The sequence below is a fragment of the Geodermatophilus amargosae genome (assembly GCF_041028265.1).
GTDB classification, from domain to species: domain Bacteria; phylum Actinomycetota; class Actinomycetes; order Mycobacteriales; family Geodermatophilaceae; genus Geodermatophilus; species Geodermatophilus amargosae_A.
Map to the genome: position 1 here is coordinate 114,131 of NZ_JABGCW010000011.1, position 56,641 is coordinate 170,771.

57 protein-coding genes and 1 pseudogene (2 of these 58 cut by a window edge) are annotated in these 56,641 nt (G+C 75.7%); 14 read left to right on the forward strand and 44 right to left on the reverse strand.

Features of this window, described 5'->3' with window-relative positions; genetic code table 11:
• The 12 genes from gcvP to HLV61_RS15050 all read right to left on the reverse strand — a co-directional run.
• On the reverse strand, positions 1-1,552 hold the 5' portion of the coding sequence (gene gcvP / locus HLV61_RS14995) for an aminomethyl-transferring glycine dehydrogenase (protein ID WP_369256777.1). The gene continues 1,436 nt to the left of window position 1, outside the view; the window shows 1,552 of its 2,988 coding nt (coding positions 1-1,552); its start codon is at positions 1,550-1,552; its stop codon lies beyond the left edge, outside the window.
• Positions 1,553-1,734: 182 nt separating this feature from the next.
• Positions 1,735-2,310 (reverse strand): MerR family transcriptional regulator, encoded by a 576-nt coding sequence (locus HLV61_RS15000; protein WP_440284805.1) that lies wholly within the window; start codon positions 2,308-2,310, stop codon positions 1,735-1,737.
• Positions 2,311-2,556: 246 nt separating this feature from the next.
• Entirely contained in the window at positions 2,557-3,042 is a 486-nt protein-coding gene (locus HLV61_RS15005; protein WP_369256779.1) for a bifunctional nuclease family protein, read from the reverse strand.
• 89 nt (positions 3,043-3,131) lie between these two features.
• Positions 3,132-3,917 (reverse strand): transcriptional regulator FtsR, encoded by a 786-nt coding sequence (ftsR, locus tag HLV61_RS15010; protein ID WP_369256781.1) that lies wholly within the window; start codon positions 3,915-3,917, stop codon positions 3,132-3,134.
• Positions 3,918-3,922: 5 nt separating this feature from the next.
• Positions 3,923-4,441, reverse strand: coding sequence for an oxoglutarate dehydrogenase inhibitor Odhl (gene odhI, locus HLV61_RS15015; RefSeq protein WP_185938311.1), 519 nt, complete (start codon positions 4,439-4,441; stop codon positions 3,923-3,925).
• A 276-nt stretch (positions 4,442-4,717) separates the two neighbouring features.
• Complete coding sequence (gene gcvH / locus HLV61_RS15020) at positions 4,718-5,122, reverse strand: glycine cleavage system protein GcvH (RefSeq protein ID WP_369256783.1); 405 nt, start codon at positions 5,120-5,122, stop codon at positions 4,718-4,720.
• Between the two features lie 49 nt (positions 5,123-5,171).
• Positions 5,172-6,005 carry a DUF881 domain-containing protein gene (locus HLV61_RS15025; RefSeq protein WP_369256785.1) on the reverse strand — a complete coding sequence of 278 codons (834 nt, stop codon included), beginning with the start codon at positions 6,003-6,005 and terminating at the stop codon, positions 5,172-5,174.
• Entirely contained in the window at positions 6,002-6,334 is a 333-nt protein-coding gene (locus tag HLV61_RS15030; protein WP_369256787.1) for a small basic family protein, read from the reverse strand. Before HLV61_RS15030 ends, HLV61_RS15025 begins: the two co-directional genes overlap by 4 nt.
• A 3-nt stretch (positions 6,335-6,337) precedes the next feature.
• A complete protein-coding gene (locus tag HLV61_RS15035; RefSeq protein ID WP_369256789.1) occupies positions 6,338-7,204 on the reverse strand; it encodes a DUF881 domain-containing protein in 867 nt (288 codons plus the stop codon).
• 47 nt (positions 7,205-7,251) lie between these two features.
• Positions 7,252-7,923 (reverse strand): CDP-alcohol phosphatidyltransferase family protein, encoded by a 672-nt coding sequence (locus HLV61_RS15040; protein ID WP_369256791.1) that lies wholly within the window; start codon positions 7,921-7,923, stop codon positions 7,252-7,254.
• 107 nt (positions 7,924-8,030) lie between these two features.
• On the reverse strand, positions 8,031-10,100 hold the full coding sequence (locus HLV61_RS15045) for an elongation factor G-like protein EF-G2 (protein ID WP_369256793.1): 2,070 nt from the start codon (positions 10,098-10,100) through the stop codon (positions 8,031-8,033).
• A gap of 134 nt (positions 10,101-10,234) precedes the next feature.
• Positions 10,235-11,122 (reverse strand): PP2C family protein-serine/threonine phosphatase, encoded by an 888-nt coding sequence (locus tag HLV61_RS15050; protein WP_369256795.1) that lies wholly within the window; start codon positions 11,120-11,122, stop codon positions 10,235-10,237.
• 242 nt (positions 11,123-11,364) lie between these two features.
• Here HLV61_RS15050 and HLV61_RS15055 point away from each other — a divergent pair, with 242 nt between their 5' ends.
• Both HLV61_RS15055 and HLV61_RS15060 read left to right on the forward strand, forming a co-directional pair.
• Positions 11,365-11,574: a hypothetical protein gene (locus tag HLV61_RS15055; RefSeq protein ID WP_369256796.1), complete on the forward strand. Its 210-nt coding sequence runs from the start codon at positions 11,365-11,367 to the stop codon at positions 11,572-11,574.
• 162 nt (positions 11,575-11,736) lie between these two features.
• On the forward strand, positions 11,737-14,298 hold the full coding sequence (locus HLV61_RS15060; RefSeq protein ID WP_369256798.1) for an HAD-IC family P-type ATPase: 2,562 nt from the start codon (positions 11,737-11,739) through the stop codon (positions 14,296-14,298).
• Here HLV61_RS15060 and HLV61_RS15065 read toward each other — a convergent pair.
• The 3 genes from HLV61_RS15065 to HLV61_RS15075 all read right to left on the reverse strand — a co-directional run bounded on the left by HLV61_RS15065 (position 14,246) and on the right by HLV61_RS15075 (position 16,576).
• Complete coding sequence (locus HLV61_RS15065; RefSeq protein WP_369256800.1) at positions 14,246-14,842, reverse strand: AAA family ATPase; 597 nt, start codon at positions 14,840-14,842, stop codon at positions 14,246-14,248. The two genes, HLV61_RS15060 and HLV61_RS15065, sit on opposite strands and share 53 nt — an antisense overlap.
• Positions 14,843-15,002: 160 nt before the next feature.
• Positions 15,003-15,584, reverse strand: coding sequence for a hypothetical protein (locus tag HLV61_RS15070; protein WP_369256802.1), 582 nt, complete (start codon positions 15,582-15,584; stop codon positions 15,003-15,005).
• Between the two features lie 14 nt (positions 15,585-15,598).
• The gene (locus HLV61_RS15075) at positions 15,599-16,576 is read right to left on the reverse strand and encodes an EamA family transporter (RefSeq protein ID WP_440284811.1); all 978 of its coding nucleotides are present in this window, start codon (positions 16,574-16,576) and stop codon (positions 15,599-15,601) included.
• A 61-nt stretch (positions 16,577-16,637) separates the two neighbouring features.
• Here HLV61_RS15075 and HLV61_RS15080 point away from each other — a divergent pair, with 61 nt between their 5' ends.
• From HLV61_RS15080 to HLV61_RS15090, 3 genes are all read left to right on the forward strand, one after another.
• Positions 16,638-17,552: a LysR family transcriptional regulator gene (locus tag HLV61_RS15080; RefSeq protein ID WP_369256805.1), complete on the forward strand. Its 915-nt coding sequence runs from the start codon at positions 16,638-16,640 to the stop codon at positions 17,550-17,552.
• The gene (locus tag HLV61_RS15085; RefSeq protein ID WP_369256807.1) at positions 17,549-18,559 is read left to right on the forward strand and encodes a serine hydrolase; all 1,011 of its coding nucleotides are present in this window, start codon (positions 17,549-17,551) and stop codon (positions 18,557-18,559) included. Before HLV61_RS15080 ends, HLV61_RS15085 begins: the two co-directional genes overlap by 4 nt.
• A 106-nt stretch (positions 18,560-18,665) precedes the next feature.
• On the forward strand, positions 18,666-19,523 hold the full coding sequence (locus HLV61_RS15090; RefSeq protein WP_369256809.1) for a PadR family transcriptional regulator: 858 nt from the start codon (positions 18,666-18,668) through the stop codon (positions 19,521-19,523).
• 248 nt (positions 19,524-19,771) lie between these two features.
• Here HLV61_RS15090 and HLV61_RS15095 read toward each other — a convergent pair whose 3' ends face one another.
• Complete coding sequence (locus HLV61_RS15095; protein ID WP_369256811.1) at positions 19,772-19,957, reverse strand: DUF1918 domain-containing protein; 186 nt, start codon at positions 19,955-19,957, stop codon at positions 19,772-19,774.
• A gap of 94 nt (positions 19,958-20,051) precedes the next feature.
• Positions 20,052-20,945: an alpha/beta fold hydrolase gene (locus HLV61_RS15100; RefSeq protein WP_369256813.1), complete on the reverse strand. Its 894-nt coding sequence runs from the start codon at positions 20,943-20,945 to the stop codon at positions 20,052-20,054.
• A gap of 118 nt (positions 20,946-21,063) precedes the next feature.
• Between HLV61_RS15100 and HLV61_RS15105 the strand changes: the two genes are divergently transcribed.
• The 4 genes from HLV61_RS15105 (at position 21,064) to HLV61_RS15120 (ending at position 24,067) form a co-directional block, all read left to right on the forward strand.
• Entirely contained in the window at positions 21,064-21,654 is a 591-nt protein-coding gene (locus HLV61_RS15105) for a sugar O-acetyltransferase (RefSeq protein WP_369256815.1), read from the forward strand.
• Positions 21,651-22,214, forward strand: coding sequence for a TetR/AcrR family transcriptional regulator (locus tag HLV61_RS15110; protein WP_369256817.1), 564 nt, complete (start codon positions 21,651-21,653; stop codon positions 22,212-22,214). Before HLV61_RS15105 ends, HLV61_RS15110 begins: the two co-directional genes overlap by 4 nt.
• A gap of 73 nt (positions 22,215-22,287) precedes the next feature.
• Positions 22,288-23,484, forward strand: a complete 1,197-nt coding sequence (locus HLV61_RS15115; protein ID WP_369256819.1) for an MFS transporter — start codon at positions 22,288-22,290, stop codon at positions 23,482-23,484.
• Positions 23,485-23,683: 199 nt separating this feature from the next.
• Positions 23,684-24,067 carry a hypothetical protein gene (locus HLV61_RS15120; protein ID WP_369256821.1) on the forward strand — a complete coding sequence of 128 codons (384 nt, stop codon included), beginning with the start codon at positions 23,684-23,686 and terminating at the stop codon, positions 24,065-24,067.
• 524 nt (positions 24,068-24,591) lie between these two features.
• Here the strand turns inward: HLV61_RS15120 and HLV61_RS15125 are convergent.
• Together HLV61_RS15125 and HLV61_RS15130 are read right to left on the reverse strand one after the other, a co-directional pair.
• A pseudogene (locus HLV61_RS15125) lies at positions 24,592-25,479 on the reverse strand (MEDS domain-containing protein); the annotation flags it as partial.
• A gap of 49 nt (positions 25,480-25,528) precedes the next feature.
• Positions 25,529-25,990 (reverse strand): RidA family protein, encoded by a 462-nt coding sequence (locus HLV61_RS15130; RefSeq protein WP_369256823.1) that lies wholly within the window; start codon positions 25,988-25,990, stop codon positions 25,529-25,531.
• A 137-nt stretch (positions 25,991-26,127) separates the two neighbouring features.
• Here HLV61_RS15130 and HLV61_RS15135 point away from each other — a divergent pair, with 137 nt between their 5' ends.
• Positions 26,128-27,786, forward strand: coding sequence for a CocE/NonD family hydrolase (locus HLV61_RS15135; RefSeq protein WP_369256824.1), 1,659 nt, complete (start codon positions 26,128-26,130; stop codon positions 27,784-27,786).
• A gap of 64 nt (positions 27,787-27,850) precedes the next feature.
• Here HLV61_RS15135 and HLV61_RS15140 read toward each other — a convergent pair whose 3' ends face one another.
• The 8 genes from HLV61_RS15140 to HLV61_RS15175 all read right to left on the reverse strand — a co-directional run bounded on the left by HLV61_RS15140 (position 27,851) and on the right by HLV61_RS15175 (position 36,645).
• A complete protein-coding gene (locus tag HLV61_RS15140) occupies positions 27,851-29,098 on the reverse strand; it encodes an ABC transporter substrate-binding protein (RefSeq protein WP_369256825.1) in 1,248 nt (415 codons plus the stop codon).
• Complete coding sequence (locus tag HLV61_RS15145) at positions 29,095-30,318, reverse strand: branched-chain amino acid ABC transporter permease (protein ID WP_369256827.1); 1,224 nt, start codon at positions 30,316-30,318, stop codon at positions 29,095-29,097. Before HLV61_RS15145 ends, HLV61_RS15140 begins: the two co-directional genes overlap by 4 nt.
• Complete coding sequence (locus tag HLV61_RS15150) at positions 30,311-31,201, reverse strand: branched-chain amino acid ABC transporter permease (protein ID WP_369256829.1); 891 nt, start codon at positions 31,199-31,201, stop codon at positions 30,311-30,313. The genes HLV61_RS15145 and HLV61_RS15150 overlap by 8 nt, the downstream gene beginning before the upstream one ends.
• Positions 31,198-32,106, reverse strand: coding sequence for an ABC transporter ATP-binding protein (locus HLV61_RS15155; protein WP_369256830.1), 909 nt, complete (start codon positions 32,104-32,106; stop codon positions 31,198-31,200). The genes HLV61_RS15150 and HLV61_RS15155 overlap by 4 nt, the downstream gene beginning before the upstream one ends.
• Entirely contained in the window at positions 32,094-32,915 is an 822-nt protein-coding gene (locus HLV61_RS15160; protein WP_440284818.1) for an ABC transporter ATP-binding protein, read from the reverse strand. Before HLV61_RS15160 ends, HLV61_RS15155 begins: the two co-directional genes overlap by 13 nt.
• A gap of 246 nt (positions 32,916-33,161) precedes the next feature.
• Complete coding sequence (locus tag HLV61_RS15165) at positions 33,162-34,130, reverse strand: NADPH:quinone oxidoreductase family protein (RefSeq protein WP_369256832.1); 969 nt, start codon at positions 34,128-34,130, stop codon at positions 33,162-33,164.
• Positions 34,131-34,196: 66 nt separating this feature from the next.
• Positions 34,197-36,173 carry a potassium transporter Kup gene (locus HLV61_RS15170; protein ID WP_369256834.1) on the reverse strand — a complete coding sequence of 659 codons (1,977 nt, stop codon included), beginning with the start codon at positions 36,171-36,173 and terminating at the stop codon, positions 34,197-34,199.
• A 220-nt stretch (positions 36,174-36,393) separates the two neighbouring features.
• Positions 36,394-36,645, reverse strand: a complete 252-nt coding sequence (locus tag HLV61_RS15175) for a hypothetical protein (RefSeq protein WP_369256836.1) — start codon at positions 36,643-36,645, stop codon at positions 36,394-36,396.
• Between the two features lie 103 nt (positions 36,646-36,748).
• On the opposite strand from HLV61_RS15175, the gene HLV61_RS15180 reads away from it, so the two are divergent.
• Complete coding sequence (locus HLV61_RS15180; protein WP_369256838.1) at positions 36,749-37,321, forward strand: GNAT family N-acetyltransferase; 573 nt, start codon at positions 36,749-36,751, stop codon at positions 37,319-37,321.
• Positions 37,322-37,325: 4 nt separating this feature from the next.
• On the opposite strand, the gene HLV61_RS15185 is transcribed toward HLV61_RS15180, so the two are convergent.
• Positions 37,326-37,982, reverse strand: coding sequence for a TetR/AcrR family transcriptional regulator (locus tag HLV61_RS15185; RefSeq protein WP_369256840.1), 657 nt, complete (start codon positions 37,980-37,982; stop codon positions 37,326-37,328).
• Positions 37,983-38,110: 128 nt separating this feature from the next.
• On the opposite strand from HLV61_RS15185, the gene HLV61_RS15190 reads away from it, so the two are divergent.
• Positions 38,111-39,655 carry an FAD-dependent monooxygenase gene (locus tag HLV61_RS15190; RefSeq protein ID WP_369256842.1) on the forward strand — a complete coding sequence of 515 codons (1,545 nt, stop codon included), beginning with the start codon at positions 38,111-38,113 and terminating at the stop codon, positions 39,653-39,655.
• A 31-nt stretch (positions 39,656-39,686) separates the two neighbouring features.
• Here HLV61_RS15190 and rox read toward each other — a convergent pair whose 3' ends face one another.
• Both rox and HLV61_RS15200 read right to left on the reverse strand, forming a co-directional pair.
• Positions 39,687-41,117: a rifampin monooxygenase gene (gene rox, locus HLV61_RS15195; RefSeq protein WP_369256844.1), complete on the reverse strand. Its 1,431-nt coding sequence runs from the start codon at positions 41,115-41,117 to the stop codon at positions 39,687-39,689.
• A 251-nt stretch (positions 41,118-41,368) separates the two neighbouring features.
• The gene (locus tag HLV61_RS15200) at positions 41,369-42,562 is read right to left on the reverse strand and encodes an MFS transporter (RefSeq protein WP_369256845.1); all 1,194 of its coding nucleotides are present in this window, start codon (positions 42,560-42,562) and stop codon (positions 41,369-41,371) included.
• Between the two features lie 243 nt (positions 42,563-42,805).
• On the opposite strand from HLV61_RS15200, the gene HLV61_RS15205 reads away from it, so the two are divergent.
• Positions 42,806-43,432 carry a hypothetical protein gene (locus tag HLV61_RS15205; protein ID WP_369256847.1) on the forward strand — a complete coding sequence of 209 codons (627 nt, stop codon included), beginning with the start codon at positions 42,806-42,808 and terminating at the stop codon, positions 43,430-43,432.
• Between the two features lie 75 nt (positions 43,433-43,507).
• On the opposite strand, the gene purU is transcribed toward HLV61_RS15205, so the two are convergent.
• Positions 43,508-44,380: a formyltetrahydrofolate deformylase gene (gene purU, locus HLV61_RS15210; RefSeq protein ID WP_369256849.1), complete on the reverse strand. Its 873-nt coding sequence runs from the start codon at positions 44,378-44,380 to the stop codon at positions 43,508-43,510.
• Positions 44,381-44,687: 307 nt separating this feature from the next.
• On the opposite strand from purU, the gene HLV61_RS15215 reads away from it, so the two are divergent.
• The gene (locus tag HLV61_RS15215; RefSeq protein ID WP_369256851.1) at positions 44,688-45,308 is read left to right on the forward strand and encodes an antibiotic biosynthesis monooxygenase; all 621 of its coding nucleotides are present in this window, start codon (positions 44,688-44,690) and stop codon (positions 45,306-45,308) included.
• Positions 45,309-45,318: 10 nt separating this feature from the next.
• On the opposite strand, the gene HLV61_RS15220 is transcribed toward HLV61_RS15215, so the two are convergent.
• The 13 genes from HLV61_RS15220 to HLV61_RS15280 all read right to left on the reverse strand — a co-directional run.
• Positions 45,319-46,350, reverse strand: a complete 1,032-nt coding sequence (locus HLV61_RS15220) for an amidohydrolase family protein (protein ID WP_369256853.1) — start codon at positions 46,348-46,350, stop codon at positions 45,319-45,321.
• On the reverse strand, positions 46,347-47,132 hold the full coding sequence (locus HLV61_RS15225; protein ID WP_369256855.1) for a DUF1932 domain-containing protein: 786 nt from the start codon (positions 47,130-47,132) through the stop codon (positions 46,347-46,349). Before HLV61_RS15225 ends, HLV61_RS15220 begins: the two co-directional genes overlap by 4 nt.
• Entirely contained in the window at positions 47,129-48,085 is a 957-nt protein-coding gene (locus HLV61_RS15230) for a VOC family protein (RefSeq protein WP_369256857.1), read from the reverse strand. The genes HLV61_RS15225 and HLV61_RS15230 overlap by 4 nt, the downstream gene beginning before the upstream one ends.
• Positions 48,086-48,126: 41 nt before the next feature.
• Positions 48,127-49,206 carry a 4-oxalomesaconate tautomerase gene (locus HLV61_RS15235; RefSeq protein WP_369256859.1) on the reverse strand — a complete coding sequence of 360 codons (1,080 nt, stop codon included), beginning with the start codon at positions 49,204-49,206 and terminating at the stop codon, positions 48,127-48,129.
• Positions 49,203-49,907, reverse strand: a complete 705-nt coding sequence (locus tag HLV61_RS15240; RefSeq protein ID WP_369256861.1) for a 4-carboxy-4-hydroxy-2-oxoadipate aldolase/oxaloacetate decarboxylase — start codon at positions 49,905-49,907, stop codon at positions 49,203-49,205. Before HLV61_RS15240 ends, HLV61_RS15235 begins: the two co-directional genes overlap by 4 nt.
• Positions 49,904-50,557 carry a GntR family transcriptional regulator gene (locus HLV61_RS15245; protein ID WP_369256863.1) on the reverse strand — a complete coding sequence of 218 codons (654 nt, stop codon included), beginning with the start codon at positions 50,555-50,557 and terminating at the stop codon, positions 49,904-49,906. Before HLV61_RS15245 ends, HLV61_RS15240 begins: the two co-directional genes overlap by 4 nt.
• 78 nt (positions 50,558-50,635) lie before the next feature.
• Positions 50,636-51,304, reverse strand: coding sequence for a GntR family transcriptional regulator (locus HLV61_RS15250; protein WP_369256865.1), 669 nt, complete (start codon positions 51,302-51,304; stop codon positions 50,636-50,638).
• A 133-nt stretch (positions 51,305-51,437) separates the two neighbouring features.
• Positions 51,438-52,700 carry an ABC transporter substrate-binding protein gene (locus HLV61_RS15255; RefSeq protein WP_369256867.1) on the reverse strand — a complete coding sequence of 421 codons (1,263 nt, stop codon included), beginning with the start codon at positions 52,698-52,700 and terminating at the stop codon, positions 51,438-51,440.
• Positions 52,697-53,803, reverse strand: a complete 1,107-nt coding sequence (locus HLV61_RS15260; protein WP_369256869.1) for a branched-chain amino acid ABC transporter permease — start codon at positions 53,801-53,803, stop codon at positions 52,697-52,699. The genes HLV61_RS15255 and HLV61_RS15260 overlap by 4 nt, the downstream gene beginning before the upstream one ends.
• On the reverse strand, positions 53,803-54,684 hold the full coding sequence (locus tag HLV61_RS15265; protein ID WP_369256870.1) for a branched-chain amino acid ABC transporter permease: 882 nt from the start codon (positions 54,682-54,684) through the stop codon (positions 53,803-53,805). Before HLV61_RS15265 ends, HLV61_RS15260 begins: the two co-directional genes overlap by 1 nt.
• A gap of 1 nt (position 54,685) precedes the next feature.
• Positions 54,686-55,396: an ABC transporter ATP-binding protein gene (locus tag HLV61_RS15270; protein ID WP_369256872.1), complete on the reverse strand. Its 711-nt coding sequence runs from the start codon at positions 55,394-55,396 to the stop codon at positions 54,686-54,688.
• Positions 55,383-56,138: an ABC transporter ATP-binding protein gene (locus HLV61_RS15275; RefSeq protein ID WP_369256874.1), complete on the reverse strand. Its 756-nt coding sequence runs from the start codon at positions 56,136-56,138 to the stop codon at positions 55,383-55,385. Before HLV61_RS15275 ends, HLV61_RS15270 begins: the two co-directional genes overlap by 14 nt.
• A gap of 156 nt (positions 56,139-56,294) precedes the next feature.
• Positions 56,295-56,641, reverse strand: partial view of an MFS transporter gene (locus HLV61_RS15280; RefSeq protein WP_369256876.1) — the final stretch only. It continues 874 nt past the right edge of the window; only the last 347 of its 1,221 coding nucleotides appear in the window; its start codon lies beyond the right edge, outside the window; it ends in the stop codon at positions 56,295-56,297.

The following is a 56,641-nucleotide window of genomic DNA, read 5'->3' on the forward strand; positions in this document are numbered from 1 at the left end:
TGCACGAGCCCAGCGGGATCATCGTGCGGTCCAGCGCCAGGTCCTTGTCCGACAGCGCGCGCAGGTAGCGCATCATCGCCGTCTCCGAGCGGTGCGCGGAGAAGACCGGGTGGGTCAGGTAGGGCGTGCGCCGCCGCATCCCGGCGGGCAGCGCATCGGGGCCGTCGTCGTCGAGGAGGCCCTCGTCGGCGGCCACCCCGAACGCCTCGGCCACCTGCGCCAGGACCTCCGGCGTCGTCGTCTCGTCGCAGGCGACCGCGACGGTGTCGGCGTCCACCCGGCGCAGGTCGATCCGCCGCTGCGCGGCCGCGGCGACCACCTCGTCGGCCCGGCCGGGGACCCGCGCCTGCACCGTGTCGAAGAAGGCCCCGTGCACGACGTCGACCCCGCCGGCGCGCAGCCACCCGGCCAGCGCCAGCGCGCTGCGGTGCACGCGGGCGGCGATCGCGGCCAGCCCCTCGGGCCCGTGGTAGACGGCGTAGGCGCCGGCCATGACGGCGAGCAGCACCTGCGCGGTGCAGATGTTGCTGGTCGCCTTCTCGCGGCGGATGTGCTGCTCGCGGGTCTGCAGCGCCAGCCGGTAGGCGACGTCGCCGTCGGCGTCCACCGAGACCCCGACCAGCCGGCCGGGCAGCTGCCGGGCCAGGCCCTCGCGCACCGACAGGTAGCCGGCGTGCGGGCCGCCGTAGCCCAGGGGGACGCCGAAGCGCTGGGTGCTGCCGCAGGCGACGTCGGCACCCCACTCCCCCGGCGCCTCGAGCAGGGTGAGCGCGAGGACGTCCGCGGCGACGACGACCGACGCGCCGGCGGCGTGCGCGGCCTCGGCCAGCGCCCGGTGGTCGCGGACCGCGCCGCTGGCGCCCGGATAGGACACCAGGACGCCGAACGCGCCGGCCTCGGGCAGGTCCGCCGGCCACCCGCCGGACAGGTCGGTGACGTGCAGGCCGATCCCCAGCGGCTCGGCACGGGTCCGCAGCACCGCCAGCGTCTGCGGCAGCGTGTCGGCGTCGACGACGAAGACCGCACCCGGCTCGGCCCGGCCGGCGCGGCGCACCAGCGTCATCGCCTCGGCGGCGGCGGTGGCCTCGTCGAGCATCGAGGCCCCGGCGACGGGCAGGCCGGTGAGGTCGGCGACCATCGTCTGGAAGTTCAGCAGCGCCTCCAACCGGCCCTGGCTGATCTCGGGCTGGTAGGGCGTGTAGGCGGTGTACCAGGCGGGGTTCTCGAGGACGTTGCGCTGGATGACCGCCGGGGTGACCGTGCCGGAGTAGCCCAGCCCGATCATCGGGACGCTCACCTCGTTGGCGGCGGCCCGCTCCCGCAGCTCGGCGAGCACGGCGGCCTCGTCGGCGGCCGGGGGCAGGGAGAGCCCGTCGCGGTCGCGCACCGCCTCGGGCACGGTCGCGTCGACCAGTGACTGCAGCGAGTCGTACCCGATCGCCTCGAGCATCGCGGCCGTCTCGTCGCCGCGCGGGCCGATGTGGCGGGCGGCGAAGGAGCCTGCGGGGCTCAGGGAGCGCAACGACGGAAGAGGGCCAGCAGCATCCGGCATTGCCGCGACGCTACCAGCGGAGGGGCGCGCCTCCGTCCCCCGGCGAGATCCCGCCATCTCGCACGCCCCGGGCACCGGGACGGTGCGAGATCGCGGGATCTCGACCGGCCGGGGTGCCGCGGACGCGTCGAGGGGGCGTCCCGCGGGATGCGGGACGCCCCCTCGGGACGGTCGGGAACGGATCAGGCGGTCTGCACGCGGCGCTGCCGGCGCATCGCCAGCTCGTCGTCCGCGGCGTGCAGCGGCGCGCCGTCCAGCCGCTCGGCGGGCAGCTCGGCCAGCTCGCCGGACAGCTCGCGCAGCGCCCCGGACACCGCGATGCCGAACACACCCTGGCCACCGGCGAGCAGGTCGACGACCTCCTCGGCCGAGGTGCACTCGTAGACCGTGGCCCCGTCACTGAACAGCGTGACGTTGGCGAGGTCCTTGATCCCCCGGTTGCGCAGGTGGTCGACGGCCTTGCGGATGTTCTGCAGCGACACCCCGGTGTCCAGCAGCCGCTTGACCACCTTCAGCACCAGGATGTCGCGGAACGAGTACAGCCGCTGCGTCCCCGAGCCGGTGGCACTGCGCACCGACGGGGCCACGAGTCCGGTACGGGCCCAGTAGTCCAACTGCCGGTAGGTGATCCCGGCGGCGGCACACGCCGTCGGGCCGCGGTACCCGACGAGGTCGCTGTCGACCTCGTCGTAGTCCGTCACCCCCACGGCGGCGTCGCTGAAGAGCTGACCCTGGGAGCCCTCGCTCTGGTCGCTCACGTCAGCGTCCTCCTTCGAGTCCCGCCACGGGCGCGGCGGAGCGTCCCGGAGTGCTCCCGCTTCCCCACGGGTCACACCGGTGTTGTCCGCGACCGTAAGCCGGGCCCCCAGGGCGGTCAACTGACGCGGGCGGCGTGTCGCCCCATCCACCCCAACCGGGTGGTATCGGCACGTCCGCGACCGATCTGCCCGATCCGGGACGCGTGTGACGACGGTGACGGGAGTGGTCCCACCCGCCCCGTGCGTTCAGGCGCCGCCGGAGCCCGAGCCGGCGCCGAAGTCCTCGGGGGAGATCTGGTCGAGGAACTCGCGGAACTTCTCGACCTCGTCCTCCTGCTCGTCGGGGATCTCGATCCCCACCTCGTCGAGCAGCTCCTCGGCGCCGTAGATGGGCGCGCCGGTGCGCACCGCCAGGGCGACGGCGTCCGACGGGCGGGCGCTGACCACCCGCTCGTCGCCGAACACCAGCTCGGCGATGTAGATGCCGTCGCGCATCTCGGTGATGTTGACCGCCTCGAGGGTGGCGCCCAGGGTGCGCACGACCTCGCGCAGCAGGTCGTGCGTCATCGGGCGGGCCGGGCGCACGCCCTGCTGCTCGAAGGCGATGGCCGCGGCCTCGACCGCCCCGATCCAGATCGGCAGGTACCGCTCGCCCTGCGTCTCCTTGAGCAACAGGATCGGCTGGTTGCCGGGCAGTTCGACCCGGACCCCGACGACTCTGAGTTCCTGCACGGTGATGCTCCCTCAGCTGCGGCGGTACGGGTGGGCACCGGCGCACGGCGGGCGACCGGTCCGGCGGCAGGCTCCACCGTACGCCGGAGTCACGGGCGCAACAGGTCCCGGAGGCGTGCCTCCAGCAGCGCCCGGTGCAGTTGCGCCGAGAGGGCGGAGAGCTCGGCCAGCTGCTCCCCGGCCCGGGTGCGCGCGTCCTCCGACCGCGACCGCAGCACCGGTGCCAGCAGGGACTCCACCAGCGCGGCCTCCCGCTCGGCGCCGTTGCGGAACACCCGCAGGTGCCGCGGCTCGATGCCGTGCCGGGCCAGCCCCGCCGCCGCCCGGGCGAGTGGCAGGTCCCCCGCGGGGTGCCGTCCCTCGGCGTCGGGGGCGAGCAGCCCGAACTGGACGCAGTCGGCCAGCTGCGCGGGCGTCAGCCCCGCCGCGCGGGCGAACTCGGCGGCGTCCATCGGCCCCGCAGCGGCCGGCGCCTCGTCCGGCCCGCCGCCGTCGTCGGCCGGCGGGCCGGACGCCGGTGGGTCGGACGCCGCCGGGCCGGGTGACGGGGCGCCGGGTGACGGGGCGCCGGGCACCGGCTGCCCCCGGTCGAGGGCGTCCAGGTGCTCCTTGATCACCCGCAGCGGCAGGTAGTGGTCCCGCTGGGCGGTGAGCACGTAGCGCAGCCGGTCGACGTCGGCCCGGGAGAACTTCCGGTACCCCGACGGCGTCCGCTGCGGAGCGACCAGGCCCTCGCCCTCGAGGAACCGGATCTTGCTGATGGTCACGTCGGGGAAGTCGCCGCGCAGCGCCGCCAGCACCGCCCCGATCGTCAGTCGGGGGGTGCGGGCGTGGGCGGCGCCGTCCCCGGGCGCGCCGGCGGGCGCTCCGGGCACCGGGGTCAGCGGGTGGCGGGCTCGCCGGTGCGCGGGCCGGTGAGGTAGACGAGGCGGAACTTGCCGATCTGCACCTCGTCACCCCCGGCCAGGGTCGCCACGTCGACCGGCTCGCGGTTGACGTAGGTGCCGTTGAGGCTGCCGACGTCGTGCACCGAGAAGCCGCCGCCCTCGCGGTGGAACTCCACGTGCCGGCGGCTGACGGTCACGTCGTCGAGGAAGATGTCGCTGTCGGGGTGCCGGCCGGCGGTGGTGACGTCCTGGTCGAGCAGGAAGCGGCTGCCGGCGTTCGGGCCGCGCTTCACCACCAGCAGGGCGGACCCGGCGGGCAGGGACTCGACCGCGCCGGCGTGGGCGTCGGCGGACGGCTCGGCCGCCTCGGGGACGTCGCCGGTGTCCTCGCCGCCCACCTTCGGGATGACGCTGGTCGACTCACCCACCCGCTCCTGGGAGAGGGCGGCGCCGCACTGCGCGCAGAAGCGACTGCCCTCGGGGTTGTCGTGGCCACAGCGAGTGCAGTGCACGTCTGTCTCCTCCGGTGCAGGGGGCACCGCCGCGGGCGAGGGGGTCTGCCGCGGGCGGCCGGCGGACGACGGCACCGGACGGTGCCGTCGCGGGTCGGCCGCCGTGCGGGGCACGGCGGGCCGTTGGTCATGGAACCAGCGGTGGTCCCGAGGGTCAACCGGACGCCCGGGTGGCGTCACAGCAGCCCCACGGGGCCGGTCGGGAGCCGGTCGAGAGCCGGTCCCCAGGGGAGCATAGTGATCGCCCCGAGGGCCCCGACCGGGCCGGGGGTGCGGTCAGGACGCGCCGGCGAGCGCCTCGTAGGCGGCGGCGTCGAGCAGGCCGGCGGTGGGGTCGCCGTCGTCGCCGGCCACGGTGATCTCCACCAGCCAGCCCGCGCCGTAGGGATCGGCGTTGATGGTCTCCGGAGCGCTCGAGAGGGTCTCGTTCACCGCCGAGACGGTGCCGGCGACGGGCGAGTAGACGTCGGACACCGACTTGGTCGACTCGACCTCGCCGATCGGGTTGCCCGGGCCGACCTCCTCCCCGACCTCGGGGAGCTGCACGAACACGATGTCGCCGAGCGCGTCCTGCGCGTGGTCGGTGATGCCGACCCGCACGACCGTGCCCGAGGCCCCGCTCCCCTGCACGAGGGCCCACTCGTGCTGGTCGGTGTAGCGGCGGTCGTCCGGGGTGCTCATGCGGCGTCGTCTCCAGGGGTCCGGGGTGGGACGGCGCCGCGCGGAGCGCTCAGTCGCCGTCGTCGGGCTGAGCGTATTGAGGCTCGTCGAGCGGCCGCAACGCGTCCACCACGACGCGGTCGCGCTGCTGGATGTCGACGCTGCCGCCCTGCCGGCCCACCCGGTCGACGACGCCGCCGGGGATGCTCATCGCCGTCTGCAGGTCCTGCGGGGAGCCGATGACGACGACCTCGTAGGGTGCCGACACCGCCCGGCCGTCGACCCGCAGGGCGCCCGGGGTGCCGGTGACGGCGGTGGAGACGCCGACCCGGACGCCGTCGATCTGCATCGTCTCGGCGCCCGCGCCGCGCAGCTCCTGGACGGCGTCGAGCAGGTCGGCGACGCGCACCCGCCCCTCGGGGTCGCGGATGCTCATGACCAGCCCGGGGCCCTCGGCGACGACGGTGCCGTTGAGGATGGCGAGGGCGTCGGCGCGCTCGGTGGCGTCCTCGAGGGCGGCCGCCGAGCGGCTGTCGGTGTCGGACAGCTCGCGCAGGGCGCCGCGCTGGTCGGCGATCTGGCCGCGCAGCCGCTCCTCCTCGAGGTCGAGGTCGTCGAGGATGGCGACGAGCTCCTCCTCGCGGGCGCCCTCGAGCGTCTGGCCGGTGCCGGTGCTGCGCACCTGCACCGCGATGGCGAAGCCGAGCAGCGCGGTGAGGACCGCGATCAGCGACGCGGCCACCAGCCGCGGGCGGCGGCGCCGGGCGGTCGCCGGGGCGGGCTCGGCCGCGGGCTCCGCCGCCGGCGAGCCGGTCACCTCCCCGGCCGGCGCGTCGACGGGGGGACCGGCGTCGTCCGGGCGCGGCCGCTCGTCGTCGCCGGGCGGGCGCGGGGTGCCGCTCATGCCCGGAACAGGTGCCGGCGGATGGCCGCAGCGTTGCCGAAGATGCGGATGCCGAGGACGACGACCACCGCGGTGGACAGCTGGGCACCGACGCCCAGCTGGTCGCCGAGGAAGACGATCAGCGCGGCGACGACGACGTTCGACACGAACGAGATGACGAACACCTTGGCGTCGAAGATCCCGTCGAGGCGGGCCCGGGCGCCCCCGAAGGCCGCGTCGAGGGCGGCGACCACCGCGATCGGGAGGTAGGGCTGCAGCCACAGGGGGACGGTGGGGTCGAGCACCAGGCCCAGGGCGATGCCGACGGCCAGGCCGATGACGGGGATCACCGCTCAGCCCCCCGAGTCGCCGGCGGCGGCCTCGGCGGGCTGGCCGGTGAAGGGGGCGGCGGAGCGCAGCTCGGGGACTCCCCCGGCGGGAACGGACAGCTCGTCCTCCTGGGCGAACTCGAAGAGCAGGCCGAAGGACTCCGAGATGACCGCCAGGGCGTTGACCTCGGGGCTGGCCAGGAACCGCGACCGGAGCTCGTCCGGGTCGCCGACGGCGCTGATCTGGTACGGGTTGGTGACCGGGCGGAAGTCGACGAGGACCGCCTCCCCGGCGAAGCGGATCGCGGTGGTGGGGCCCAGCCGCTGGCCGTTGATCGAGACCGCCTCGGCGCCGGCGGCCCACAGCGCGTTGACCACCAGCTGCAGGTCGCCGTCGCGCACGTCGCCGCTGCCGTCGTCGGTGCCGCCCACCGGGTCGGCGTCGGCGTCGGGCTCGGCGTCGGCCAGGGTGACCAGCAGGCCGGGCCCGCTGACGGCCACGAGGCCGGCGGCGAGCTCCGCGGCGTCGAGGTCGTCGATGGCCCGCTGGCCGACCGTGCTGGCGGCCAGGGCGTCCTCGCGGGCGTCGGCGACCCGGGCGCGCAGGTCCTCGAGCTCGGCGGAGAGGCCCTCGATGGTGTCGGACTGGGTGCCGATGTCCTCGACCAGCGCGCCGCGGACCTCCTCGCGGCCGGCCGCGCCGGAGGCGGCCTGGTCGTAGGTGACGCCGACGAGCAGGCCGGCGGCGGCCATCGTCACCGCCACCACCACCGCGCCCGGGCCGCGCCGGCCATCCCCGGAGGGGTCGCGGGCCGCCCGGGCCTGAGCGGCGCGGGCGTAGGCGGGGTCGAGGGTCTCGGCGAGCACCTGGTCGAGCAGGGAGGCGCCCATCGAACGGACCCCGCCGCCACGCGGGGGTCCGGCCGGCCGGGTCGCCGTCACGGCACCGGGCGGCCCGGCGTCCCGGCCCGCTCGGCCCGCACGATCCCGGCCACCTGGACGACGTAGAAGACCCCGGACAGGACGTAGAGCGCGCCGCCCCAGATGGTGAAGGCCCAGGCCACCGGCTGGACCCACGCCAGCCAGGCGCCGGTGGCGTCGTCGGCCAGGAGCAGCAGCGGGAAGGCGTAGAGCAGGTTGAAGGTGGCCGCCTTGCCCAGGTAGTGCACCTGGAGGGGCTCGTAGCCGTGGAGGCGCAGGACCAGCAGCATCAGCCCGAGCACGACCTCGCGGCCGACGAGCACGGCCACCACCCACAGCGGGACGACGTCGCGCAGCACGAAGGCCACGAGCGTCGCGATGATGTAGAGCCGGTCGGCGGCGGGGTCCAGCAGCGCGCCGAGCCGGCTGGACTGGCCGAGGACCCGGGCGAGCTTGCCGTCGGCCCAGTCGCTGACGCCGGCGACCATGAGGACGACGACGGCCCAGCCGTCCTCGCGCGGGCCCAGCAGCAGCCACAGGAACAGCGGCACGCCGAGCAGCCGCAGCACCGACAGCGCGTTGGGCACCGTCCACACCCGGTCGGGCAGCGCGTTGCGGTCCGACACCACCGGCGTCCCCGCCACCGGGGTCGCCGGGACGGCGGCCGACGGCCCCTGCGACGACGTCACTGCTCCTCCACCCCGCTGCACACCGTGCCCGAGGCTAGTCGACGGACCCCGCCGTCCCCCGCCACTCGCGAGCCCGTGGCGGGCCCCGGCAACGGGCCGCCCGGCCGTCAGGCGGGGACGGCGACCAGGGAGGCCGGGGCCGGCTCGTGGCCGAGCGGGCGCCGGCCGAAGGACCCGGTGCCGTGGCTGACCGAGCGCAGCGCCCCGGCGTAGCCGAGCAGCTCGATCTCGGGGACCTCCGCGCGCACGGTGGTGCGGTCCCGGTCGGGGTCGGCCTCGCTGCCGGTGACCCGGGCGCGGCGGGAGGACAGGTCGCTCATGACCGCCCCCACGTGCTCGGCGGGCACGACCACCTCCACCTCGCACCACGGCTCCAGCACCCGGGTGCCGGCGGCGGCGGCCAGCTCGCGGACCGCCAGCGCCCCGGCGGACTGGAAGGCGGCGTCGGAGGAGTCCACCGAGTGCGCCTTGCCGTCGACGAGGACGAAGGCGACGTCGACCAGCGGGCGGTCGTCGTGCACCCCGCGGGCGCACTGCGCGCGGACGCCCTTCTCCACGCTGCCGTGGTACTGCGAGGGCACCGCTCCGCCGACGACGCGCTGGGTGAAGGTGACGCCCGACCCGGGCGGGCCGGGCTCGGCCTCGACGACCACGACGGCGTACTGCCCGTGCCCGCCGGACTGCTTGACCAGCCGGCCGGTGGCGCGGGCGGGCCCGGCCAGCGTCTCCACCATGGGCACCCGCACCGGCACCGTCGTCACCGCGACGCCGTGCCGGGTGCGCAGCCGCTCGAGCAGCACCTCGCCGTGCGCCTCCCCCACGCACCACAGCAGCAGCTGCCCGGTCTCGCGGGAGCGCTCCACGCGCACCGTGGGGTCCTCGGCGGCCAGCCGGGCCAGCGCCGGGCCGAGCCGGTCCTCGTCGGCGCGGGAGGCGGCCTCGACGGCCACCGGGTGCTGGGGCACCGGGAGCTCCCAGGGCGGCACCAGCCGCGGGTCCCCGGGCGAGGACAGGGTGTCCCCGGTCTCGGCCGAGGTCAGCCGGGCGACCGCGCAGACGTCACCGGCGGGGCAGGCGGCGACCGGGCGCAGCGCCGACCCCAGCGGGGAGGACACCGCGCCGATGCGCTCGTCGACGTCGTGGTCGGGATGGCCGCGCTCGGCGCCGCCGTGCCCGGAGACGTGCACCGGGGTGTCCGGGCGCAGGGTACCGGAGAACACCCGCAGCAGCGAGACCCGGCCGAGGTAGGGGTCGGTCGTCGTCTTGACCACCTCGGCCACCAGGGGGCCGTCGGGGTCGCACGACAGCGGCGGCGCCGGGGCGCCGTCGGGGCGGGTGACCGGCGGGCAGTCGTGCTCCTGCGGGGACGGGAAGCCGTTCACCAGGAGGTAGAGCAGCGAGTCGAGGCCGATGCCCAGCAGCGGGGCGGCGCAGAGCACCGGGTGGAAGGAGCCGCGGGCGACGGCGGTGCCCAGGTCGCTCATCAGGTCGCCCTGGACGAGCTCGTCGCCGGCGAGGTAGCGCTCCATGAGCGCCTCGTCCTCGCTCTCGCCGATGATCCCCTCGATCAGCTCGCTGCGGAGGCGGTCGGCGTCGGGGGCGTCCGCGCCGGGCTCGAGCAGGTTGACCACCCCCTGCACGGACCCGTCCGGGCCCCGGTCGACCAGGTGCACCGGGTAGACGCCCTGGCCGAGCATCGTCCGGCACAGCCGCACGGTCTCCTCCACGTCGGCGCGTGCGCGGTCGGGCTGGGTGACGACGACGGCGCGCGGCATGCCGACCGCGGCGCACTCCTCCCACAGGGCGACGGTCGAGGCGTCGACGCCCCCGACGGCGGAGACGACGAACAGCGCGGCGTCGGCGGCGCGCAGCCCGGCGCGCAGCTCGCCGACGAAGTCGGGGCTGCCGGGGGTGTCGAGCAGCGTGATCCGGGTGCCGTCGTGCTCGACGGTGGCCACGCCGAGGGTCACCGACCGCTGCTGGCGCACCTCGACGTCGTCGGCGTCCAGGCAGGTGGTGCCGTCCTCGACCCGCCCGGCACGCGGGAGGGCGCCGGTGGCCACGAGCAGTGCCTCGGCGAGGGTGGTCTTGCCCGCGCCGGCGTGGCCGACCAACGCCACGTTGCGCACCCGGGCCGGCTCCCGCGGCGCCGGCGCCGGGACCACGTCCCTACCCACGGCCGCCGCCGGGCCGGTCGCTGTCCTGGTGGGGGATGCGCACGGGGACCTCCCGGGCCTGGTGGGTCGCTGCGGGATGTGGTGTGGCTCACACCCTGCCCCCGGACGCGCGCGGCGGGCAAGACCCCGGGGACTCAGTCCTCCGGGACGTCGCCCGCCGACCCGACGCGGACCTCCGCGGCCCCGCCGGCCCACCCGGCGGGGGCGACGTCGGCGACCACCGCGGTGACGTCGTCGCGGGTTCCGGCCGCCAGCGCGGCCATGAGGAGGCGCGCGGCGGCGGCCGCGGGACGGCGCTCGGCGGCCAGGACCCGCTGCAGCGTCGCGGCCGGGACGACGCCGGACAGGCCGTCGGTGCACAGCAGCAGGCGGTCGCCGGCCCGGGCGGCGACCGCGATCAGGTCGGCCGGGCCGGGGTCCGCCGAGCCGCCGAGCACACGCAGCAGCACCGAGCGCATCGGGGAGGTCGCGGCCTCCTCCGGCGTCAGGCCGCCGGAGTCCACGAGGGCCTGGACCAGCGAGTGGTCGGTGGTCAGCCGGGTGAGGACGCCCCCGCGCAGCAGCAGGGCGCGGCTGTCCCCGACGTGGGCGACGACGACCCGCCCGTCGCGCGCCAGCACGGCGGCGGTGCAGGTGGTGGCCATGCCGGACAGCGCCGGGTCCGCGGCGGCGGCCGCGCGGACGGCGGCGTCGGCGGCGGCGAACGTGGCGGCCAGGCCGGCGTCGGGCGCGTCCTCGGTGCTGTCCGCGCGGGCGGCGGCGGCGCGGCGGACGACCTCGCCGACGGCCACCCGGGCCGCGGCGGCGCCACCCCGGTTGCCGCCCACCCCGTCGGCGACGACGAGCAGCCGGGGGCCGGCGTACCCGGCGTCCTGGTCGTGCCCGCGCGGGCCGGCCAGGGAGACCGCGGCGGGGTCGAGGACCAGCCGGTCGGGGCCTCCCCCGGCACGGGCCGGCACGGGCCGCCCGCCGGGCGCCTCCGCCGCGGGGAACCACGGCAGCGGCGTCGACGGGGCGGTCACGGCCGACATCCTGGACCGGACGGGGCCCGGCCGGAACGGAACGCGCTGCGCCCCCCTCCGGGGCCAGCCGGCCGTCGTCCCCGCGTCGGCGGCCGCGGTGTGCGCGGTGACCGCCGCGGCCAGCGGCCCGTGCACCGCGGGCGGCAGGGCGTGCCCCGTGCCCGGGACGGTCGCCGGCCGCGCCGCCGATCGTGGCCCGCGAGGTGCGCCGCGGGGAGCGGGTCGCCGGGGACACTGGCGCGGTGACGAACGCGGGGAGCGGGCACGCCGCCGGCCGGGACCAGGAGACCAGCCGGGCGCACGCCGTCCCGCGCGAGGCCGCCGACGGGCCGCCGCCGTGGGTGGCCGCCTGCGGCACGCCGGTCGCCGTCGTCCGGGGGGCCTGGCACGGCCACCGCGGGCTGGGTGCCGACGACGTCTGCCCCGAGTGCCGCCGCCTCGTCCCGGCCTGAGCCCCCCTCCTGGCTCCCCGTCGGCACCGGGCCGGGGCGCGGCACGATCAGCCCACCCCCTCACGGGGGGACGTGACGCAGCAGCCGCGCCCGCGGCGGGCGTCGGCCGGGGAACGGGCGCCGCACGCTGCCCGCCGCCGCCGGGCCTGTCATCGTCGTGCGGTGAAGACGCAGTCGCCGCCCCCCGCGCCCGGCACGGTGGAGCCCGGCGGCCTGACCGCGGCCGAGGCGCGGGCGCGACACCGGCGCGGGGAGGGCAACGTCGCGGTCAGCGCGTCCTCGCGCGGCTACGGCGTCATCCTGCGCACCAACGTCTTCTCCTTCTTCAACGTCATCCTGTTCACCATCGGCGCCGCGCTGCTGGCGCTGGGCCGCTACAGCGACGCCTTCACCAGCGTGGGCCTGGGCCTGGTGAACGCCACGATCAGCGCCGTCCAGGAGATCCGCGCCAAGCGCAAGCTCGACCGGCTGCAGCTGCTGGCGCGCGGCACGGTGACCGTGCTGCGCGACGGCGCCGACGTGGAGGTGCCGCCGGAGGAGGTCGTGCGCGGCGACGTCCTGCGGCTGGCGCCCGGCGGGCAGGTGGTCGTCGACGGGCCGGTGCTCACCGGGCGGCTGGAGGTCGACGAGTCGCTGCTCACCGGCGAGTCCGAGGCGCTGCCCAAGGAGCCCGGCGGGGACCTGCTGTCGGGCTCGTTCGTCGTCGGCGGGCAGGGCACCCAGCTGGCCCGCGACGTCGGGGCGGCGTCCTACGCGGGCCGGCTGACCGCCGAGGCGCGGCGGGTCTCCACCGACCAGACGCCGCTGCAGCGGCGGATCGGCTTCGTCGTCCGGCTGGTCATGCTCCTGGTCCTGCTGATGAGCGTGACGATCCTGGCGCAGGCCGCGCTCGAGGGGTTCACGCTCGTGCGGACCGTGCAGACCACCGCGGTGCTCTCGGGCCTGGTGCCCTACGGCCTGTTCTTCCTCGTCGCCGTCGCCTACACCGTCGGTGCGGCGAGGAGCGCCGGGCGCGGTGCACTGGTGCAGCAGGTGAACGCGGTGGAGTCGGTGAGCAACGTCGACGTCGTCTGCACCGACAAGACCGGCACGCTGACCACCGGGCGGCTGTCGCTGGCCGGGGTGCGCCCGGTCGGCGACCTGCCGGCCGCCGGGGTCGAGCGGCTGCTGGGGTCGATGGCCCGCAGCACCGCCGCGGGGAACCTGACGACGACGGCGCTGGCGCAGGCGCTGCCCGGGGAGCCGGTGCCGGTCACCGAGGAGGTGCCGTTCTCCTCCTCGCTGCGCTGGAGCGCGCTGCGCACCGGCGACGCCGTGCTGGTCCTCGGCGCCCCCGACACGCTGGCGCCGCGGCTGACCGGCCCGCCGCTGGGCGCCCCGGTGCGCGAGCTCACCGCGCAGGGGCTGCGCGTGCTCGTCCTGGCGCGGGCCCCCGGGGACGCCCCGCTGCGCGACGACACCGGCCGGGCCCGGCTGCCGCAGCTGCAGCCGCTGGCCGTGGTGGCGCTGGCCGACGAGCTGCGCGCCGACGTGGTCGAGACCCTGGCCCGGCTCACCGCCGACGGGGTCGCCGTGAAGGTCATCTCCGGCGACGACCCGTCCACCGTGGCAGCGCTGGCCCGCCAGGCGGGGCTCGAGCCCGGGGAGCCGGTGGCCGGCCCGGCGCTCGCCGGCCTGTCGGAGCCCGAGCTCGACGCCGTCGTCGGGCGGACGACGGTCTTCGGGCGCGTCGCGCCGGAGCAGAAGGAGCGGCTGGTCGACGCGCTGCGCCGGCAGGGGGGCTACGTGGCCATGGTCGGCGACGGCGTCAACGACGCCCGGGCGCTCAAGCGGGCGCACGTCGGCGTGGCGATGGCCAGCGGGAGCGCGGTCACCCGCGACGTCGCCGACATCGTGCTGACCGGCGACTCCCTGGGCGCGCTGTTGCCCGCGGCGCACGAGGGCCGCCGGATCATCACCGGCATCAGCACCTCCATGCAGGTCTTCCTCGCGCGGGTGGGCACGCAGGGCCTGGTCATCCTGGCCGTCACCATGCTGGGGCTGGGCTTCCCCTACTCCCCCGCGCAGGTCGGGCTCACGCTGCTGACCGTCGGCGTCCCCACGCTGTTCCTCACCGCATGGGCCCGCCCGCAGCCCCCCGATCCGCACCTGCTCACCACGCTGTGGCGGTTCGTCGTCCCGGCCATGCTGGTCACCGCGGCCGCCGGCGTCGCCGTCTACACCCGGCTCTACACCGGCCTGCTCGAGGGGCTCTCCGGCACGGACCTGCCGCCGTTCGTCCGCGACGAGTTCGAGGACTACACCGGGCTGTCCTCCGACGACGTCGGGTTCGCCGAGGCGGCGGCCACCCTCGGCGCGCAGACCGGCCTGTCGACGTTCGTGTCCTACGCGGCGTTCCTGCTCATCCTGTTCCTCAAGCCGCCCAACCGGTGGTTCGCCGCGTGGACCCGCCCCGACGGCGACCGGCGCCCGGCGCTGCTGGTGGCCGCCCTGGTCGTGGTCTTCTCCGCCGGCCTGATGTGGCCGACGTTCAGCGACTACTTCGGCCTCACCGAGGCCGCCGAGCCGGTGTTCGAGACCGTGCTGCCGGCACTGGTGCTGTGGTTCGCCGTGCTGACGGCGGTCTACCGGCTGCGCCTGCTGGAGCGGGCGCTCGGCCTGACCGGCTCCCTCAGCCCGCCGCCTGCTCCTCGGGAGCAGCCCCCAGCAGCTCCCCGAGGCTGAGCCGGGCGGCTCCGGGGCGGTCCAGGACCAGCGTGTCGCCGGGCAGCGGGCCGGCCGCGAGGTAGCGGTCCCAGCGGGCGGCGTGCCGGCGCATGCGGCCCTCGGGGATGCGGCGGCCGCGGATGCGCTGGCCGTCGGCGGCGTCGCCGGCGCTCACGTCGAGCAGCACCAGGCGCACGGTGCGGCCGGCCAGGCGGGCCGCCGCCTGCACCACCGGGCGCCACCAGCGGCTGGTCCACGGGTCGGCGAGGACGACCACGGGAGCAGGACCGGCCAGCGCACGCAGGACCCGCAACCGGTGCCGGGCGTGCACCAGCGGGCGCATCAGGCGGTAGGGCACGCGGGAGCCGGTGCGCCAGCCGGCGGCGACCTGCTCGGAGTCCACGGAGGTCACGCCGGGGACGCCGGCGCCGAGCAGCCGCCGCACCATCGTGGTCTTGCCGCTGCCCGGCAGGCCGCCGACGACGACGAGGCCCCGCGCGGGGGTCCCGGGAGGCGCTGCGGCGAGGACCGGATCGGGCGCGGGCGGCGTCGCGGTCGGCACGGCCGCCTCCTCCGGTCTGCGCGCGGCGCGGGACGCGCCGGGTGGGACGGCGGCGGACGCTACCGGGAGGCCCGGGCGTGCGGCCGCCGTCGGCGCGCGGGAACCCGGGTGCGGCACCGCCCCTGTCGAGGGGCGGCGCCGCACCGGGACGGGACCGGGGTCAGTCCTCGTCGTCGTGGCCCCACGGACCACCGCGCCAGCCGTCGCGGGGACCGCCGAGGTCGGTGGACTGCACCAGCTCCCTGATCCGGGTCTCCACGTCGGCCAGCCGCTCGTCGGCCTCCTCCTGGGTCAGCCGGCCCTCCTCGACGGCGGTGGCGATGCCCTCCCGCGGGCCCTCGAGGAGTACGGCCACGAGGTCCTCGACCGCGACGCCCTGGGCCTCGGCCACGGAGGCGAGGCTGGCGTCGTCGGCCTCCAGCGCGGTGCGCAGGTCCTCCTCGGACAGGCCCAGCGTCTCGGCGGCCGCCGAGAGGCCGGCGCCCCATCCACCGCCGTGCCAGCCGCCGTGCCAGCCGCCGATCCCGGCGTCGCCGAGGGTGGTGGCCACCTCGTCGGCCTGCTCCTGGGAGATGGAGCCGTCGTCGACGAGGCCGGAGAGGGCGTCGCGGATGCGGTCCTCGGCCGCGGTGGCCGAGGTCCCCGTCGTCGTGTCGTCCTCGGCCATGGCAGGTACGGCGAACGCGAGGCCGCCGACGGCCAGGACTCCGGCCGTGGTGGCGAGCACGAACTTCTTGCGCACGGGGGTCCTCCTCGTCACGGCGGCCGGCAGGTCCGGCCGTCCTCCTGACGATCGGCCCCTTTCCTGTGAGGGACCTGTAAGGCGACCGTGGCGGGACTGTGGACCTCCGCCGGCCGCGCCTGCGCGCCGTGCAGCACCGCCATCCCGTTGGCCAGCACGACGACGCCGATCCCGGCCCACTCGTGCAGCGCCAGCGCCTGGCCCAGCAGGACGGTGCCGGCCAGCGCGGCCCACACCGGGTGTGCGCTGCACAGGACCCCGAAGGCCCGCGGCGTCACCCAGCGCAGCGCCACCAGGTCGGCGGCGTACGGCACGGCGGAGGCCAGGACCCCGGCGGCGACGGCGTACGCCAGGGGCGCGCCGGTGAGCCGCTGCTGGACGACCAGCACGACGACGACGGGGGTCACCGCCAGTGCGCACAGCGCCGTGGCGATCGCCGGGGCCTGCAGCCCGGGCAGCCGCGCGCCGGCGACCCGGTTGAGCAGGATGTAGGCCGCCCAGCAGCAGGCCGCCGACAGCCCGAGCCCGATCCCGGCCCAGTCGCTGGAGCCGCCGGGCAGCACCAGCAGCCACACGCCGGCGGCCGCGACGAGGGCGCCGAGGAGGTCCCGCCGCGACCGCGACCCGGCCAGGGCGAGGGCCAGCGGCCCGAGGAACTCCAGCGTGACCGCCAGCCCCAGCCCCACCCGCTCGATCGCCGAGTAGAGCGCCAGGTTCATCGCCCCGAAGACGGCGGCCAGCAGCAGCACGGGCCACCACTGCGGCCAGGTCATCCGCCGGACGTCCGGGCGCGCCAGCGGCACCAGGACCGCCGCGGCCACCCACTGCCGGACGGCGACCACCCCGGCCGGCCCGACGGCGGGGAAGGCGTGCGCGCCGAGCGCGGCACCGACCTGGTTGGTGGCCGAGCCGGCCAGCAGGGTGGCCACGCTCCGGGCGGTCCGGGACCGGGAGGACGCCGGCGTGCCGGGGGCGCTGTTCACCTGGCCCATCCTGAGCAGCCCGGACGTGGAGGGGAAATGCCCGGATGGAGGCCGGCGATACGGTCGGCGTATGGATCCTGAGGTGCGTCAGCTGCGGGCGCTGCTCGCCGTCGTCGACACGGGGACGTTCACCGCCGCCGCGGCCGCCCTGCACACGACGCAGGCGTCGGTGTCACGGACGGTCGCCGCGCTCGAGCGCGGCCTGGGGACCCGGGTGCTGCACCGCACCACCCGGACGGTGGCGCTCACCCCGGCGGGCACCCGGGTGGCCGCGCACGCCCGCCGTGTCCTGGAGGAGGTCGCCGCGCTCCGCCGCACCGCCGAGCGCGCCCGGGACGAGCTGAGGATCGGCTACGCCTGGGCCGCGCTCGGCCGGCACACCGCTGCCGTGCAGCGCGCCTGGGCCGACGCGCACCCCGGGGCCGCGCTGCTGTTCGTGCAGTCCAACACCCCGACCGCCGGCCTGACGGAGGGCCTGGCCGACGTCGCCGTCCTGCGCCGGCCGCCGGGTGACCCGCGCCTGGCGACGGCGGAGGTCGGGCGGGAGCGGCGCTACGCCGTGGTGGCCGCCGACGACCCGCTGGCCCGCCGGCGCAGCGTCCGGCTGGCCGACCTCGCCGGGCGCGCCCTCGCCTCCGACGGCGCGACCGGGACGACGACGAGGGACCTGTGGACCGCACCGCACGAGCCGGCGGCGATCCGGGACGTGCGCGGGGTGGACGCGTGGCTGACCGCCATCGCCGCCGGCCAGGCCGCCGGGGTGACCACCGAGGCGACCGCGCGCCAGCACCCGCGGCCCGGCGTCGTCTACCGGCCCCTCCGGGACGCGCCGTGGGTGCCGGTGGGGCTGGCCTGGTGGGCCCACAGCCCGCCCCCCGGCCTGGCCGACCTGGTCACGCTGGTGCGCGCCCGCCTCGGCCGCGATGCGACCGGCGACACGATGGTCACCTCTCCGCCGGGGATCGGGTCCACTCTGGAGGCGTGAGCACCGTGCGACAGCCGTCCCCGCGCCGGGGGACGGCCTCCCGGCTGGTCACCGCGGTGCTGACCGTGGTGCTGGCGTCGGTCCTGCTGGTCACCGCGGGCGGCCTGCTGGCGGTCCTGCTCCTGGTGCGGGACGACGCCCAGGCCGGGTCCGCCTCGGGCTCGGACTCGGGTTCCGGCTCGGGCTCCGGCTCGGGCTCCGTGCACGCCGAACTCGTGCCGCAGCCCTTCGGGGTCCCCAGGGAGCCCCCCGCGCGCACCCCGCCGGTACGGCCGGTACCGCCGGTTCCGGTCGACGCGGCCGCGGTCCAGGCCGGGGTGGACGCGGCGGCCGCGGCGGCCCGCGGCACGGTCGACGTCGTCGTGCTCGACACCGCGGGGCGTCCGCTGGTGACCGGCCCCTCCGCCGCGGAGGTCCGCTACACCGCCTCACTGGTCAAGCCCCTCGTCGTCGGCCGGCTGCTCGCCCTCGACGCCACCGGCGCCCTCGAGCTCGGTGACCGCGACCTCGCGCTCATGGAACGGGCGATCGCGCGGTCCGACGACGGCGCGATGAGCGTGCTGTGGGACCGCTTCGACGGTGCCGCGCTGGTCACCGCCGCCGCGGCCGACGCCGGGCTGACCGCCACCGCGCCGCCGGCGGTCGCTGGCGAGTGGGGCGAGGCGACGACGAGCGCGGCCGACGTCGCCACGTTCCTGGCCGGTCTGGCCGCCACACCCCGGGACGCGCCGGCGGCCACCCTGCTCGGCTGGATGCAGGCCACCACGGCGACCGCGGCCGACGGCTTCGACCAGGTCTTCGGGGTCCTCGGGGGGACCGCAGGCGTCGCCGCCAAACAGGGCTGGATGTGCTGCGTCGACGGCCGGCGGCAGGTGCACTCCGCCGGCGTGCTCCCGGACGGGCGGGTGGTCGTGCTGCTCGGGGACTTCCCCGCCTCGACGTCGTGGGCCCGGGCGCGCGGTGCCCTCGACGCCGCCGCCTCCGCGGTGTTCGGCGCCCTGGGCTGACCTCCCGGGTCACCACGGGCCCGGCTCGGCCGTCCTCCTCCCCTCCTTGCGTCAAGACCTGTCACGACATATCGTTACTGTCGTCCGATATGTCAGGAGGACGGTCATGGGGTTCGATCCACGCTTCGAGGGCTGGCGGCCCGGCCGCCGTCCCCACCACGGCGGGCAGGGCTCGCACGCTCAGCACGGCGACCACGAGCACGGGAGTCCCGGGCACGGGAGTCCCGGGCACGGTGGCCACGGGCACGGGGGCCACGGTCGCCGCCCGCACGGCTTCGGCTTCGGGGGTCCCGGGGGGCCCGGCGAGGCCGGGGGCCCCGGTCCCGGGGGCTTCGGCTCCGGAGGACCCGGCTTCGGCGGTCCCGGCTTCGGCGGACCCGGCTTCGGCGGTCCCGGCTTCGGCGGACCCGGTTGGGGCGGCCGCGAGGGCGGTCCCGGCTTCGGCCCGGGTCCCGCGGGGGGCCCGCGCCGGCGGAGCCGCGGGCGGGCCCCCCGCGGGGACGTCCGCGCCGCCGTGCTGCTGCTCCTCGCCGAGCAGCCCATGCACGGCTACCAGCTCATGCAGGCGATCGCCGAGCGCAGCGCCGGCCGGTGGACACCCAGCCCGGGCGCCATCTACCCGACGCTGAGCCAGCTCGAGGACGAGGGCCTGGTCACGGTCACCGCCGACGCCGGCCGCAAGCTGGCCACGCTCACCGACACCGGCCGCAGCGCCGCGGAGCAGCTGCGCGGCACGGCGGGCGACCCGTTCGCCGGCGCCGCCGAGGGCGCTCCCCCCGCCGACCTGCGGGGCCTGCTCGAGCAGCTGCACGGCGCGGTCCGTCAGGTGGCGCGCACCGGCACCGAGGCCCAGTTCACCGCCGCGGTCGGGATCCTCGGTGAGGCCCGCCGCGCGCTGTACCTGCTGCTGGCCGAGGGGCCCGAGGGCGCACAGGGCCCGGCGGCGGAGGGCCCGCAGGCCTGACCCGACGACGACCGACGCCCCCGCCGCACCCCTGCGGCGGGGGCGTCGGCGTGTCCGGGCAGCCCTCGTGGCGCTGTCGGCTCCCTCGGACACGCGGTGCCGCGCTGCCTGGTGCTCCGTCGGCGGGCGGCCGGCGAGCGGCGGGTGCAGGCCGCCCCGCCGCGACGACGTCGCGGTGTGCACGCAGCGCGGTGGGGAGGCGCGCCCCGACGCGGTGCGGGCACACCGCGCGGTCGTCGTCCGGGAAGTCAGGTCCCGGCGGGCTCGTGTTCGACGGTGCAGGAGCCGGCCGGGTAGAAGACGCCGGTGTGCCCGTCGGCGTCCCACTGGACGACGTACGGAGGCCCGCCGGCCTCCCCGCGGACCTCCGTCACCCGCCCCGTGCGGTCCGGCTCCCCCTGATGGGTCGAGCGGACGACGATCCTGTCCCCCACGCGTGCTTCCACGGCGACCTCCCGGACACTCCCGTACGGCGTGGCGTCCTGGCGGGACCAGCGTCCCGCCGGAGCCGGAGCCGGGCAAGGGTCCTCAGGCCACACCGTCGGTGACCCCGCCGTCGAGGACCTCCCGCAGCCGCGCCGCGAAGGCCTCCGGCTCGCCGCGCTGACCGAACTCCTCGCCCATGAACCCGCCGTGGTCGCCGGGGAAGAGCACCGGCGTGGTCCCGAGCGCGGCGGCGACGCCTTCGCCGCCGCGGCGCGCCAGCTGCCCCTCCGACGCCTCCCCCACGGCGACGACGACCCGGGTGGGCGCGGCCCGCAGCGCCGCGAGGTCGAACTCGACGTGCGTGGAGGAGAGCAGGTTCTGCGACAGCAGCGGGTCGTCGCGGGACCCGTCGTCCTCGGTCGGGAGGCCGAACACCGCCGGGTCCGGTGCCGGCCCGGCGAGCTCGGCGGTCACCGGGCCGCGGTGGCCCACCAGCCGGATGAAGGCGGCCATGCCCGGGCCGCGGCCGCCCTGCCGGTAGGCCTCGCCGATCGCGTGCGTGGCGGCCGAGGCCTCGGCGGCGTCGGGGACGTAGCGCACCGCGGGGGGCTCGTGGGCGACCAGCGTGCGCACCTGCTCGGGCCGGCGGGCCACGAGCGTCAGGGCGTTGATGGCGCCGCCACTGGTGGCGAACAGGTCCACCGGGCCGCCACCGACGGCGTCGATCACGGCGGACAGGTCGTCGGCGTGCTCCTCGGGGGTGTTCGTGGGCGCGCCGTCGGTGCGGCGGCTGCGCCCGGCGCCGCGCACGTCGTAGGTGACCACGGTGCGGTCGGGGAAGTGGCCGGCCAGGGTGCCGAAGCCCTCCGCGCCCATGGGCGAGCCGACCAGGAACAGCACCGGCGCGCCGGCCGGTCCGGGGCGGACGTCGTAGGTGAGGACGGCGCCGGGCACCTCGAGGCCGCGGGTGTCGAGTTCGGTCGGCGTGCTGGTCATCGCGGGCCTCCGGGTGTGGGTGGTCTGCCGGAGTAGACACCCCCGGTCCGACGGACTCATCGGTTCCCGCGCCGCGCGTTGTGTACGGACGTCCGCATCCATGTGTACGCTCGTCCGCATGACCTCGCTGCCTGCCGCCGACGACGTCCGGACCATGCGTGAGCGGATGCTCGCCGGCGATCCCTACATCGCCGACGACCCGGAGATCGCCGAGGCCGCCGCCGCGGCACTGGACCTGGCGGCGGCCTACAACGCCACCACGATGCGCCAGCGCCCGCTGCGCCGGCACCTGCTCGAGCAGCTGCTGGGCTCTGTCGGCGAGGGCACCGAGATCCGCCCGCCCCTCCACGTCGACTACGGCACCAACCTGCACGTCGGCGCGCGCTCCTTCGCCAACTTCGGCCTGGTCGCCCTGGACGTCGCGGCGATCACCATCGGCGACGACGTGCAGATCGGCCCCAACGTCCAGCTGCTGACGCCGACCCACCCGGTGGAGCCCGGACCGCGGCGCCAGAAGTGGGAGGCCGCACAGCCCATCACCATCGGCGACAACGTGTGGCTCGGCGGCGGCGTCATCGTGCTGCCCGGCGTGACCATCGGCGCGGACACCGTCGTCGGCGCCGGGTCGGTGGTGACCCGGGACCTGCCGGCCGGGGTGGTCGCCGTGGGCAACCCGGCCCGGGTGGTCCGGACGCTGGAGCACGGGTGACCGCCGCGCCGGCGCCCGCCCGGCGTCCGCGCCGGCACGACCCCGGACGGCGCGACCGGCTGGTGGCCACCGCTCTCGACGTCATCGCCGACGTCGGGGTCGGGGGCGCCACGCACCGGGCGATCGCCCGCGCGGCCGACGTGCCCCTGGGGTCGACGACCTACCACTTCGCCTCCCTCGACGAACTGCACGCCGCGGCGTTCACCCTGCTCGTCGAGGACGTCGCCGGCCGCTTCGACGAGCGCATGCGCACCGCGCCGGACCGGGCGGCGGCGCTGGCGGCGCTCGTCGAGCACCTCACCGGCGACCTGCTCGTCTCCGGTCGTGACCTCGTGCTCACCGTCGAGCTCTACGCGGCCGCCGCCCGCCGGCCGGCGCTGCGCGCGGTCACCCAGGACTGGATGCAGCGCAGCCGGCGCAGCCTGCAACGCCACCTCGACCCGGTCACCGCCGGCGAACTGGACGCGCTGGTCACGGGCCTGGTGCTGCACAGCGCCCTGTCGACCGACCCGATGGACCCCGACCGGATCCGCGCGGCCGTCCTCCGCCTCGCCGCCTGACCCTCGCCGCCCGACCCCCGCCGCCCGACCCTCCCGCACCCGCATCCGCACCCCCAGACCAGGACAGGACCCCGTGTCGGACACCCTCCCGGCCGCCCCGCCGCGGCTGCGCGCCGCCCGCGCCTCCGTCGCCGCGTGCTTCTTCATCAACGCCGTCCTCTACGCCGACCTCGTGCCCCGCCTGCCCGAGATCAAGGACCGCCTCGACCTCACCAACGCCTCCCTCGGCACCGCGCTGGCCGCCCTGCCGCTCGGTTCGCTGGTCTCCGCGCTGGCCTCGGCCGCGCTCATGCGGCGATTCGGCTCGGCGCGGGTGGCCTCCTTCGGCCTCGTGGCGCTGGCCGCGGCGGTCTGGGCCGCGTCGGTGGCGCCGTCGTGGTGGCTGCTGGCCGGCGCGCTGTTCGTGGCCGGCGCGCTCGACGCCGTCGTCGACGTCGCGCAGAACGCCCACGGCCTGCGCGTGCAGCGGGCCTACGACCGGTCGATCCTCAACGCCTTCCACGGCATCTGGAGCATCGGCGCGGTCGCGGGCGGGCTGCTCGGCTCGGCCGCGGCGGGGCTGGGGATCCCGCTGGGCCTGCACCTCGGGGTGGTCGCGGGCGTGTTCGCCGTCCTCGCCCTGGTGGCCCACCGCTCGATGCTGCCGGGGCCCGACCAGGAGGAGGTCGCGGCGGACGCGCCGCCCACCGGCGGGAGCGGCGCGCTGCGCGCCGTCCTCCCCGCGCTGGCCGCCCTCGGTGTGCTCGCCGCCTGCGGCGCCGTCGTCGAGGACGCCGGCTCGTCGTGGAGCGCGCTGTACCTGCGCGGTGAGATCGGCACCGGCGCCGCGACCGCAGGCCTGGGCTTCGTGGCGCTGTCGGTGGCGATGACGGTGGGGCGCCTGACCGGCGACCGCGTCGTCGACCGGTTCGGCCAGCGCCGGGTGGCCCGCCTGGGCGGTGCGGTCATCGCCGCCGGCATGGGGCTGGCGCTGGCGGTCCCCTCGCTGCCGACGACGCTGGTCGGCTTCGCGCTGGCCGGCCTCGGCGTCGCCACCCTCGTCCCCGCGGTCTACGCCGCCGCCGACGACCTGCCCGGGCTGCGGCACGGCGTCGGGCTGACGCTGGTCAACTGGCTGCTGCGGATCGGCTTCCTGGCCTCGCCACCACTGGTCGGTGCCATCGCCGACGCCTCGAGCCTGCGGATCGGCCTGCTGGCCGTCGTCGTCGCCGGCGTGGCGACGCTGCTGTGCGGCCGGGTGCTGCGGGCGTCGGTGAGCCGGGAGACCTGACCCGGGAGTGCGGCATCCCGTCGCGCACGACCGGTGCGGGGAGAGCCGGGCCAGGGAGCGGGAGCTCGGAACCTGGCCCGGTGCGCCGGCGAGGAGTTCCCCCTCTACTCGACCGGAGCGGAGCGTGCGCCTCCAGCGTGCACGCACGGTGCCCGGCCCGCATCCCGGAGCTGTCGGCACCGGCGGTCAGGATGGGGCCGTGGCTGCCTTCTTCCTCCCGCGCGCGAGCGACGACGACCAGGCCGAGCGGCTCTACGAGGCCCTCGCCGAGTTCGCCGGCTGCGAGCCGGCGCCCCCGGGCCGGCGGGTGCACTCCGTCGCCTTCCGCCAGGACGGCGCCGCGTGGGTCGCCGAGGTGGGCCGCGAGCTGCACGGGCAGCGGACGACGACGACGCTGCGCCGCGGCGAGCTGCTCGAGCACACCGAGGAGCTGACCTCGACCGCCCGCGTGCTGGCCGTCTACCCGGGTCCGCCGCACGTCGTGGTCACCGACGCCCAGCCGATCACCGGCACGCCCTCGGAGTGGCCCAACCCGTTCCCCGTCGCCGAGCCCGACCGGGTCACCCTCTTCGACGCCCTCTGACACGACTCACGGCTGGGGACGGGAGTACAGCCGGACGGCGGTGCCGGGCCGCTGCGGACGGCGGCGTCGTCGGCCAGGCTCCAGGCCAGCCACGTCCCCCGGGGGCCGCGTTCCGGATCGGGCGGCACGTAGCCGAGCGCCTCGTCCGGCAGGCCGGGCCGCCGTCGTAGACCTCGACGACCAACGTGTCCCCGTCGGTCCAGGTCACGAGCTCGGCGAACGCCGCGACGCGCAACGCGTTGGCCCGCAGCTCGTGGGTGGCCAGGACGACGTCGCCGAGCCGGGCCCGCCGGTCGGAGGGCACCGCGGCGCTGACGGCGCGGCGGCCCTGCACGGGTGCGGTCACGGTGCCGACGACAGCGTGCGCCGGACGGAGGGGCCCACGCGGGCTGGACCGCGCGCAGGAAGCCGGCCGGGTCCTCGTAGGCCGGTCCGGGCACTGGTGCGGCACCGCCCCAGGTGAGCGGGTGGGACCGGTTCACGGCCGCGAGGACCTCGGCCGGGAGCCGGCGGGCGTCGTGCAGGCACAGGCTGCAGTAGGGCACCGCGTCGTAGCAGCGGTTCGTGACCGCCTCGAACCGGCTCCACACCCGACCGTCCTCGCGGGCGAGCCAGGTCGGTCCGGCGGCCAGCCGCCAGGTGGGTGTGGTGGCACGCAGTGCGCGCAGGTCGCGGTCGGAGGCCTGCAGCGTGCCGTGGCCACCGCGCCACCACGCCTCCGCGGCGGCGAAGACGGTCAGCCGCCCGAGGTCGGTCCCGAGGTGCTCGGGCAGCAGGGAACCGGACGCGTTCCCCGGCGGCGACGAGCACCGGCTCCTCCCGGCGGACCCCCTCGAGGACGAAGGGCACGACCCGCTCGACGAGCTCGGCGTCGGCGGAGAGCACGGACCCCTCGTGCGCGAGCCGGGTGCCGTCCCACTCGCCGGTCGGACGCAGTCGCCACGTACGCGGCCTGGGTGAGGTCCACCTCCCCGCGCAGCGACGACACGGTCGCCGCCCGGACAGGTGGGCCAGCGGCGGCCGGACCGCCCCTGCCGGAGCAGCTCGGTGACGTCCGCGGCCACCCGCAGGCCGGTGCGGCCGCCGTCGAGCGCCGCCCGCGTGGCGCGGCGGTGCTGTTCCACCTGCGCACGCGGGACGAGCGCGGCGCCGGTCGAGTCGCTGTCACCGGTCTCCTGCAGATCCGGCCGGCCGTCGACGAGCAGCGCGTCCCGGTGCGGCAGTGCCGACACCGCGGCGAGCGGGGCCGGCCGTGTGGGCCCGATGAACAGCAGCTGCTCCTCGCGGCGGCAGCCCTCGTCCGGGAAGGGCACGACCGCCGCGGCGAGGTCGGCGGCGCCGGTGAAGGACCGGAGCGCGTGGTCGCCCGGCCGGAGCCGGTCGACCGCGTCCAGACCCTGCGGGACGGTCACGCCCGCGAAGTCACCCGTCCGTGACCCCGGAGTCAGGAGGGGACCCCGCTCAGGCGACCTGCACGACCGCCTCGATCTCCACGGCGATGTCGAAGGGCAGCTCGGCCATGCCCACCGCCGAGCGGGCCCCGCGGCCGCGCTCGCCGAGGACCTCGACGAACAGGTCCGAGCACCCGTCGATGACGGCGGGCGTGCGGGTGAAGCCGGGCGCGCAGTTGACCATCCCGAACAGCTTCACCACCGCGCGCACCCGGTCGAGGTCGCCGAGCTCGGCGCGCACCGTGCCGAGCAGCTGCAGCCCGGTCAGCCGCGCCGCCTCCCGGGCCGTCTCCAGGTCCACGCCGCCGTCCCCGACCTTGCCGGTGACCAGGCTCCCGTCGGGCCGCACCGGCCCCGCGCCGGAGAGGTACAGCAGGTCCCCGACCTGCCGGGCGGCCACGTAGTTCCCGGCCGGGCTCCTCGGCTCCGGCAGCTCGATGCCCAGTTCCCTCAGTCGCGCGTCGAGGTCCATCCGCCGATCGTGGCCCTCCGCGGGCGCCCGCGGGAGCCCCTGCGCACCTCTCGCGGCGGACGGCCCGCGGCACGACGATGATCTGCGACCGCGGGCGAGGAGCGCCGCTGCGGAGTCGGGAGGACGAGGACGTGCCGGTGCTGACCAGGCTGGGCGGGCTGCTCGCGGACGCCGCGCTGGGGCTGCCGCTGCGGGCGGTGCCGTACACCGTGGAGCGGGACGTCGCCGTCCCGATGCCCGACGGCGTGACGCTGCTCGGCGACCACTACCGGCCGGCCGGCGCGGGCGGCCCGCAGCCGGTCGTGCTGATCCGCCTCCCCTACGGGCGGGCCGGGCTGTTCGCGCACGCCTTCGCCGCCCCGTACGCGCGGCGCGGCTTCCAGGTGTTCGTGCAGTCCACGCGCGGCACCTTCGGCTCCGGCGGGCACTTCCGGCCGTTCACCACCGAGCACGAGGACGGCCTGGCCACCCTCGCCTGGGTGCGCGCGCAGCCCTGGTGCGACGGCCGGGTGGCGATGACCGGCGGCAGCTACTTCGGCCACACCCAGTGGGCCGTCGCCCCCTACGCGGACCCCCCGCTGGTCGCGGTCTCGCCGCACATCACGGGCGCCCGGATCACCAGCGCCTTCTACGACCACGGCGCGCCGGGGCTGGAGAACGCGCTGCGCTGGTCGGTGGCCATCGGCCGGCAGGAGGCCGGCGGCCTGCCGGCCCCGCTGCAGCCGCCGGGCCTGCGGGCGCGGGTCGACCGGGCGCTGCGGATGCTGCCGCTGCAGGCGGCCGACACCGTCGCCGTCGGCGCGCCGGTGCCGTTCTGGCGCGACTTCACCGGCCACGCCGGCCCGGGCGACCCGTTCTGGCACGGCACCGACCACGACGACGCCGACCTCACCCGTTTCCCGCCGGCGAACATGGTCACCGGCTGGTGGGACCTGTTCGCCGCCGCGCAGCTGACCGACCACGCGCGGCTGCGCGCCGCCGGGGTCCCCGCGCGGATCACCGTCGGCCCGTGGCTGCACGGCGACCCCGGGGAGCTCCGGGAGATCGTCCGCAGCGACGTGCGCTGGCTGCGCCACCACCTGCAGGGCGGCCCGGCGCCGGCCGGCGCGCCCGTGCGGCTGTACCTGCAGCAGGCCGGCCGGTGGCTGGAGTCGGAGTCCTGGCCGCCGCCGGGGGTCTCCCCCGTGTGGCACCACCTACGGGCCGACGGCGGCCTCACCGAGCAGGCCGAGGCCGGCGACGCGGCACCCCGCCGGTTCACCTACGACCCGGCCGACCCCACGCCGACCGTCGGCGGCCCCCTGCTCGCACGCCCCGGCAGGCAGGCCGACAACGCCGCGGTAGAGGCCCGCGACGACGTCCTCGTCTTCTCCGGCCCTCCGCTCCCCCGCGACGTCGACGTCGTCGGGCACGTCCGCGCCCGCGTGCACGTCCGCACCGACCTCGACCACGCGGACCTGTTCGTCCGGCTCTGCGACGTCGACCCCGCCGGCGTGTCGCGCAACGTCGTCGACGGCGTCCGGCGGCTGGATCCGCGCACCGTCCCGGCCGACGACGTCACCGTGGGCCCCGACGGCGTGCTCGCCGTCGACGTGGAGCTGTTCCCGACCGCCTACCGCTTCCGGGCCGGGCACCGGCTGCGGGTGCAGGTGTCCGGCGGGGCCTTCCCGCGGTTCGCGCGCAACCTGGGCACCGGCGAGCCGTTCGCGTCGGCGGGCACCGGCCGCCCCTGCCGCTTCGAGGTGTTCTCCGACGCAGCGCACCCCTCGCGCGTGGAGCTCCCGGTCCTGCGCTGAGACGCGACCGGCGCCCCCTCCCGTACGGGAGGGGGCGCCGGTGTGTGGGCCCTGCGGGAGGTCCCTACCCCGCGAGGTCGGCGGCGAGCTCGCCCTCGAAGGACTCCTGGACGACCTCGGCGCCACCGGGTGCGTCGGCCGGCCGGAGGATGATGCTCTCCGTGCTCGGCGACACGCCGGTCTCGAAGCCCGTCAGCGGCACGAGCAGGCCGCCGGTGTCGACGTCGGACAGCTCGCCGAACGCCGCGAGGACGCCCTCGCGGGTCAGGTCGCCGTTCTCGCAGGCCGCGTCGAGCACCTGGTTCATGACGTCGCCCATCGCGTACCCGAAGATCGCGCCGAAGCTCGGCGTGGTGTTCGGGTAGGCCGCCTGGTACTGCTCGAGCAGCTCGGGCTGGGAGGCCCACGCCGTGACCGGCGAGGACACGTAGAGGTGGTCCTTGAGCCACTGCGCCGACGGGCCGTCCAGCAGTCCCGGCGCGAACACCGGGTTGCTGCCCAGGATCGGCACGTCGAGCCCGGCCGACTGCGCCACCGCGGCCACCGAGGCGGTCTGCCCCGGCGCGACGGTCAGCACGATGGCGTCCACGCCCTCCGCGGCGAACTGGGTGACCTGCGCGGACATGTCCTGGTCGGTGGACTTGATCTGCGCCTCGATGACGTTGAGGCCCCGGGCCTCGGCGACGGCGCGGGAGCCGGCCAGGCCGTTCTCGCCGTACTCGCCCTCGAAGTAGATGTGCCCGACCGTCGCGCCGTCCTGCAGCAGGCCCTGGTCGAACAGGTACTGGTAGCCGTTGGCGATCTCGACGTCGTAGGTGGCGCCGAGCACGCCGGTGCCCGGGATCTCGGTGAGCGTCCGCGCCCAGGCCGACGGGAAGTTGACGATCGAGTCGCTCTCGTAGTCCCCGGCCAGCGCGGTGTTGATCGGCGACCCGATCGTCTGCTGCATCGCCAGGACGTTGGGCTCCATGCCGCTGTAGAGCTGCACACCCGTCTGCGGCACGTAGCCGGTGTCCTGGACGTCCAGTTCGACGTCGTAGGTGTCGCAGACCTGGTTGTCCTCCCAGTACAGCGTGTTGCCGTTGGTGATGTCGGTGCCCAGGGCGGCGAAGACGCCGGTGAAGTCGGTCAGCACGCCGAGGCGGATCGTGGTGCCCTCGATGCCGACGTCGGTGGTGACGTCGCCGCCGGCCTCGCCGCCCCCGCCGCCGCCGCCACCGCTCTCCGGCGCCTTGGTGCTGCAGCCGCTCACCGCCACGACGGCGGCGGCGGCCAGGACGGTGGCCCCCCGTAGACGCGTTCCAGCTCTCATCTGCTGCTCCCTCGTGACGGTGGTTCGGACGGTTCGGGGACGGTGGTGCCGGACCCGGGACCCGGGGATCCGCGGCCGGGTCTGGCACCCCGGCGGCGGAAGCGGTGCGCGAGCCCGGCGAGGCCGCCGGGCTCGAAGAGGACGACCAGGACGATGGCCAGGCCGAAGAGGTAGCGGGCGGCGATGCCGGCGGCGACGCCGCCCTCACCCGGCGCGCTGACCAGGGGCAGCACGTCGGCGAACTGCTGGAACACCAGCGGCAGCGCGGTGACGAACGCCGCGCCGAGCGCCGCGCCGGCCACGGACCCGAGACCGCCGAGCACGATCATCGCCAGGTAGAGGATCGACACGGTCAGGCCGAAGGACTCCGGCGCGATGCTGCCGATCGACAGCGCGTACATCACCCCGGACAGGCCCGCGTACATCGAGCTGACGAGGAACACCCGCGCCTTGTACGCCTGCACGTTGACGCCCATGACCGAGGCGGCCACCTCGCTGTCGCGCAGCGTCTGCAGCGCCCGGCCGGGCCGGCTGCGCAGCAGGTTGCGGGCGAACAGGTAGGCCGCCAGCGCCAGCACGATGCCGAGGTACCAGAGCCGCTCGGCCTCCCGGAACGGGACGCCGAGGACGAACAGCTGCGGGTCGTCGTTGCCGAAGGAGAACCCGAACAGCGAGAACTCCGGCACCGAGCGGCCGTTGAAACCGCCGGTCACCGGCGTCCAGGTGTTGAGGACGTGGACGCCGATGAAGACCAGACCGAGCGAGGCGACGCCGAGGTAGATGCCCCGCAGCCGGGCGGCGATCGGGCTGAACAGCAGCCCGGCCAGGCCGGCGAGCAGGACGCCGACGACCATGCCCACGATCGGCGGGAGCTCCAGGCCGCGCAGCGCCGCCCGGGTGCCCAGGCCCCCGGACTCGCCGGAGACGAACGTGTAGCTGACCGCGCCGACGGCGAGGAAGAACGCGTGCGCCAGCGACAGCTGCCCGGTGGTGCCGACGAGCAGGTTCAGCCCGATGGCGCCGACGATCGCGCCGGCGACGGCGAAGCCGGTGCGCAGCCAGAACTCCTCCACGTAGAGCGGGAGGACGAGCAGCAGCACCAGCGCGGCCAGCAGCAGCAGCGTCTTGACGAGGCGCGCCGGGGACCGCCGGGCCGCCGACCCGGAAGCCGTCGGGGGCCGGCGGGTGGCCCCGGCCGGGGCGGAGAGGGTGTCAGACACGGGTCAGCTCCTTGGTCCCGAACAGGCCGGAGGGGCGGACCAGCAGCACGATGATCATCACCACGTAGGGAGCGACCTCGCCGAACCCGCGGCCGAGGAAGGACAGCTGCTCCTGGTAGCCGGCCGCCATCGCCTCGGTGATCCCGATGAGCAGCCCGCCCACCAGGGCGCCGCCGGTGGAGTCCAGGCCGCCGAGGATCGCCGCCGGGAAGGCGCGCAGCGCGACGGTGTAGGCGGCCGCGCTCACGCCCGGGGTCGGGGCGCCGACGAGGAACAGCGCCGCCACCCCCGCCAGCACGCCGGCGACGACCCAGGCCAGCGCCGACACCCGGCCCTGCCGGATGCCCATGAGCGCCGCGGCCTCGCCGTCCTCGGCCGAGGCGCGCATCGCCACGCCCCAGCTGGAGTACTTGAAGGCGACGAAGAAGGCGACGATGAGCACGGCCGCGACGCCCATGGCGATCAGCCGGTTCTCGCTGATGCCGACCCCGCCGATGCGGACGGAGTCACCGCCCCACGGGTGCGGGATGTTGAGGATGTCCGGGCCGATCTGCCGGATCAGCTCGGTGAGCAGGATGATGTCGACGCCGATGGTGACGATCGCCAGGCTGATCACCGGGGCCCCGCGCAGCCGGTTGATGATCAGCCGCTCGACGAGGAACGCCGCCAGCGCGGTGAGCAGGACGCCGACCAGCACGGCGGGCAGGAAGCCCAGGGGGTCGGCCAGCCGGGCGATCGTGAAGGCGCCCAGCAGCAGCAGCGAGCCGTGGGTGAAGCTGACGACCTCGCTGGCCTTGAAGATGATCACGAAGCCCAGGGCGATGAGCGCGTAGATCGCGCCCAGCGAGATCCCGTTGAGCAGCAGGGACAGGAACTGGGTCACGGCCGGCGCTCCGGGTGGTCGGTGGGACGGGTCGTGCCACCCGAGGCCGTGCCACCCGAGGCGGCGGCGACGGCGTCGGCGGGGTTGTCCTCGGTGCCCGAGCCCAGGTAGGCGCGGATGACCTCGGGGTCGGACTGCACCTGCGCGGGGGTGCCGTCGGCGATCCGGCGGCCGAAGTCGAGGACGGTCACCCGGTCGGCCAGGGACATGACCATCCCCATGTCGTGCTCGACGAGGATGACCGTGATCCCGAGCGCCGAGCGGATCTCCCGGATGGCGTCGGCCATGCGGGCGGTCTCCTGGGCGTTCATCCCGGCCACCGGCTCGTCGAGCAGCAGCAGGCGCGGCTCGATGCACAGCGCCCGGGCCACCTCGACCCGCTTCTGGTCGCCGTAGGACAGCACGCCCACGGGGGTGTGCAGCTTGTCCCCGAGGTCGAGGAACTCGGCGATCTCCCGGATCCGTTCGCCGTGCAGCTTCCCCTCGCGGGTGGCCCGCGGCAGACGCAGGCCGGAGGAGAGGAACCCGGCCTTCGTCAGGTGGTGGCGGCCGAGCATCAGGTTCTCGGCGACGGTCTGGGTGCCCGACAGCGCGATGTTCTGGAAGGCGCGGGCCACGCCGACGCCGGCGATCTGGAACGGCCGCATGGCGCTGAGCCGGGCGTCGCCGAAGCGGACCTCGCCCTCGGTGGCCTGGTAGACGCCGGACAGGACGTTGAACAGCGTCGACTTGCCGGCGCCGTTGGGGCCGATGACGGCGTGGATGGAGCCCGGCGCGACGGTGAAGGAGACGTCGTTGAGCGCCTTGATGGCGCCGAAGGCGACGCTGACGGACTCGACCTCGACCGGCGGGACGTCGTCCCGGGTGGTCGGGGTGGCCGCGGGGACGGCGGTCACGCCGTCCACCGCGACAGGGTGCGCCGGGGTGCCTGGTCGGTGCGCTGCTCCGGGCCCGCGCCGGTGTGGCCGAGGTAGAGCCGCTGCACCTCGTCGGACTGCGCGAGCTCGCGGGCGTCGCCGGACAGCGACACCCGGCCGACGTCGAGCACGTAGGCGTGCGTGGCCACCCCGAGCGCCATGGTGGCGTTCTGCTCGACCAGCAGCACCGAGGTGCCCTGCCGGTTGATCTCGGCGATCACCTCGCCGATCTGGCCGATGATCCGCGGCGCCAGGCCGAGGGAGGGCTCGTCGAGCAGCAGCAGCCGGGGGCTGGCCATGAGGGCGCGGCCGATCGCGAGCATCTGCTGCTCGCCGCCGGACAGCAGTCCCGCACGCTGGCCACTGCGCTCCCGGAGGACCGGGAACAGGTCGTGCACGCGGGTGATCGCCTGGGCCTTCGCGGCGCGGTCGCGGTTGCCCATGCCGCCGGCGCGCAGGTTCTCCTCGACGGTGAGCCGGCCGAAGATCCGCCGTCCCTCGGGCACCTGGACGACGCCGGCGCGGACGATCTGCCCGGCGTCCCGGCGGGTCAGGTCCAGGTCGCCGAAGCGCACCGTCCCGGCGTCGACCCGGCCGCGGTGCAACCGCAGGGTGCCGGAGATGGTGCGCAGCAGCGTGCTCTTGCCCGCCCCGTTGCTGCCCAGGACCGCCACCACGGCGCCGTCGGGCACCTCCATCGAGACGCCCCGCACGGCCTCGACGGCGCCGCCGTAGGTGACCTGCAGCGCGTCGACGCTCAGCACGGCGCCGTCGCCACGGCCGGTGAGATGGACCACATGCGGCGGAACGATAGGCGGGCCGTCAAGGAAAGACGCGCAGGTCGGGCCAGCCGTGACCTCGTGGTGATACGGCTCCGTGCGGTCTCGCCACAGGAGCGGCCGGCAGCTGTGGCGCGCCCGCACCTGGTGCACCGCGCCGGGATCTGCTAGGCGGCACGCGCCCGACGGCGCCGGCACCCCCCGCACACGGCGGCGCCCCACCCCGCCGGCCGGCGGGGTGGGGCGCGGGCACCTGGACGGCGGTCAGTCGCGGACGCGCAGCAGCACCTTCCCGGTGGCCCGGCGCTCGTCGAGTTCGGCGACCGCGGCCGCGGCGTCGGCCAGGGGGTGCACCGTGCCGAGCACCGGCTGCAGGCGCCCCTGCTCCAGCAGCGGCAGGAGGTCGGTCCACTGCTCCTGCACGAAGGTGGGCTCGCCCGACCAGAAGGCGCCCCAGCCGACGCCGACCACCGAGACGTTGTTCAGCAGCAGCCGGTTGACCCGCACGGTGGGGATCTCGCCGCCGGTGAAGCCGAGCACCAGCAGCCGGCCCTCGCGGCCCAGGCTGCGCAGGGAGTCGGTGAACCGGTCGCCACCCACCGGGTCGGCCACGACGTCGACCCCGCGGCCGCCGGTGAGCTCCTTCACCCGCTCCCGGAACCCGTCGGCGAGGACGACCTCGTCGGCGCCGGCGGCGCGCGCCGCCTCGCCCTTGGCCTCACTCGACACGACGGCGAACACGCGCGCGCCGTAGGCCTTCGCCAGCTGGACACCCGCCGTGCCCAGGCCGCCGGCCGCGCCGTGCACGAGCACCGTCTCGCCCTCGCGCAGCTGCCCGCGGCGGCGCAGCGCGAAGTGCATCGTCAGGTAGTTCATCGGCAGCGCCGCGCCCTGCTCGAAGGACACCGCGTCGGGCAGCGGGAACACGAAGCCGGGGTCGGCCACCGCCACCTCGGCGAAGCCGCCGAACCCGGGGAAGGCGGCCACCCGCCGGCCGGCGGTGAGGCCGCTGCCCTCCGGGGCGCTGCGCACGACGCCGGCCACCTCGCTGCCGGGCACGAACGGCGGCTGCGGCTTGAGCTGGTACTCGCCGCGGCTGAGCAGCACCTCGGGGAAGGTCACGCCGGCGACGTGCACGTCGACGACGACCTTGCCGGCGCCGTCGGGCTCGGGGACGTCGACGACCGAGATGGCCGAGGGGCCGTCGAGGGTGGCGATCTGGGCGGCGCGCACGGGTCCTCCTGGAGGGGCTGGGAGACGGTGCGGCGAGTCTCGCAGTGCCGGCGACGGGCGCCGCACTCAGAGGTCGAGCTCCGCGCCCATGACGACCGTGCGGGCGGCCGGGAGGTCGAGGTACTCCGCGTGCCCCACCGCGGCGCGGGTCAGCCCGACGAACAGCCGGGTGCGCCAGGCGCTCATCCCGGACCGCCGCGCCGGTCCCGGCGTCGTGCGCAGCGACGTGCACAGCGTCGGGCGGGTGACGAACCAGGTCGCGGTGTCGGGGTCGCCGGCCCCGCCGGGTCCCGCCGGGAGCACCCGGCGCAGCACGGCGACGAGGTCGGGCGGGTCCTGGAAGCCGAACTCCGCGGCGACGTGCACGAACCCGTCCCCGGGCCGCCCCAGGGGCTCGACGGTGTACCGGGCGCCGCCCGGGAGGTGCGGCACGGCCACCGTCCGGGCGGAGACGACGACGACCCGCTCGTGCAGGACGCCGAGGCGCTCGACGGTGGCCCTCAGCGCGAGCGGCGCGGTCGCCTCCGCCAGGTGCGGGTACACCCCGGTGCCGGGCACCCGGGGGACGCCGGCGGCGCGCACCTCGGCGAGGGCGGCGCCCAGCGGTCCCTCCCGCTCCACCCGCCGGGCCGCCAGCGCCTCGTGCCCGCGGCGCCACGTCGTCATGACCGTGAGCACGGCGGCGGCGATGAGCAGGGTGAGCCACCCGCCGTCGAGCACCTTCGGCAGGGTGGCGGCCGAGTAGGTCAGCTCCACCGCGCCGAGGACGCCGCCGAGGAGCACCAGCCGGCGCCGGGACCACCCCCACCGTGCCCGGGCGACGGCGAGCAGCAGAACGGTCGTGACGAGGAACGTGGTCGTCACCGCGACGCCGTAGGCGGTGGCCAGGCGGGCCGCGGAGCCGAAGCCGAGCGTCACGGCGAGCACGACGACGAACAGCGCCCGGTTCACCGCGGGCACGTACACCTGGCCGGCCTCCCGCGCCGAGGTGTGCCGGATGCGCAGCCGCGGCAGGAAGCCCAGCTGCACCGCCTGGCGCGACATCGAGAAGGCGCCGGCGAGGACCGCCTGCGAGGCGATCACCGTGGCGGCGGTGGCGAGCACGACCATCGGCAGCTGCGCCCAGGACGGGAAGAGGAGGAAGAACGGGTCCTCCCGGGCCCGCGGGTCCCCGGTGACGAGCGCCGCCTGGCCCAGGTAGTTCAGGACCAGTGCCGGGAACACGAGCAGGAACCAGGCCAGCCGGATCGGCCGGCGGCCGAAGTGCCCCATGTCGGCGTAGAGCGCCTCCGCGCCGGTGATCGCCAGCACCACCGCGCCCATGACGGCGAGGGTGAGGACGGGCCGCTCGACGGCGAAGAGCACGGCGTAGGACGGCGAGAGGGCCCGCAGGACCTCCGGCCGGGCCACCACCTGCGCCAGCCCGGCCGTGCCGAGGGCGGCGAACCACAGCACCATCACCGGGCCGAAGACCCGCCCGACCCGGCTGGTCCCCCACCGCTGCGCCGCGAAGAGCACGGTGAGCACGGCGACCGCCAGGGGCAGGACGGCGGCGGACAGCCCCGGCGACACCACCTCCAGGCCCTCGACGGCCGACAGCACCGAGATCGCCGGCGTGATGACGCTGTCGCCGTAGAACAGCGACGCACCGAGGACCCCCAGCAGCACCGCCAGGCCGGCGCGCCGGTGCCCCTCGCCGCCGAGGGACCGGGAGACGAGCGCGGCCAGCGCCATGACGCCGCCCTCGCCGTCGTTGTCGGCGCGCAGGACGACGACCACGTACTTGACCGTCACCGTCACGGTGAGCGCCCAGACGACCAGCGACGCGACGCCGAGCAGGTCGCGGGTGGCGTCCCCCACCGCGCCGCCGTCGACGGCGAACACCGTCTTCATCGCGTACAGCGGGCTGGTGCCGATGTCGCCGTAGACGACGCCGAGCGCGCCGAGGACCAGCGCGGACTGCCCCGGACCGCGCTCCCCGCCGGACCGCCGCTGGGGGACGGGGCTCCCCGGCACGGCCTCGCGGGGCACGGTCCCCGCCACGACCGCGGCCTCCTCGCCGGTCCGCGCCGCCGCCGGTGTCCTAGGCCCCCGTCGCGGCCGGCACGTCGGGCCGCACCGTCCCTCGCGTCACCGGCCGGTGCTCCCGGACTCCGGTCCTTCGCGCCATGGGTGCTCCCGGGACTCGGCACGGACGGTGGGCGTGCCGGACATCGTGCTCCCCGGAGTCACCGGGGCACAGACCGTCGCGCGTGCCGTCGGGTCAGGCGCCGGGCGTGGCCTGCAGGTCCTCCCGCCGCTGCACGCGCAGCGCCCGGAACGGCCGGCCGTGCTGCGGCTCCTCGGCCCACTCGACGGAGACGACCTGCCCGGCGCGCAGGGTGCCGTCGGCGGTGTCCACGACGGCGGCGTCTGCCCAGACGTCACCCGCCAGCCCGGGCACCTCGAGCACGGCGCCGTGCGCCTGCTCGTCCCAGCGCACGACCGTGCCGACCGACGTCCCGCTGCGGCTCATGCGCCCAGGCTGCGCGCTGCGGGGCACCGGGGCAACGACGGGGCGCACGGTGTGTTCGCGCACATCCCGGAGGGATCGGCGATCCGCGCGCGTTGTACCTGTCGTGACCACCACCAGCACGGCCGCCGAGCGCGTCCCCGCCACGGCCGGGCCGCTGACGGAGATCGCGCTCGCCGACGGGACGCCGGCGATGATCTGGCCGCTGCTCGACACCGACGGCGAGGCGCTGCGGCAGGCCTACGCCGAGCTCTCGCCCGCCTCGCGCCGGTTCCGCTTCCTCACCGACCTGCCGGAGCTGTCCGACGGCATGCTGCGGATCCTCGTCGACGCGGTGGACGGCGTCGACCACGTCGCCGTCGTCCTCACCGCGTTCCCCGACGGCGAGGGCGCCCGCCAGGTCGGCGTCGCCCGCCTGGTGCGCTATCCGGACGAGCCCGGCGTGGCCGACGTCGCGGTGACCGTCACGGACGCCTGGCAGGGCCGCGGGGTGGGCCGCGCGCTCATGGACGCGCTGCTCACCCGCCGGCCCGCCGGCGTCACCCGGCTGCGCACCACGGTGGCCGCGGAGAACCGCGCCTCGCTGCGCATGCTGGGCCGGGTGGGCCGGATGACGGCGCGCCACGAGGGCGGGGGCGAGCTCACCGTCGAGGTGACCGACCTGCCGCCCGTCCCCTGACGGGTCAGTCGCCGGCGCCGGCCAGCAGGTAGCGGACCGCGGTCTCGCCCAGGTCGGCGACGAACGCGTCGTCCCCGACCGGCGCCGGTGTGGCGAAGCCCGGGCCGTAGGCGACCCGGATGACCGAGGTGGCGAACACCGTCCCGAAGCACGAGCGGACGGCGGCCTCGGGGTCGTCGTGCCGCACCGCGTCCGACACCCGGAGCACGACCGAGGTGAACTGGTCTCCCAGCAGCCGCCCGTAGTCCGAGCCGCGCCGGCGCACCTCGGGGTGCGCGGCCGAGACGAGGACGACCGCCCGCAGGAACCGCTCGTGCTGCAGGAAGATCCCGGCCACCTGCGCCACGGCGGCCCGGACCAGGTCGGCCGGCGCGAGCCCGGCCCAGCGGCCCGCGTCGGCGAACGCCTCCTGGTCGGCGAGCAGCCGGGCGATGCCGTGCTCGTACACGGCGAGGAAGAGCGCCTCCTTGGTGTCGACCCGCGCGTAGAGGGCCCGCGGCGCCACCTGTGCCCGCTCGCAGACCGCGGCGATGGTGAAGGCCTCGGAGCCGCCGTCCTCGAGCAGCGCCACCCCGGCGTCGAGCACGCGGTTCCACGCCTCCCGGCTGCGCCGCTGCAGCGGCGGCCGGACCTCCAGCGAGACCTCCGCGGCTGAGCCCACGGCGTCATCCTCCCGTTCGCCCGGGCCTCCGACGGACGCGGCCCTTGACACGGCGGTGACCCCTGCCACACGCTTCCCGCGCTGAACCGTAGCGAACGCTACGGTTGCTCGCATCCCCAGGAGGAGTAGTGCTCATCGTCCTCGGCCGCGCCGCGGCGGCACCGGGACACCGGACCCGACTCGTCGACGCCGCCCGCGCGGTGACGGCGGCGACCCGGTCGGACGACGGCTGCATCTCCTACGTTTTCGCCACCGATCTCGACGAGCCGGACGTGGTCGTCAGCGTGGAGGTCTGGCGCGACCAGGGAGCGCTCGACGCCCACATGGCGCACGACCACACGCGGGAGTTCCTCGCCGCGGTCGGCGGACTGGTCACCGGCGAGCCCGTCATGTCGATCCACGACGTCCCCGACCCGGCCCGAGCCGGCCGACCTCCTGCACTGATCCCGATGAGGAGACCTGCGATGACCACTCGCCCGCGCAGCCGCGTCCCCGGCCGTGTCGCCGTCCTCGGTGCCGGCCCGGCCGGCATGGCCGCCGCCCTCGGCGCCATCAAGGCCGGCCACGACGTCGTCGTCTACGAGCGCTACCGGGAGGCCCGCCCGGCCGGGAACATCCTCAACCTCTGGCCGCCGCCGCTGAAGGCGCTGCGCTCCCTCGGCGTCGACACCGACGACCTCGGCGCCCCCACCGACTCCGAGTTCCGCAACCTCGCGGGGAAGGTGCGGGTCCGCGTCAGGCTCGACGACGACGTCAAGCGCGAGTACGGCGGCGGGTTCATCGGCCTACTCCGGCCCGAGCTCTACGAGCGGATGCTCGCCGCCATCCCGCCCGGCACCATCCGCTTCGGCTCGCAGGTCGAGCGCATCGAGCAGGACGACCGCGCGGTCACCCTGACCTTCGCCGACGGCAGCACCGCCGAGCACGACGTCCTCGTCGGCGCCGACGGCATCGACTCCCTCGTCCGCCGCACGCTGTGGGGCGACGCCCCCAAGCGCGAGCACCGGCTGCACATCTTCGGCGGGTTCACCTTCGCCGACGTCCCCGGCACGGAACCGAACAAGTGCGTCCTCACCCACAGCCGCACCGTGCAGGGCTCCTGGACATCCATCCGCAACAGGGGCCGCGACGGCCAGCAGTGGTGGGTGCTCACCGCCACCGACCCCGACGCCCCCGCGCCCGCCGACCTGAAGGCTGCCGCCGGCGCCCTCGCCGCCGGGTTCCCCGCTCCCCTGCCGGGCCTGATCGCCGCCACGGACCCCGGCGACGTACAGCGCTGGGTGCTGCGCGACCGCCCCGCGTTGAGGCAGTGGTCGAGGGGGCGCACGACCCTGGTCGGCGACGCCGCCCACCCGACCTCGCCCTACGCGGCCTACGGGGCGGGGATGTCGATCGAGGACGGCTACTTCCTGGGCCGGGCGCTCACCGGCGTCGACCTCAGCGACGCCGCCGCCGTCTCGCGGGCGCTGCAGTCCTACGAGGACCCGCGCAAGCCGCACACCGCCCGCCAGGTGCAGCAGGCCTACCTGCTCGGCAAGGTCTTCCACCACGCGCCGGCACCGCTGCGGCCGCTGCGCGACCTGGTCTTCGACAACACGCCGTTGCTGCAGAAGGTCGCCGGCGACACCAACCCGCGCGAGATCGCGAAGCAGCTCGCACTGATGACGGACTGACCGCGGGACCGCCCGCTGCCGGATCGGCGAGTCAGACCGGGCCGACGGCGGAGCCGAACCACCGGAGCAGCGCGTCGAGCAGGCCCTGCTGGTCGCCGCCGGCCCACGCCACGTGGCCGTCGGGCCGCAGCAGCACCGCGGGCACGTCGAGCTCCTCGCTGACGTCGACGACGGAGTCGACCCGGTCCGCCCGGCCCGCGACCGACAGCCGGCCGGTCGTGTCGAGGAGCAGCCCGCGTCCCCGGTGCATCAGCTCGTAGAGCCGCCGCCGCCCGAGCCGCACGTCCCGCAGCCGCCGGCCGAGCAGGTCGTGCCCCTCGCCGAGGTCGTAGCGGACCCCGATCGCGGTGGTCCTCTCGACCAGGTACCGGTTCACGTCCGCGAAACCCACCAGCTCCGACAGCAGCCGGCGCACCGACCGCGGACCGGGCTCCGGGGACAGCAGGGTGAACTGCGCGCGGGTGAAGTCCAGGACGTCGGCGGCCACCGGGTGCCGTTCCGCGTGGTAGCTGTCCAACAGCCCCTCCGGTGCCCAGCCGGCCACCTCGGCGGCCAGCTTCCAGCCGAGGTTGAACGCCTCCTGGATACCGAGGTTCAGCCCCTGCCCGCCGGCCGGCGGGTGCACGTGCGCGGCGTCGCCGGCCAGCAGCACCCGGCCGGTCCGGTACCGCTCGGCCAGCCGGGTGGCGTCGCCGAAGCGGGACAGCCAGCGCGGTGAGTGCACGCCGAGGTCGGTGCCGGCCACCGCCCGCAGCTGCTGCCGGACCTCCTCGAGCGTCGGCGGGACACCGCGGTCCCCGGCCAGCCCCGCGGCGGGCACGACGACGCGGTAGACCCCGTCCCCGAGGTGCCCGAGGCCGAAGCGGAGCTCGCTGCGGCGCACCTCGGCGTTCACGGCGGCCACGGTCTCCGGCGAGGCCGCCACCTCCATCTCGCCGAGCAGCGTCTCGACCCTGCTGGGCTCACCGGGGAAGCCGACGCCGAGCAACCGGCGCACCGTGCTGCGGCCGCCGTCGCAGCCGACCAGGAACGGCGCGCGCACCTCGCTGCCGTCGGCCAGCTCGGCGGTCACCCCGTCGTCGTCCTGACCCAGCCCGACGAGCTCGCAGCCGCGCCGGATCTCCACGCCGACCTCGACGGCGTGCTCGGCGAGCAGCCGGTCGGTGACGGTCTGCGGGATGGCCAGGACGTACGCGTGCGCGGTGTCCAGCCCGTCCGGCTGCGGTGTGGGGATCCCGGCGAAGCCGCCCACCGGGAGCTGCCGCCCCAGCGCGAGGAACCGCTCCAGCAGACCGCGCATGTCCAGGATCTCGGCGCTGCGCGCGTGCAGGCCGAGCGCGCGGACGTAGGGGGTCGGCTCCGCGTCCCTCTCGAGCACCAGCGCGTCCACGCCGTGCAGCCGCAGCTCGCTCGCCAGCACCAGGCCGGTCGGTCCGCCGCCGGCGATGACCACGTCCACCACGGGTCGCTCCCCCTCCTCGCCGTCCGCGCCGGTCGGCGGGTGCTCGATGGCGCTCGGCCCCGAGATGCTGGGGCACGACCCGGGTCTTGCCGCAAGGCCCCGGCCGCGCTGTACGTTGAGGTGGCAGGGAGAGGCACTGTGCCCCCGCGTCCGGACCGGGCGAACGGATCACCTGCGGCCCGGCCGTCCGGGCGAGCCCGATCACCACCGTGTCGGCCGCCTCGGTGAGCCCTGCTGGGCCTCTGCGCCCGTCAGGGGCGGACGCCGCCCGGCCGGCGGCGCGGGGTCGCGGCGCGGAGGACGTCGAGGCTGAGGCCGGCGCCCACCGCCGCCACGAGCCCGGCGAGCAGGAAGGGGACGACGAAGCCCCCGGCCGTCTCGGCGAGGAAGCCGCCGAGCGGAGGCCCGGCCAGCTGCGCCAGACCGAAGGCGAGGGTGCACCGACCGAAGGCCCCGGCGAACTCCCGCGGGGTCAGGAAGTCCGAGAGGTGGGCCGCGATCACCGCCGGCAGCCCGGACATCATCAGCCCGAACCCCAGGGCCGACGCCGAGGCCAGCGGTTCCACGCCCAGCGGCACGAGCAGGATGGCGCCGGCCATGGCCAGGTACCCGGCGACCAGCGTGCGACCGCGGCCCCACCGGTCGGACAGCGGTCCGAGCACGATGCCGCCGGCGACCAGGCCGATCCCGACCAGCGTGTAGACCGCCGAGGCGTGGCCGGCCGAGAAGCCGGCGTCGTCCTCCAGCGCGGTCACCAGGTAGCTGGTGTAGACGGAGTAGGCCAGGCCGTAGGCGGCGTAGCTGCCGGTGAGACCGATCCAGCCGGGGACCCGGCGCAGGGCGCCGGCGCGCACGGGGACGCCGTCGTCGCGGTGCGGCGCCGGCCGGAGCAGGAGCAGGCACAGGACCAGCGCGACCACCGCGAGCACCGTCTCCACCAGGTAGACCGTGCGCCAGGAGGCGTCCCCGCCCCGCGCCTGCAGCCCCCACGTCAGCGCGCTGGCGAACACGATCCCCCCGCCGATGCCCGAGCCGGCGACGCCGATCGCGGCGCCGCGGCGCGAGGGACGCACGACCGAACCGGCGAGCCCGGGCGCCGGCACCCAGATGAACGCGCCGCCCACACCGGTCAGGGTCAGTCCGACGGCCAGGCCGCCGGCGCCCCCGGCACGGGTGAGCAGCGCGAGGCCCACGGCGCTGCAGGCCAGGCCCGCCTGGATCAGTGCCGCCGGACGGGCCCGGCGGGACAGCACGCTGACGGCCAGCGTCCCGACGAGGTACGCGGTGACGTTGGCCGTGGCGACCAGCCCGGCGACGGCGTAGGAGTCCAGCAGGTCACGGTTGATCGCCGGCAGCAGCAGCGCGTAGGAGAAGCGGCCGAAGGCCTGGGCGACGGCGGAGGCGAACGCCACGAGCAGGACGAGCCCGCGTGGCCGCACCTGCACGACGCTCCCCCCACCCCTGCTCGACACCCCGCGCCCGCACGACACCGTGACCGGCGGCGGACGGGCCGAGTCCACCAGGTCGGCGCCCGCCGCGCCGCACGCGCCCCGGAGCCCCGGGCGGCGATCCGGCTCCGAGGCCCCGCGGCCCGCGCGCGGAGGACCGTTGTCCGGCGTCCCGCGAGGGAGGACCCTCGGCCGTGCGGCGGTGCCGCAGGGGCGTCGCCGATCCGAGAGGAGGGCGGCATGTACGCCCGATCCACCACCATCCTCGGCGCACGCGACTCCCTCGACGACGCCATCGCCTACGTGCGGGACGAGGTCTGGCCGGCCGTGCGGGACATGGACGGCTGCATCGGCCTGTCGATGATGTGCGACCGCGAGAGCGGCCGGTGCATCGCGACGTCGGCCTGGGAGGACCGGCAGTCGATGCGGGCCAGCGCCGACCGCGTCGAGCCGATGCGCCGGCACCTGATGGAGCGCTTCGGAGCGAGCGAGGACCTCGCGGTGCAGGAGTGGGAGATCGCCGTCCTGCACCGCGAGCACGCCGCCGGGGACGGCGCCTGCGCGCGGATCACCTGGAGCCGCGCCGAGCCGGACAAGGCCGACCAGCTGCTCGACATGTACCGCACCAGCCTGATGCCGCGGATCCAGCAGATGCCCGGCTTCTGCAGCCTCAGCATGCTCCTCGACCGGGACAGCGGCCGCGCCGTCGGCACGGTCGTCCTCGACGGCCGCGAGCACCTCGAGCAGACGCGGGAGCAGGCCCGCACGCTGCGCGAGGAGGCCGTGCGGATCATGGGCGTCGACATCCTCGACGTCGCCGAGATGGACCTCGTCCTCGCCCATCTCCGGGTACCCGAGACCGTCTGACCCGGACACCCGAGGACGCGGGGGCCCGGGCCGCGGCGGCCGGACGGCCCGGCGCCCCCTACTCGGAGACGACGCTCACTCGAAGACGACGGTGCGGTTCCCGCGGATGACGACGCGGTTCTCGGTGTGCCAGCGCACCGCGTGCGAGAGGGCCCGGGTCTCCGCCTCCCGCCCCCGCGCGGCGAGCTGCTCGGGGCTCAGCGAGTGGTCGACGCGGAGCATCTCCTGCTCGATGATCGGGCCCTCGTCCAGGTCCGCGGTGACGTAGTGCGCGGTCGCACCGATGAACTTGACGCCGCGGGCGTGCGCCTGGTGGTACGGACGGGCGCCCTTGAAGCTCGGCAGCATCGAGTGGTGGATGTTGATCGCCCGGCCCTCGAGCTGCTGGCACAGGCCGTCGGAGAGGATCTGCATGTAGCGGGCCAGCACCACCAGCTCCACCCGCTCCGCGCGCACGATGTCGAGCAGCGCCGCCTCGGCCTCGGGCTTGGTCTCGCGGGTCACCGGGACGTGGTGGAAGGGGACGCGGTAGAACTCGGCGATGCCCCGCAGGTCGGGGTGGTTGGAGACGATCGCGACGACGTCGAGGTTGAGCTCGCCGATCGAGTTGCGGAACAGCAGGTCGTTGAGGCAGTGCGCGTACTGGCTGACCATGATGAGCACGCGCTGGCGCTCGGCGGCGTCGGCGATCCGCCAGGACATCCCGAAGCGCTGCGCGGTCTCCTCGAAGGTCCGGCACAGGTGGGCGAAGTCCAGCGGTGCGCCGTCGACGTGGGCGAACTCGACCCGCATGTAGAACATGCCGCTCGCGGCGCTGTCGAACTGGTGGCTCTCCACGATGGTGCACCGCTCCTGCACGAGCAGTCCGGACACCGCGTGCACGATGCCCGGAGCATCCGGGCAGGACAGCACCAGGACACCGTGCTGGGCGTCGGCGGGCCGGGTCATCGCGCCTCCTCCTAGGGACCGTCCCCGGACGCGGCCGGCCGGCCGCGTCCCGGGTCGTCCCCGTGGCCCGCGCGAACGGGTCCTCGGGGACGGTGCTGCCGAACCTATCCACCGCAGGGGTGTGACGGGTGCCGCAGATGACCTCTCCGGGACGGCGGGACGTGTCGTCCCGGCCGCGACAATCGACGTAGGCCCGCCCACCGCGTCGTCACTGCGCGCCGCGCCCCCCGGGTGGCACCCTGGCCCGACCGGCGTTGCCGGCGGGGCGCCGCCGGCCGGGAGGGCACCTGGAGGAGGAGTGGCGCAGATGTACGCCCGATCCACCACCATCTCCGGGACCCCCGGGTCGGTGGACGCGGCGGTCGACCACGCCCGCGACGAGGTGATGCCGGCGATGCAGCGGATGGACGGCTGCCTCGGCCTGTCGGTGCTCGCCGACCGCACCGGCGGCCGCTGCGTCGTCACGACGTCGTGGCGGGACGAGGCCGTGCTGAAGGACAGCCGCGAGCGCGTCCGGGACCTCGCCGAGCGGACCGCCGCGATCCTGGGCGGGCAGCCCGAGGTGCAGGAGTGGCAGATCGCGGCGATGCACCGCGTCCCGGACGCCGGGGAGGGCGCCCGGGCCCGGGTCACCTGGCTGCGCACCGAGCCCGCCGCCGTCGACCGCGCCGTGGACGCCGTCCGCCTGTCGCTGATGCCGAAGCTCGACGACCTGCCCGGGTTCTGCAGCGTCAGCGTCATGGTCCGCCGGGAGGAGGGGCTCACCGTGGCCGCCGTGTCCTACGACAGCCGCGCGCACGCCGAGCAGGCCGGCGAGGGCGCGCGGGAGTTCCGCGAGGAGTTCGCCCCCGCCCTGGGCATCGAGGTCGTCGACACCGCCGAGTTCGACGTCGCGGTCGCCCACCTGCGGGTCCCCGAGACGTCCTGACCCCTCCCGGTCAGCGCCCCAGGGCTGTCAGCGCCGCGTCGAGCCGGGGGTAGACCCGCCGGACGTTGCCCTCGAAGACGGCCGTCCGCGCGTCGTCGTCGAGGGCCCCCTTCGTGAACGAGGCCTCCACGTAGCGCCGGGTGTCGTCGTAGTGGTGCCCGGTCCGCGGGTCGATGCCGCGCACCGCGCCCACCATCTCGGAGCCGAAGAGGACGTTCGGGGTGTCCACCACGTCCAGCAGCAGGTCGATGCCCGGCTGGTGGTAGACGCAGGTGTCGAAGAAGACGTTGCCCATGACGTTGGACTCCACCGGCGGCTGCCCGAGCATGTCGGCCAGTCCCCGGTACCGGCCCCAGTGGTAGGGCACCGCTCCGCCGCCGTGCGGGATGACCAGCCGCAGGTCCGGCAGGTCGTCGAACAGCCGGCCCTGCACGAGCTGCATGAAGGCCGTGGTGTCGGCGTTGACGTAGTACGCGCCCGTCGCGTGGAACACCGGGGTGGCCGACGCCGAGACGTGCACCATGGCCGGCACGTCCAGCTCGACCATCGCCTCGTAGAGCGGGTACCAGCTGCGGTCGGTCAGGGCCGGGGAGGTCCAGAAGCCGCCGCTGGGATCGGGGTTGAGGTTGCAGCCGACGAACCCGAGCTCCTCCACGCACCGGCGCAGCTCGGCGATCGAGGCCCGCAGGTCCGAGCCGGGCGACTGCGGCAGCTGGCAGACGGGCACGAACCGCCCCGGGTGGAGGGTCGCCACGCGGTGCACGAGGTCGTTGCACCGGCGCGACCACTCCAGGCTGACGGCCGCGTCGCCGACGTGGTGGGCCATCGCCGAGGCGCGCGGCGAGAACAGCGTGACGTCGATGCCGCGCTCGTCCATCAGGCGCAGCTGGCTCGACCGGACCGTCTCGCGGATCTCGTCGTCGCTGATCGACGGATAGGCCGGCGGCGTCGTCCCCGCCCCCCAGGCCGCCACCTGCTGCTCGCGCCAGGCGGTGTGCGCGGCCGGGGCCGTCGTGTAGTGCCCGTGGCAGTCGATGATCACGTGCTCTCCTCCAGGGCGGCGTCGCGGAGCTCCACGAGCAGGTCGCGGGCGGCCGGGGCGACCCGGGCCGGGACGCCCAGCTCCTGCAGCTGCTCGGTGGCCGCCGCCATCTCGTCGGCGCGGCGCCGGGCGTGCGTCCGCGTGCCGTCGACCAGCCGGTCGACCGTGCGCTCGTCGAAGCCGGCCAGCTCCGCGGCGATGTTCCCGCGCAGCCAGTCGGCGCACCCGGCCGCCTCGGCACCGCGCAGCGCCTCCACGACGGCCGCGGCCAGCCCCTTGTAGAAGACACTGCGCAGCAGCTTGCGCGACATGGCGGTCCCCACCGGACCCGGCTGGACGTCGACGTCGGCACCGAGGCCGGCGAGGAGCTCGGCGTAGCGGCCGGCCGCGTCGCCGGACACCAGCATCGGCGTGCGGAGGCCCTTGCCCGGTACCGGTGACATGAGCGCGACGTCGACGACGGGTACCCCCTGCTCCCCCGCCCGCCCGGCCAGGGCGGCCTTGAGGCCGGGGCTGGCGGTGTTCAGGTCGGCCCACAGCGTTCCCGGACGCACCGACGGCAGCGCGTTCTCCAGCGCGGTCATCGCGTCGTGGGAGCTGTTGACGCTGAGCACCAGGTCGGCGTCGGCCACCGCGTCGGCCTCGCTCCCCCGCGGGTCGACCCCGTCGACGCGGATGGGCTTCGGGTCGTAGCCGCGCACGTCGGCCCCGGCCGCGACGAGGTCCCGCGCGATCTCCGACCCCGCCTCGCCCAGGCCGAGGACGGCCACCGCGATGCTCACCGGCCGGAGACCTCGACCGGCGGCGTGCCGTGGGTGTGGAAGGTGCTGATGGTCTGCAGCCCCCACGCCTGGCCCTTGGCCCGCTCGGCCGCGGACCAGTCGATCGGCTGCCAGTCGGGGGCCAGGACGAGCCGGGCGGCGGGGTTGTCCAGCTCGATCCGGTTGCCGGCCGGGTCCCAGACGTAGAGGAAGAAGCTCTGCTGGATGGTGTGCTTGTGCGGCCCGGTCTCGATGTGGATGCCGTGCTCGAGCGCCAGGTCCGCGGCGCGGATGACGTCGTCCCGGCTGTCGACGGCGAAGGACAGGTGGTGCAGCCTGCCGGAGGTGCCGGTGTTGTCCCGGGTCCAGACCGCGTCGTACCCCTTGTTCGTGAACGTCGTCCAGCTCCCGGCGACGCCGTCGTCGAGGACGATCTGCTCGGTGACCATCCCGCCGAGGACGTCCCGGGCGAAGTCGCGGTTGGCCACCACGTCGACGCCGAGGAAGTTGACGTGGTCGATGCGGCGGACGCTGACGCCGCGGCCGGGATAGGCCTGGGCCTGGTTCTTCAGCGCGGGCACGAGGTCACCCGTCGGCCGGTACCACTCGGTCTCGTAGTAGACGCCCATCTCGTGGCCGTCGGGGTCGGTGAAGACGTAGACCGGCCCGTAGCCGGGGTCGCCGTCCTGCCAGCCGCGGCCCAGCCCGGTCGCCTCGATCGCGGCCACCCGGCGCTGCAGCGCCTCGGGCGTGCCGGCCCGGAAGTTGGTCCGGCCGACGCCGGGCCGCGGCGCGGCGGTCAGCTTGATCGTCGTGTTCTCGTAGTCGTCCCACGCCCGCAGGAACACCGAGTCGCCGGCCGACCCGTTCTCGGTCATGCCCAGGTAGCGGACGTAGAAGTCCAGGCACTCCTCCGGCTTGTCGGTGAGGACCTCGACGTGGGCGAGGTGCGCGATGTCGTGGAGCGGCGGCACGGGGTTCCTCCGGTGAGGTCTGGTCGGACGGGGACGGCGGGTCAGGCGCGGGGGAAGGCCGTGCCGTCGAACAGCTTCCGGGCGGTGCGGACGACCCCGGAGCGGACCACCCGCGGCGTCGTGCCGGAGGTGTCGACGACGACGTCGACCAGCAGGTGGCCGGTGGGGTGCTCGACGTCGACCTGTGAGTCCCCGCGCGGCCAGTCGGCGGTGAGCTCGTGGCCGACCGCGCCCGGGAGCAGCATCCCGGTGACGACGCTGACCGCGCCGAGCACTCCGATCGAGCTGTGCGGCTGCACCGGGATGAACGAGCGGGTGCAGACCTGACCGCCGTCGCGCGGGGCGGCGAGCAGCACCGTCTTGGGCACCGACGCGCGGGAGACGTCGCCCATGCCCATGAGCTCGGCGGCCTTCCGGCGGAAGGCGTCCACCCGGTCGAGCAGCGCCGCGTCCGCGGCCAGGTCCTCGTGCCGCTCGTACCCGGTGAGCCCGAACGACGAGGCGAGCGCCAGGACGACCGGCATGCCGTTGTCGACGCAGGTGACCTCGATGCCCTCGACGGTGTCGCGGACGTGGCCGGTCGGCAGCAGCGCGCCGGTGGCCGACCCCTCGGTGTCGGTGAAGGCGAGGACGACGGGAGCGGCCGTCCCGGGGACGCCGGCGATCGCGACGTCGCCGCGGTACTCGACCCGCCCCCCGGGGGTCGGGAAGGTGGCGACGGCGACGCTGTCGGAGTTGACCATGCGGATCCGCACGCTGGTCTCGGGCTCCGCGGCGGGCACGATGCCGCGCTCGACCGCGAACGGTCCGACGCCGGCCAGGATGTTGCCGCAGTTCTGCCGCTCGCTCACGGTGGCCTCGTCCACGCCGAGCTGCAGGAAGAGGTAGTCGACGTCGACGTCCGGGGCCTCCGACGGCGAGACGACCGCCACCTTGCTGGTGAGCGTGGTGGCGCCCCCGAGGCCGTCGATCTGCCGGGGGTCCGGTGTCCCCATGAGCCGCAGCAGCAGGTCGTCGCGCGCCGCGGGGTCGCCCGGGAGGTCCTTCGCCTCGAGGTACAGCCCGCGCGAGGTGCCCCCGCGCAGCATCGTGCAGCGCACCCCGGCGTCGTCGTAGCTCACCGCTCCGCCTCCGTGAACTCGTCGTGGGACACGTACTCGATGCCGAAGTCAGGAAGCCGCCCGCGCAGGCCGTAGCGGTCCAGCCCCAGCTCGCCCTGCCGGAACGCCTCGCGGCTGGCCGCCTCCTTGTCGAGACGGTCCCGGGAGGCGCGCAGCGCGCGCGGCACGTCCAGGCGCGGCACCACCATCACGCCGTCGTCGTCGGCGACCACCACGTCGCCGGCGCAGATCCGCTGGCCACCCAGCACGACCGGCACGTTGACCGCGCCCGCGGTGGCCTTCACCGAGCCCTGGGCGCTGACCGCGGTCGACCAGGCGGGGAAGCCCATCTCCCGCAGCTCCGCGACGTCGCGCACCCCGCTGCCCAGCACGACGCCCCGGACCCCGCGGTGGGCCAGCGCGGTGGCGAACAGCTCGCCGAACAGGCCGTCGCTCGACGGCGAGTTGGTGGCCACGACGAGCACGTCACCGGGCCGGCACTGCTCCACGGCCACGTGGATCATCAGGTTGTCCCCCGGCCAGCACAGCACCGTCACGGCCGTGCCGCCGATGCGGGCCCCCGGCCAGGCCGGCCGGAACGCCGGGCCCAGGTAGCCGACCCGCCCGAGCGCCTCGTGGACCGTGGCGACCCCGAGGCCGCCGAGCGCCTCGGCGTCCCCGGCGTCGGCGCGCGGCGGATCGGTGACGACGACGGTCCTCATGCTGGTCCTCCCGGATCGGGGATCGGCTCCGACAGCGCCGCGATGACGCCGCGGAGGTGGGTGCTCGCCGCGGCCTCGGCCCGGGCGGGGTCCCGTGCCGTGACGGCGTCCACCAGCTCGGTGAGCCCGGCCAGGCTCACGCGGGGCCGGCCGGGCCGCAGCGAGAGGCGGAACTGGTGGCGGACCAGCTGGGCCTGGAGCCGGCCGACCAGGTCCGCGGCGATCGGGTGGCGGGCGGCCTCCCCGACCAGCCCGTACAGCTGCTGGATGAGCTCGGAGTACGTGCGGACGTCGCCGGAGTCGACCGCGGCGGTCATCGTCTCCAGGTGGGCGCGCAGCCCGTCGATCTCCGCGTCGGTGATGCGCTCGGCCGCCTTGCGCGCCAGCAGGGCCTCGAGGGGCAGCCGGACCTCGGTGATCGCGACCGCCTCGTCGGTGGACACGACCCGGACCCGCGCCCCGCGGTTGGGGATCCGCTCCACGAGGCCCTCGGCGATCAGCGCGTCGATCGCCAGCCGGACGGCGCCGCGGCTGACCCCCGTGCGGGCCACCAGGTCGGCCTCGACCAGCCGGTAGCCCGGTGGCATGTCACCGCGGGAGATCGCGACGCGGACGAAGCTCTCCGCCGTCTCCTGGGCCCCGGACGCCATGGCCGCACCGTAACCCACCACCGTCCGATTGCCAACGATCCTGTGAGCAATCCAGGGCGGGCGTACGCCGGAGGCCCGCTACGCCCCCGCCGGCTGGAGCAGCAGCTCGTCGATCCCGCCCTGCAGGTGTGTCCGGGCAGCCTGCTCGGCGGCGTCGGCCCGGCGTCCCGCGACGGCATGGACGACCTCCGTCAGCTCGGCGAGTGCCTGCTGACTGCGTCCCGGGCGCAGCAGGAGCTGGAACCGGTGCCGCGCGATGCGGCCCTGCAGGCGCTCGACCAGTGACGACGCCAGGGGCTGGTGCGCGGCCTCCGCCACGAGCCGGTGGTGCTCCTGGACCAGCTCCCAGCACTCGAGCGGCTCGCGCTCGGCCACGGCCCGCTGCAACCGCCCCAGGTTCGCGAGGAGGCGGTCGACCTGCTCGTCGGTGGCGTTCTGCGCCGCCTTGCGCGCCAGCAGTCCGTCGAGGACCTGGCGGCACTCCAGGATGGCGACCACCTCGGAGCCGGACACCACCCGGACGCGCGCCCCGCGGTGGGGGATCCGCTCGACCAGGCCCTCGGCGATCAGGGCGTCCAGGGCCAGCCGGGCGCTGTTGCGGGTCACGCCGTACCGCTCACCCAGTTCAGGCTCGACCAGCCGCTGTCCCGGGACGACGGCCCCCCGCGTGATCTCCTCACGGAGTCGCTGCTCGGCGATGCGCCTGGCCCGAACGCCCGTCAGCAGGCGGGTGCCCTCGCCGCTCACCTGGGCCTCCAGCTCACCGTGGGGATCGTGGTCGGGTCGCCCCGGGCGGGCCGCCGGTCCCGTCCGCCGGGAGGACGGCGCACGGAGGGGCGGCCCGTCCGGGAACGGGCCGCCCCTCCGGGTCACGCCGGGATCACTCGAAGGCCTCGACCGTGTCGTAGCCCCTGCCGTTGTACTTCTGCACGACGACCGTCGACACCGCGGGCTGGCCCTCCTGCGTCGTGCTCACCGACGTGTCCGGCAGCATGAGCGGCGCCTCGTAGCCCTCGATCGAGCGCAGCGCCTCCATGAAGTTCTCCCGGGTCGGCTCGGTCATCTCCTGGAAGGCCTGGTCGAGGGTCGCGCCGACCATCCAGCTCCACTGGCAGTGCGGGAACGCCGGCGGATCCGGGTAGTTGCCGTACTCCACGAGGGCCGACAGGTAGGCCTGCACGTCCTCGTCGTCGGCGAACGCGGGGCTCGCCGGCGCCTTGGCGAAGGACACGGAGTAGATGCCGGGGAACGCCGCGCCCCCACCGGGCTCCAGGACCGCACCCGGGCTCGACGTGTTCGAGGGCAGGAACCAGCTCGGCGTCCAGTTGAGCTGCTGGGCCTTCTGCAGTGCCCCCACCACCAGCGGGACCACCGACATCGCGTTGAAGATGACGTCCGCGCCGCTGTTGGCGAGCTCGGTGATCTGCGCGTCGACCGACGTGTCGGTCGCCTCGTAGGTGAGCTGGTCGACGATCTCGATGTTGTCCGCGCCCTCGACGGCCGACATGAAGCCCTCGACGTAGCCCTCGCCGTAGTCGTCGTTCTGCGACAGGATCGCGACCTTGTGGTCCTGGCCGGAGGCGGCGAGCAGCTCGCCGAAGGCCTCGCCCTCGTTCTGGTAGACGGGCACGAAGCCCAGCTGCCAGGGGCTCTCCTCCGCGTCGCTGAACAGCGGGTCGCCGGTCATGATCAGCACCTGCGGCACCTCGTCTGCGATCGCCGCGTCGCGCCAGGCACGGTTGGTCGGCGTGCCCAGCCCGGCCGTCATCGCGAAGACGTCGTCCTTCAGCTGGTCGTAGTTCGCCGCCGCCTGCTGCGGGTCGTAGGTGTCGTCGAGCGCCTCGATCTCGACCGTGCGGGTCTGCCCGTCACCGAACTCGATCCCGCCCTCGGCGTTGCGCATGCCGAAGTAGGCGGTGATGCCGGCGACCGTGCAGGTGCCCGGTCCCGCGGTGGCACCGCTGAGCGGCGTGGTGATGCCGAGCGTCACCGTGTCGTCGGTGATGCCCGGGCTGGCCGCCCCCTCGGCGGTGTCGCCACCGCGGCCGGCGTCACTGGCACCGCCGCAGGCGCTGAGCGTGACCGCGAGCGCCGACGCCACGGCGATGCCGAGCGCCTTCCGCGACCGGACGTGTCCGTTCATGCGTGCCCTTGCCTCTCTGTCTGGGTTCGCTCCGCCGCGGTGCCCGACCCGGAGGTCGACGACGGAGAGGTCGGTGGCGCGGCGGAGCCGCGGCCGGCGGGAGAGCGCCGCAGCCGGCGCACCAGCGCACGGGGCAGCGACACGAGACCACCGGGGAGCACGAACAGCACGACCAGCAGGAGCGCGCCCTGCAGGAGCGCCGTGAGGCTGGCATCGACGGCGTTGGTGAGGTCCGGGACGACGACGTAGAACACGCCGCCGAGCAGCGACCCCACGATGCTGCCCGCGCCGCCGATGACCATCGCCACGAGCAGCTCGATCGAGTGCCCGAAGCTCATGGTCTCCGGCGACGTGTACTGGACGACGACCATGTACAGGAACCCGCTGACCCCGCCGATGAGCGACGCGATGGTGAACGCGAGCACCTTGTACCGGTACGGCGAGATCCCCATGGACGACGCCACGTTCTCGTTGTCCTTGACGATGGCGAAGGCCCGGCCGTACTTGCCGCGGACGAGGAAGGCGGTCAGCAGGAACACCACGCCGCCGATGCCGAGCACCAGGTACAGCTGGAACTGGTCGTCGTAGAGGCCGCTGCCCTCGGGCGCGTCGGTGAAGCGCGCGGACACGCCCTGCGAGCCGCCGGTGTAGTCGCTGAGCCGCTTCGCGAGCGGTACGCCGACGATGGGCAGGGCGATCGTGACCATCGCGATGGCGAGTCCGCCCAGGCGGGCCGCGGCCAGGGCCACGAGCAGTCCCGCGACCGCCGGGAGCAAGCAGGCGAGCACGAAGACCAGGACGACGTTCCAGCCCTGCGAGATGCCGTAGGCGGTGACGTAGGCGCCGAGACCGAGGAAGAAGATCTGCCCGAGCGAGACCTGCCCGGTGTAGCCCATGACGACGTTGAGCCCGAGCACGGCCACGGCGAAGACCCCGATGCGCGCGAGGGTGTCGTTGAGCGACTCCGTACCGACCAGGGGCAGCGCGGCGAGCCCGGCGAGCAGCAGTAGCGGAGCTCCCCAGCGCACCCACGGCGTCTGGCGGAAGGACCGCGCCGACGGGGGCGGGGAGGAGGAGGTCGGGGTGTCCAGGACTCGGGCCATCACACACGCACCACGGTCTTCCGGCCGAACAGGCCCTGGGGTCGCACGAGGAGGACGACGAAGATGAGGATGAACGGCACGGCGACCTTGAGGTCGAAGCCGATGAAGCCGACGTAGACCGCGGCGAGGTTCTCCAGCACCCCGATGATCCACGCCGCGACGACGACGCCGACCGGGCTGGTGAGACCGCCCAGGATGACGGCGGCCAACGCGTAGACCAGGGCGTTGTCGAGCATGCCCGGTGTCAGGGTGAGCTGCGGTGCCACGAGCGCGCCGGCGACGGCGCCGAGCGCCGCCGCCAGCCCCCAGCCGACCATGAGCAGCCGGTCGACCGGGAGGCCGCTGAACGCCGCCGACTGTGGGTTGATCGCGACCGCTCGCAGCGCGAGGCCGATCTTCGTGCGGACGAAGAGCACCTGCAGCAGCACCATCGCCACCACGATCACCGCGGTGGTCCCGAGCGAGCGGACGCTGACCGAGACGCCCAGGACCGACACGGTGTCGAGGGGGAACAGCGAGGGGAACTGCTGGTTGTTGTAGCCCCAGATCCAGCCGGCGACGCCGGTGATCAGGGTGAGCAGGCCGATCGTGACGACCACGGCGGTGTCGGGGTCCCCGCGTTCGAAGCGCCGGATGAGGTAGCGCTCCACCACCGCGCCCAGCACGAACGAGACCAGGATCGACGCGGTGATCGCGAGGATCACCGGGATCCCCTGGTTGGTGAGCACCCAGGCCACGTAGGCGGCCAGGACGGCCAAGCCGCCCTGCGCGAAGTTGATCAGGCCGGTCGCGGAGTGGACGAGCACGATGGCCAGGGCGAGCGCGGCGTAGACCGAGCCGGTCGACAGGCCGTCGACGACGAGCTGGACGAACTTCTCCATGTCAGCCTCCCAGGTAGGCGCGACGGATCTCGTCCATGCCCTTGAGCTCGGCGGAGGTGCCGGTCAGCACGTTCCGGCCGGTCTCCAGGACCGTGGCGCTGTCGACGAGGGTGAAGGCGAGGTTGGCGTTCTGCTCGACCACGACCATGGCGATGCCGGACTCGACGCGCAGGCGCCGGATCGCGTCGTAGACGTTCTTGGCGGTGCTCGGGGCGAGACCCAGCGAGGCCTCGTCGAGCAGCAGCAGCCGGGGCTTGGACATGATCGCCCGGCTCACGGCGAGCATCTGCTGCTCACCGCCGGACAGGGCCGAGGCGTTCGACCGGATCCGGTCCTGCAGGTTCGGGAACAGGTCCAGGCAGTAGTCGATGTCGGTGTCGACGCCCTTCTTGTCCTTGCGCAGGTAGGCCCCGACCCGCAGGTTCTCCCGGACCGTGAGGTCGCCGAGCGTGCCGCGCCCCTCCGGCACGTGGGCGATCCCGAGGGCGGCGACCTGGTCGGGCCGCAGGCCGCGGATGTCCTTGCCGTCGAAGACGATCCGGCCGCTGGTCCGCACCGTGCCGCTGATGGCGCGGAGCGTGGTGGTCTTGCCGGCACCGTTGGCGCCGAGGATGCCGACCGCCCCGTTGTCGGGGACGTCGAGGGACACCGCCTCCAGCACCTGCACGGGGCCGTAGGACGCGGTGACGTCCTCCAGCTCAAGCAGCGTCATCCGCGGCGTCCTTTCCGATGTAGGCCTCGATCACGCGGGGGTCGGACTGCGCCTCGGCGGCCGTCCCCTCCATCAGCTTGGCGCCGTGGTCGAGCACGACGACGCGATCGGTCAGCGCGGCGATGAGGCCCATGTGGTGCTCGACGATCACGACGGTGACGTCGTCCTCCGCGCGCAGGCGCCGGACCGTCGCGATCAGCTGCTCCACCTCGCTGTGCGGGAGACCGGCGGCGGGCTCGTCGAGCAGCAGGAGCCGCGGCTTCATGAGCAGCGCGCGGCAGAGCTCGACGCTCTTGTGCAGGCCGTGCGACAGCTCGTCGGCCGGCAGGCCCGCGGCCCACCCGAGCTCGTGGCGCTCCAGCAGCTCGAGCGCCTCGGCGCGCAGCTGCCGCTCCGCCCGCCGCGTGCGCGGCGTCCGCACCGCCCACTCCAGCGCTCCGCCGGGGAGCCGGGTGTGCGCACCCAGCAGCACGTTCTCGAGCACCGACGCCCGCAGCTGCAGCGCGGGGTGCTGGAACGTCCGGGCCAGGCCGTGACGCGCGAGCGTCGCGGGACGGGCGCCCTGCACCGGGGCGCCGTCGATGAGCACGGTGCCCGCGGTCGGCTTGTAGTGCCCGCTGATGCAGTTGAACAGCGAGGTCTTGCCCGCGCCGTTGGGCCCGACGAGCCCGAAGATCTGGCCGGGCTCGACGGCGAAGGACACGTCCTGCAGCACCTTGATCCCGCCGAACTGCAGACTCACGTCCTGCAGGGTCAGCCCACCCGCCATCGACTGCGTCTCCCGCCGTTGCGACGTTGCTCCGGTGCGGGCCCCAGCCCGTCGCCGCAACGTACGGAGGTCGCCCGGAAGTGTCAACGATTTGGTACGAGGGTCCGCGTCCGTCGCCGGCGACCGTCGTCAGCCGATCCGCTCGCCTCGCGGCAGCAGCACGGCGCCGGCCACCACGAGGCCGCTGAGGCAGACGAGCACGGCCGACTGGGCCGCCCCGGGGGCGACGGCCGCCCCCACCGCGACCACCAGAGGCGGGCCCAGCAGCTGCCCCACGCCCGAGCCCTGCGTCACCAGGCCGATGGCCGCGCCGGCCGACCCGGTTCCCGCCGACACCGCGGCCAGGCCGGCGAACAGGGCGGCCGGGACCAGCCCGGCGACGAACGAGAAGGCGATGGCCGAGGCGATCCGGATGCCCACCGGGAGCGCCGGGTCGAGCACCCCCCACACGGTGACCGCCATGCCGGCACACCCGG

What these genes read in the sequence shown, in the direction of transcription:
- HLV61_RS15090 (WP_369256809.1), top strand. Translation starts at nt 18,666, where the DNA reads ATGGGGTTCGATCCACGCTTCGAGGGCTGGCGGCCCGGCCGCCGTCCC.
- HLV61_RS15025 (WP_369256785.1), bottom strand. Translation starts at nt 6,005, where the DNA reads ATGAGCGGCACCCCGCGCCCGCCCGGCGACGACGAGCGGCCGCGCCCG.
- HLV61_RS15105 (WP_369256815.1), top strand. Translation starts at nt 21,064, where the DNA reads ATGACCTCGCTGCCTGCCGCCGACGACGTCCGGACCATGCGTGAGCGG.
- HLV61_RS15270 (WP_369256872.1), bottom strand. Translation starts at nt 55,396, where the DNA reads ATGACGCTGCTTGAGCTGGAGGACGTCACCGCGTCCTACGGCCCCGTG.
- HLV61_RS15100 (WP_369256813.1), bottom strand. Translation starts at nt 20,945, where the DNA reads ATGACCAGCACGCCGACCGAACTCGACACCCGCGGCCTCGAGGTGCCC.
- HLV61_RS15080 (WP_369256805.1), top strand. Translation starts at nt 16,638, where the DNA reads ATGGATCCTGAGGTGCGTCAGCTGCGGGCGCTGCTCGCCGTCGTCGAC.
- HLV61_RS15075 (WP_440284811.1), bottom strand. Translation starts at nt 16,576, where the DNA reads ATGGGCCAGGTGAACAGCGCCCCCGGCACGCCGGCGTCCTCCCGGTCC.
- HLV61_RS15240 (WP_369256861.1), bottom strand. Translation starts at nt 49,907, where the DNA reads ATGAGGACCGTCGTCGTCACCGATCCGCCGCGCGCCGACGCCGGGGAC.
- HLV61_RS15140 (WP_369256825.1), bottom strand. Translation starts at nt 29,098, where the DNA reads ATGAGAGCTGGAACGCGTCTACGGGGGGCCACCGTCCTGGCCGCCGCC.
- HLV61_RS15175 (WP_369256836.1), bottom strand. Translation starts at nt 36,645, where the DNA reads ATGAGCCGCAGCGGGACGTCGGTCGGCACGGTCGTGCGCTGGGACGAG.
- HLV61_RS15260 (WP_369256869.1), bottom strand. Translation starts at nt 53,803, where the DNA reads ATGGCCCGAGTCCTGGACACCCCGACCTCCTCCTCCCCGCCCCCGTCG.
- HLV61_RS15245 (WP_369256863.1), bottom strand. Translation starts at nt 50,557, where the DNA reads ATGGCGTCCGGGGCCCAGGAGACGGCGGAGAGCTTCGTCCGCGTCGCG.
- HLV61_RS15265 (WP_369256870.1), bottom strand. Translation starts at nt 54,684, where the DNA reads ATGGAGAAGTTCGTCCAGCTCGTCGTCGACGGCCTGTCGACCGGCTCG.
- HLV61_RS15035 (WP_369256789.1), bottom strand. Translation starts at nt 7,204, where the DNA reads ATGGGCGCCTCCCTGCTCGACCAGGTGCTCGCCGAGACCCTCGACCCC.
- purU (WP_369256849.1), bottom strand. Translation starts at nt 44,380, where the DNA reads ATGACCCGGCCCGCCGACGCCCAGCACGGTGTCCTGGTGCTGTCCTGC.
- HLV61_RS15255 (WP_369256867.1), bottom strand. Translation starts at nt 52,700, where the DNA reads ATGAACGGACACGTCCGGTCGCGGAAGGCGCTCGGCATCGCCGTGGCG.
- gcvH (WP_369256783.1), bottom strand. Translation starts at nt 5,122, where the DNA reads ATGAGCACCCCGGACGACCGCCGCTACACCGACCAGCACGAGTGGGCC.
- HLV61_RS15205 (WP_369256847.1), top strand. Translation starts at nt 42,806, where the DNA reads ATGTACGCCCGATCCACCACCATCCTCGGCGCACGCGACTCCCTCGAC.
- HLV61_RS15130 (WP_369256823.1), bottom strand. Translation starts at nt 25,990, where the DNA reads ATGGACCTCGACGCGCGACTGAGGGAACTGGGCATCGAGCTGCCGGAG.
- HLV61_RS15215 (WP_369256851.1), top strand. Translation starts at nt 44,688, where the DNA reads ATGTACGCCCGATCCACCACCATCTCCGGGACCCCCGGGTCGGTGGAC.